We start from the raw sequence: 57,671 nt of genomic DNA, 5'->3' as shown, positions 1-57,671 counted from the left end.
ATCTTCCGCGCGAGCCTGTGGGTTGTTATAAGTGAATTCGCTACCTTGTAAACTATTTGGCATTGGGATAACCGTAAGACCGAAAACTTCTTCTAATCTCTTTACTCCTTGTTCATATCGCCATCTTATCTCAGAATCGCCTGCGCCTCCCCATGAAGGGCTTACTGTTGCCACGATATCACCTGGCTGTAATCTCTTTGGTTTCTTTAACATGTGAACTCCGCTCCTACATAATGTAATGGATTACGATAATACAAACTGTAGCATTGAAAAATATGATGCATCACATTTATTTCTTCGTCATCAATTCGTTTACCTGCTGGTATTCAAGAATTTAGCATTCGTGTTGAATATAGGAATAATCGATTCATATTTAAAAATTACAGTATGCAACATTGCATAAGAAAGATGGTTGCTATTTTGCACAACCTGTAACTATAATAGTTACAGGTTGGTCGTATCCAATCAAAAAATATAATCATCATGAATGGAGAGGTTACATATGGGTATGAAAAAAATAATTTTAGCAGGTGCTTTGGGTATCGCAGCATTATCAGGAACGAATTTACCAGGATTAGAACTGTCAAAAGCGAGTGCGGCTTCTATTGAATCGAATTTCTCGACGTTAGAAGGACGAGTAATAGAAGTAGATAAAGGTGTAATTGTCGTAAAATCTAAGCAATATGAAGAACCTATTAGTGTGTATATAGATTCTCTTTCAAATGTGGAAGTAGGGGATGAAGTAAAAGTTACTGGATCTATGATGCGTAATTTCACGGAATATATGATTGCAAATACAGTTGAAAATACGTCAAATAAATTAGGTATGCACATGAAAGAAGATGGTTCTCCTGATTATGTGATTGGGGAAGTATCAAAAGTAGGAAAGATGGAAGGTGAGGGGGACGGTTCTACTAAATATGTCGTAGTTGATTATCCCTCACTAAACGGGAAGAAAGTTATCATTGATGTTTTCTTAACAAAGGGACAAGTATTTAATACAGGTGAGAAAGTAAAAATTGATATGAAGTATGTGGGCTGGGGCGGAAGTTCTATTAACTGGAACACAACGGATCATATCGAAAAAGTGTATGAGGTAAAGAGCAACGTTGAAAATAATGATGATGTTTGGATTTGGTCTTAATTAGAATTCTGTAATTAACAAATGTATCCCTTAGTACCCAGCAAATGATCATGTGTATGACAATTTGCTGGGTATTTTTTGTTTATTTTTACATCATTGTATCTATAATAATTTTTAAAATGCGGGTATACAGTTGAATCGAATAAACCCATATAGACAAGTGTTTTATCCTATTGCTTATACATTGATTTTATTCAAAATTGAGACTCTATTGGTCGTAAATAATAGATAATTTTGTTTTACTGTTCTGATTAAAATCCGGTCTGTTGTAGCGTATGCTGTTCCAATTCGGATTACGTTTTCTTCTTCTACACCAGCATAGGTTTCATCTTCTGTAACTTCAATAATTTCACTTAATGGAATTTGAATCTTAGCTAGTTGCCACGAAATAATTAATTCTCCATCTGTTTTTTTGACATCGATACCTAGCATGTTACCAAGACCTTTCTGTATTAAAATATCGCTATTAATTTTATTATACAGATTTAAAGGTTTTATTTCTATTGTGAAATTTGATTTTTCAATTTTTTTACAAGGTATCGTACTACGAACAAAAAAGTGTATCCACTAGCACCTGCAATCTTCCTGAAATGAAGACGATCTTTTTTATTTTGTGAATTTTTGAGAATAAGAGATTTTTGATTAGAATATGATGTTTAAATCGGGGCGAATTTAAAAAATAAAATGATGAAAGAGGTGTTTATATATGGAGCAAGATGAGGTTTATCCCGCTTTAATGGGCAGTAAGACCCCCCACCTCAAAATTCAGCGAAAGCAAAGAAGTTAGGTGGGGGATCAACTGCCCATAAAAGTCCGATTGGTTCAACTAATAATCAGTGGGGGGATGAAGAAAACCCCCACTGATTAAAGTTTCACTTTATTTACGAGCTAAAAAAAGGGTGGAGAATTTAAAAGCGTTTTATATTCATTTAACGGTTTATATATTAGTGAACTTAATGCTTTTTATTATAAATATAAGCTCTGATTCCAGTAAATTATGGTTTTTATATCCACTTGCTGGTTGGGGGATTGGTATCGTTATACACGGTTTGACAACTTTTCCAGTTGGGATATTCGGAAAAGAGTGGGAAGAACGAAAGATTAAAGAATATATGGAGAAAGATAAGTAAATTTATTTCTGGAATGGATGAATTACAATAGTATAAGTACCTTTTAGAACACGGTATATTTTAAAAAAATCAACTTGAATCTGCTCATAAGGAATGTAATTTGATGATTCTATTTTCAGAGTAATGCTGAGCATAGATTATCGTTTTGCTTCAGTATAGAAAAATGGGATACAAAGCAGTAAGGTGTGACGCGCGTGATAAAGACATTACGTAGGATTTCCATTCATATAAACCTCTTTAAATAAACAAAGATGCGAAGTCTCTTCTATGACTTCGCGTCTTTGTTTTTCTGTTTAAAAGGATTAATGTACCATTCTCGTATGCACATAAGCGAAGAAACCCATAGCTACACCTTCAAAATGAATTCATGTACATTCTATAAATCGTTGGGCTCTTTTAGAAAGCTTCCGATCTTTTAGCCATATAATCGATGATTCGGACTGATAAGGAAAATCCATTACATCTACTATTTTTATAAATTCTTGCGGGATATGAGATACAGCGCTTTTAGGCAAGATAGATGCGCCGACTCCAGTCATGATAAGCATAAGAATAAATGCGGAGTCAGGACATTCACATGCTATGTTTAATTGAATATCGAGGTGCTTGCATTCATCAATGACGAGCTGATGATAGCTGTTTTCTGTATCTTTATGTAAAAGTAAGAGGGGAATATGACTTAATTCGGTTAGAGGAATTGGAAGTTGTGAGTGATATAGTTCCCATTTAGCAGGCATGACTAACACGAATGGTTCCTTTGATAAACTAATACTAGAAAAAATATCTTTATTAAAGGGCGCGCGCAAGATAGCAAGTTCGATATTCCGATTTTCTAATTGCTCTATTAAGTAAAAAGGACCACCTTCCCATATTTTTAAGTTCACATTTGGATAGTTATCTCGAAAATAGCGGATTTTTTCAGAGAGAAAAGGAATGCAGGAATGAAATGCTCCAATTGATAGATTCCCCCTTAGCCCTTCACCGGTATCTTTAATTTCCGTAATGGTTTCTTCTAATTGCTGAATAATGTTTTTTGCTTTCGTATATAAAATTTTGCCTTCTTCAGTCAAATGCATATTTCGACCGTTTCTTTCAAATAAGCTTACCGACAATTCTTGTTCCAGTAGCGATAGTTGTCTACTTAAAGGTGGCTGTGCCATATGAAGCCGCTGGGCAGCACGGGTAAGCTGTTTTTCTTCAGCGATTACAGTAAAGTAACGAAGTTTTCTTATATCCATTTCAAAGTCCTTTCTATACCTTTTTTGTATACAAAAACAACCTTATAGATAGTTTTCATATAATATCCCACATGATATCATAAACAAAAAGTTTTAAAAATAGAAAATTCTAAAAATTTAAAATTCAATTAAGTAGAATCATAACTTGAAAATAGATCGTATCGTTTTAAGGGGGGATTTTTATGAAAGTTTCGTTGTTTATTACTTGTTTATCAGATATGTTTTTTCCTGAAGTAGGTAAAAGTGTCGTAGAAATTATGAAGCAATGTGGAGTGGAACTAGATTTCCCAGAAGGACAGACTTGTTGCGGACAACCGGCATACAATAGCGGATATCAAGAAGAAGCAAAACTAGCAGCAAAGCAAATGATAAAAGCATTTGAACATAGTGAATATATTGTGACGCCTTCAGGTTCTTGTGCCAGCATGGTTCATCATTATTATAAAGAAATGTTTAAAGACGATAGTGAATGGTATGCAAAAGCGGTTCATTTAGCGGATAGAACGTATGAGTTGACGGATTTTTTAATAAATGTACTTGGTAAAAATGATTTGAAATCTAAGTTGGTTGAGAAAGCTGTTTTTCACCAATCTTGTCATATGAGCCGTGCGCTTGGGATAAAAGATGAACCACTTAAGTTATTATCGCAAGTAGAAGGTCTAGACGTAAAAGAATTACCATATTGCCAAGATTGCTGCGGGTTTGGTGGTACTTTTGCAGTAAAAATGAGCTCGATTTCTCAAACGATGGTTGATGAAAAAATAAAACATATTGAGGCGGCAGATGCAAATCTTTTAATTGGAGCAGATATGGGATGTCTTATGAATATTGGAGGAAGATTGCGCAGGGAAAATAAAAATATTCAAGTGTTACATGTGGCAGAAGTATTGGCGAAGGGGCTGAATAAATGAGTGTGGCGGGGGAACAAGGATTTTTGAAAAGAGTAGATAAAGCGTTGCACGATCCGCAGATGAGAAGCGCGGTACCATTCACACAAGACAGGCTTCGGATGGGACGGGAACAAGCTACACATGAATTAGGAAATATTGAAGAATGGCGTGAGGCAGCATCTGAAATTCGGATGCATACAATTGAAAATTTAGATAGTTATTTGGAACAATTAGCTACTAATGTTCGGAAAAATGGGGGACATGTTCATTTTGCTTTCAAAGCAGAAGATGCTGTATCGTATGTTTCTGAAATCGCAAGGAAAAAAAGAGCGAGAAAAGTAATTAAATCAAAGTCAATGGTTTCGGAAGAAATACACCTTAATAAAAACTTAGAAGAGATAGGGTTAAAAGTAGTAGAGTCTGATCTTGGGGAGTATATTATTCAATTAGCTGGAGAAGCTCCATCCCATTTAATTGCCCCGGCCATTCATAAGACGAAGGAACAAGTAGCAGAGCTTTTTTCTAAGGAAGCGGGGAGAAAGATTCCAGTTGATACGAATCAATTATTACAATTTGCTAGGGAGCAATTGCGTAAAGAGTTTTTAGAAGCTGATATTGGTATTTCCGGTTGTAACTTTGCAGTAGCGGAATCTGGATCAGTTGTTCTTGTAAGTAATGAGGGAAATGCTCGTCTTACTACGACATTACCAAAAGTTCATATTGCTATTATGGGGATGGAACGCCTCGTTCCGACATGGAAAGATCTTGATGTAGTCGTTTCGATGTTAACAAGAAGTGCGACAGGCCAAAAGATTACATCTTATGTAACTGGAATTAATGGCGCACGTTTATCTGAAGATATGGATGGACCTGAAGAATTTCATTTAATTATTCTAGATAATGGTCGTTCTGATATTTTAGGAACTGCTTATGAAGAAGTATTAAAGTGTATAAGATGCGGAGCATGTGTAAATGTATGTCCTGTGTATCGTAATATTGGAGGGCATGCTTATGGAAGTGTTTATAGCGGACCAATTGGGGCAGTACTAGCGCCTTTATTAGAAGGGTATGAAGAATTAAAAGAACTACCTTTTGCATCAAGTTTGTGCGGAGCGTGTACAGATGTTTGTCCTGTGAAAATTCCATTACATGACCTTCTCATTGAACATCGTAAAGATGTGGTGGAACAAGGGTTTATAACGAAATTTGAGAAACTGGCCTTTAAAGGCTTCACGTTTATGGCGAGCCATCCATTCGTTTATGAGAAAACCATTAAAATGGCACACACAGGTTTATCGATATTTGCGAAAGATGGATATATTGCGAATGGTCCCGGCCCATTAAAAGGGTGGACAGAAAGTAGAGATTTTCCAAAACCTGCGAAACAATCATTCCGTGATTGGTGGAAAAAAGAAATGAGGGATTCATAATATGAATACGGATGTACAACAATCTTTTTTAAACAATATCGCACGTAAACTAAACCGAGAACGTCGCTCGGGGGTCACTCCTCCTAGATGGAAAAACGATCCGCTTAGGCACTTTCCTAAAGAGATAAATCACGAAAGTTTAGTAGAGCAGTTTATTGCAAACTTAAATACGTTACATACAGAAGTAAGTCATATATACCGTTCAGAAATAGAGAATGCACTTCAATATGTTGTACATAAATTTAATGTTCAATCTGCGGTGTATTGGGATGATGATAGATTACATCAGCTTGAAATAGGGAAGTATTTAACAGGAAATTTCGTTTCTCATCGAATTTGGCAAAGTAAAGAAGGTGAAAGAGAACTACGGGATTATGCAGCTCAAGTGGATATGGGCATTACATATGCCGAAATGGGACTCGCTGAGACTGGAACAGTTGTTTTATGGAATGGTGGTGGACGCGGACGTTTAGTTAGCGTTTTGCCAGCAGTTTATGTAGCGATTCTCTCAGAACATACCATTTATAGACGTTTAACAGAAGGAGTAACTAGCATTCACGAACAGGTTTCGAATGGATTACCTGCCTGTATAAATTTTATCACTGGGCCTAGCCGGACAGGTGATATTGAGATGGAATTAGCTTTTGGAGTTCACGGTCCTGGAAAGGTTCATGTCATTTTATTAAAGGATTAGAGAGAAAAACAAAAGAATACGAGGGGGAGTGGGGAGTTTGATGAAGAATAAATTTCGTTATTATGTCTTTACAATGCTCACGTTTATTACGATGGTAAATTATATTGATCGAGGGGCTATCGCTTATGCGCAGTCTTTCATTATAAAAGAATATGGCTTTGACCCGAAGGAGTGGGGAGCTATATTGGGGTATTTTGGTTACGGTTACATGGTCGGTTCTTTATTAGGAGGCATTTTTTCAGATAAAAAAGGGCCGAAATTTGTATGGATCGTAGCAGCAACAGCTTGGTCTATTTTTGAAATTGCGACCGCTTTTGCTGGAGAAATAGGGATCGCTATTTTTGGAGGGTCTGCTTTAATAGGATTTGCAATCTTCCGCGTTTTATTTGGCTTAACAGAAGGCCCGTCTTTCGCGGTTTCGAATAAGACAGCAGCAAACTGGGCAGCACCAAAAGAAAGAGCGTTTCTAACATCCCTTGGTTTTGTTGGTGTTCCATTAGGTGCAGTATTAACGGCGCCTGTAGCGGTTTTGTTACTATCTTTCACTAGCTGGAAAGTAATGTTTTTTATCCTCGGTACAATTGGTATTGTATGGGCGATTATTTGGTATTTTACTTTTACGAATATGCCTGAGGATCATCCACGAGTGACAAAAGAAGAACTAGCTGAAATACGAAGTACAGAAGGTGTGCTTCAATCAGTAAAAGTAGAGAAAGAAATTCAAAAAGAGCCATGGTACTCCTTTTTTAAAGTTCCGACATTCGTTATGGTTACGATAGCATATTTTTGCTTCCAATATATCAATTTTTTAATATTAACTTGGACACCGAAATATTTGCAAGATGTATTCCATTTTCAATTATCCTCCCTTTGGTATCTTGGGATGATTCCTTGGCTTGGTGCTTGTATCACATTGCCGCTAGGGGCGAAGCTGTCTGATCGTATTTTACGTAAAACAGGGAATCTTCGTTTAGCTCGAACTGGGTTACCGATTATTGCTTTATTACTTACAGCGGTTTGTTTTAGCTTCATTCCCGCGATGGATAATTATGTAGCTGTATTAGCGCTTATGTCGCTTGGAAATGCGTTTGCTTTTTTACCAAGTTCATTATTTTGGGCAATTATTGTCGATACGGCTCCTGCTTACTCAGGAACATATAGTGGAATTATGCACTTCATCGCTAATATCGCGACAATCTTAGCCCCGACTTTAACTGGATATTTAGTTGTAAGTTATGGCTATCCTTCTATGTTTATCGTAGCTGCCATTTTGGCCGCTATTGCAATGGGGGCGATGTTGTTTGTGAAACCAGGGCAGCAAACGAAGAATGAAAGCTTGTTTAATTGGAGAAATAAGAAGGGATTAGAGGAACCTCGTGCTAATTTTGAATAAGTAATGAAGTGAATCCGAATAGTGGTATATGAAAAAACTCCTGAATTTGCATACTAAGCATGCAAATTTAATGGAGTTTTTTTCATTACACGGAAGAAATAAAGTGAAACGATCAATAACATACAGAAGTATAAAATGACATATAAATCTTTGTGATCAAATATTTGATGCGAAGTTTATTCTATAGCTTTGTACTCGAAGTATGTGCGAATGAGTGTTCATTTTCATTTTTTTAGCAGTAATTGCATGTGAAATCAAAACGTTATGTGTAGTACATAATAAATACAGTTGTTATCCTTTTTTAATTACATGTGGATATAGGATAAAGTTGATTTATTATCCTATATTAAAATAAAAATAAACCACTGTTCGATTTGAATATTCCACGTTATAATGGTGAGAGTTTATGACAGAATAAATATTTACATAAGAAGTGAGGTACTGTATGAAAAAAAGAACCACAGACATTATTTTTATTATTATTGGTGCATTTCTTTTTGCGTTAGGTGTCAATTTGTTTGTTATCCCGAACGAGTTTGGTGAGGGTGGAGTAACGGGTATCACGATTATTACGTATTATTTATTTGAATGGTCACCAGGCTTAGTTAACTTAATTTTAAATGCGATTTTGTTAATAGCTGGTTATAAATTTTTAAATAAGATTACAACAATTTATACGATTATCGCTGTAGTTACGAACTCGCTATTCCTTCATTTGACAGAAGGCTGGACGATTACTTCGGATGAAATGCTCGTAAATGCCATTTTCGGAGGAATATTTATTGGGTGCGGGATTGGTCTTATTATTCGCGTTGGCGGAACAACAGCAGGTACTACCATCTTAGCAAGGATGACGCATAAATATTTAGGATGGAGCATTAGCTATGGTTTACTGTTCTTCGATTTAATTGTTGCATTTTCATCTTATTTCATTATTGGTGCAGAAAAACTGATGATAACAATTATTATGCTATATGTAGCAACGAAAGTGATGGAGTTTGTAATTGAAGGTTTAAATCCGAAGAAAGCCATTACGATTATTTCTGATAACCCGAATGAAATTGCCGGGAAGGTAACTACGTTAATGGGCAGAGGGGTTACGGTGTACTCAGGTCATGGCTATTACACGAAAACTCCGAAGGAAATTCTTTATGTTGTTATTAATAAGCAAGAAGTAGTGAAGCTAAAACGGATTGTTCAAACTACGGATCCTGCTGCGTTTATTGCTATACACGATGTTCGTGACGTATTTGGAGAAGGATTCGTTGATATTTCTAAAGCTTAGAACTTATTTTTCATTAAAATAATCTTAATACTAAAACGTAAGAATCTATTTTGAATAATCTTTTTTCAAAATAGATTCTTTTTCTTTTTCTTGCAAAAAATCCAATTGTTTCTTAAGGTAAGAAATGTAGAAGGATGAACAAGAGAGGGTTTAATGAAAATGATACATATTTTATTAGCTGATGATGATAAGCATATTAGAGAATTGTTGCATTATCATTTACAAAAAGAGGGGTTTAAAGTTTTTGAAGCAGAAGATGGAAAGGTAGCGCAAGACGTATTAGAAAAAGAAAATATTCATCTTGCGATAGTAGACATTATGATGCCATTTGTTGATGGCTATACGTTATGTGAAGAAATCCGGAAGTATCATGATATACCGGTTATTTTATTAACTGCGAAAGATCAATTGGTTGATAAAGAAAAAGGATTCATTTCTGGTACGGACGATTATATTGTAAAACCATTTGAGCCAGCTGAAGTCATTTTCCGTATGAAAGCATTACTGCGTCGTTATCAAATGCTGAGTGCTGATATGATTACGCTGCACGGTACGACAATTGACCGAAAAGGCTTTGAAGTGAAGTGTAACGGTCAAACGATTTTGCTTCCATTAAAAGAATTTGAACTGTTATCGCAACTTGCTAGTTATCCTGGAAGAACATTTTCAAGAGAAGAACTAATTGAATTAGTATGGGGAATGGATTTTGAAGGAGATGAACGAACTGTTGACGTTCATGTGAAGCGGCTACGAGATCGTTTCTCAAAACGAACGGATGATTTTCAAATTACGACAGTACGTGGACTCGGTTATAAGTTGGAGTTGAAATAAAAATGAAATCACTATACTCTAGATTTGTTTTTATGACAGTTGGAATCATGCTACTTAGCAGTATTATCGGTTTTTTATTAACAAATGTGTACTATCAAGTGAAGTTAAAACCGTATAACAGTGAAAAGATTTTAATGTATGCGGAAGAAGTAAAATCGTTATATGAAAAGCAAAGTGAAGAAAATCAAGAGGCATACTTACGGTCTATTGCGAAGCTAGGATATGAAATTTATATTGTCGATGATAAAAAGAATGGAAAGCGTATCGGCAATGCGTTTCGTAAAACGACAATAAGTGATGATACCGTTCATAAAGTATTGAATGGCGAAACGTTTAATGGTGTTTCTACGTATCCAACCCGCCTCTTTATTACAGGGTTTTTCGATAATGAATTAATTAATAGTGTCGGTGTCCCGGTAAAACACGGTGATAAACAGTACGCATTATTTATTCGTCCCGATATTCAGCAACAATTTGGTGAGATGCGAATTTTTCTAGCGGTATTACTCGGTTTCATCGTTGTATTAAGTATCATTTTTATAGCAATCGCAGCAGGTTATATCGTTCGTCCAATTCGTAAATTTACAAAGGCCACGCAAAAAATTGCGAGTGGTGAATATGAAATTGAATTAGATGTAAAGCGAAAAGATGAAATTGGTACATTGGCAACTAATTTTCAAAAGATGACGAAAAGTATTAAAGAATTAGATGAGATGAGACAAGAATTCGTTTCCAACGTTTCTCACGAATTCCAATCTCCGCTTTCTTCTATACAAGGTTTCTCGAAAACATTGCAAACAGAAAAGATGAGTGAAGAAGAAAGAAACCATTACTTACAAATTATTGAGGGCGAAAGTAAGCGAATGTCTAGTTTATGTAAACAGTTACTTACGCTTGCTTCACTAGATAAAGAAGAGAAAGTGTTGCAAATAAAAGAATTCCATCTGCAGAAGCAAATTAAAGACGTCATTTTTATGCTCGAATGGAAATGGCGTGAAAAAGATATCGCTGTTGAATTTGATGTGCCGGACATTACAATACGAGGGGATGAAAACTTACTTCATCAAGTATGGAGTAACATCTTTACGAATAGTATTAAGTTTTCAAACGACGGCGGAACGATTGAATTTGTTGTAGAAGAATTAGAATCAAGTGTGATGATTTCTATATCAGACAACGGAATTGGCATGAAAAAAGAAGAGATGGATCGTATATTTGATCGTTTTTACAAAGTAGATACAGCAAGAGCGAGAAACGTAGAAGGTAGTGGTTTAGGGTTGTCAATTGTGCAGAAAATTGTGGAACTGCATAACGGAAACGTTTCTGTGTATAGTACGAAAGGGGAAGGGACTACTGTTCAGGTGGAGCTTCCGAAATAGATGGAGGAGGCTGTTTGGAAACAGCCTCTTCTTTTTGTCATTTTGTTTCGGGAAATCGCTGATATATTTTCGCTTATGTGTAAAGTGACAAAAAGTTGTTTGGAAAAATGCGAGTCACTCTATTCCACAATTGGGCCATATTCTTGAATAACAATTTGTGATTAATTTGGATATCCATGTGAATAAATAGGGGGTGTGAAGGAATGTACTTATGGTAATAAGTCAGATTAGTTTAGGAAGGAATATTATAAATAAAATGGAATAATAAATAAATTGAACAACAGAATTTATAGACGAATTATTTACCTAGGCATCGATTGTTTCAATACGAAAAACTATTAGAAATGAGGGACTTTAAGATGACACATCCCGCATTAATAATGTACAAATACCACGTATGGGCAAATGGAGTGATAATTGATCGTTTAAAAGAACTACCACAGGACATTTATCATAAGGAAATTCAGAGTGGTTTTTCTTCGGTATCAAAGGTGTTGTCGCACATTTACCTTACAGATTACGCATGGTTTGACATTATCTTAGGTAAAAGTATGAATGAAGCAATGGTGTCTACAAACCAATTGAGAGAACAGGTGGAAACAAAAAATATTGAGGAAATGAAAAAAATATTTCAAGACTTATCCGAACGAAACGAAGCTCTTTTAAACAGTCAAGAAGATATTGATAAGGTGATAGTGGTGAATAACCCATATGCTGGGGTGCTTGAAACTTCTATTTCTGAATCAGTACTTCACGTTGTCACCCATGGTTCTTATCACCGTGGCAATATAGCTACGATGTTGCGGCAAATGGGGCAAACCTCTGTTATGCAAGATTTTGGACTTTATCTATATTCAAAATAAAACAGAGTTACTCAAGTGTCAATCTTCTTTAAATGGTTCCGTTTTCAAACTAGTGCGTTAGTCAAAAAGAAAAGGAAACAGTCAAAATCATCATCTTGATTTTCCACAATTGGGCGCTATTATTGAATAAAACTTAGATTATTAAATAACTTTATTGTTATATTTTTTAGTGAAGTGAAGTATCTTACATACAAAATGAAATACCTATATTTATAACCCCGTCCTATATTTAGAACGGGGTTAAATTTGTTCCTGCTATAAAGCCGCACCTTTCCCGCGCTCTACTTTAAACCGAACCCCAAAAGTATCCGCTGTAATTTCATCAGCTTTCGGCAATGCTCGTAATTTTGGATGAAGTAGCCATACGAGAGAAATGAAGAAAATCCCTATGCTAGCCAGTGTGAAAATGAGTTGGCTACTAAATACATTCGCAGCATATCCACCAATTAAAGAACCGAACGGCATAGCAATTGTGCCCATACTTCGCATGACTGAGTTAATGCGTCCGATATATTGATTTGGAATTACAATTTGACTAATTGTCGCGAATAATATGTTGGTCGCACCAATTGGAATCCAAGCTAGGCCGAATAAGAAAATAGATAGCCATTGAAACGGTACAATCGTAGAGAGAAACCAAAAGATAGCGCCATTCGCGAAGCCGATAATAGAGACACGGCCAACATTACGTTTGCCAACCCATGAACTGAATAATGTACCGATGAGACTACCTGCTGATATAGCAGCTAAGAAGAAACCATATGATTTCACGCCTCCTAAAGAATCAGCGAAAGAAGGGAGTATGGCCATCGTCATACCAATTGAAAAATTAGCGACAACGGTACCAATTAAGAATACGCCCATTAATGAACGGAAGACGATCGAAAAGCCTTCTTTTAAATCAGAGAAATATTGTTTAGTTGATAGCGATGTATTGGTTTCTGCTTGCTTTGGCAGTTTTAGTGAAAAGAACAAAAGGGCAGTAATTGCGAATGTAAAAGAGTCGATTACATATAAAGTGATTGCGCCAAGTAGTGCTACTAATATGCCAGAAAGAGTCGTACAAATTAAATCGATGCCTTGATATGCAAATGAAAAGAGTGAATTTCCTTTTAATAATTGTGTTTTATTCAGTAGAAGTGGTAAAGCTTTTGATTGTGCGGGATAGGCGAATTGTTCGATAAAGGCTACGATGGGCATGATGATAAGGAGTAGTTGAACTGTTAATAGATCGAAGTAGTGTGTAATAGGAATAATTAATATAAGAATGCATTGCAAAACTTGTGTGATGACGAGAGTGTTTTTTATTGACCATCTATCAACGAATGGCCCGGTAAGAAATTGAAGTGCAGAAGGTAATAATGTAAGAAAACCAGCCAATCCAGAATAAAAAGGATTACCACTCAGCTTATATACGAGCCACATCGCGGCTACATAATACAAACTATCTCCTATGTTTGTAAAAATTCTCCCTAAAAACAGTAAGAGGAAATTCCGGTTTTTCAATATGTCCATTTAATCTACTCCTTTATAATAAATTTATTCGGTAAAATAAATTTGACCGTTTGTATAAAAAAAATCCTATTACGATTTTTCTTCTTTTTTCACAAATCGCTGCATTGCTCGCTCGTCGATTTGTAGTGCAGTAGTAGAAATGTAATAAGATTTACTATTTGGATCTTTATCTGCATCTTTTGTGATCTCGTTTAATTCAGACATCACTTCATAAAACTTTTTCACCCACACTTGAAATTGTTCTGGCGTAGCATCAAACTCCCAGCAAGATGAAACGTAATTCCACTCAGCTGGATCTTCGCTTACTTTCCGTAATGTAAAAGCTTCTTCAGGTGCAGCGAGAATGTGGCCTTTCGTTCTTTCCGTCATTTGTAAAAAGATTTGGCGACCGGATTCGCTTAATATTTCTAAATGAGGTAATAGTTCTGCGGCAGGGGTGAAGCTTCTAGCGACAGATTGATAAAACTTTTGAATGATGCCATTCTTTTCTTCTGTATAAACAATTTCTATAAAACCATTCTTTTCTAATTCTTTTAAATGATAATGAATTTTCGCCCTTGGAATGCCGAATTTCTCAGATAGTAATTGACCTGTATAAGGACGTTCGCATAGACGCATCATCATTTCGACACGTAGTGGATCGCTTATTGCTTTTAGTTGGCTATAAGTAGTGAGTGTTAACATGGGTTTCAACATGATCAACTCCTTAAATGAAATTACTCGGTCAAGATTATTTGACTGAATTGTATCAAGGATTTTAGTTATTTTCAATACTTTCTGAAAATTAAATCTTACACTCTGTAATCTTCTGTTCATATTCCGTTCATATTTCTTTTTTATGATAGGTGCATAGAAAGAAAGAGGAAGGAGCGAGCGAAATGTTTTTAGCTCTGCGTGAATTAAAACAATCAAAATTACGATACGGATTAATCGGACTGATTATGGTGTTATTATCATTTTTAGTTCTTGTTATTTCAGGATTAGCAAATGGACTATCATATGATAATGCTTCATCGATTCAAAATATGGAGGCAAATAAGTTCGTTTTAGCAGATGATGCGGAAAATAAATTACTTCGTTCACAAATTAAGAAAGACGATGTTGATAACGTAGTCAATCAAGTAGGCGAGAAAGAGGCTGTTCCGTTTCGTGTAAAAGTTTCAACGTATGAAAAGAAAGATAGTTCGAAAAAGGTTGATATTGCTATTTTCTCAAGTGAACGTGATTCATTTTTAGAACCGAACATTGTAGAAGGTGAGAAATTAGGTACAGCAAATAACGAAATGGTTGCTGATGAATCAATTAAAGAAAAAGGAATTGATATTGGAGATACAATTATTGATCCTGTTTCAAAGAAAGAATTTACAATCGTTGGATTTACGAAAGATCAAATGTTTAGCCATACACCAGTCGTTTATGTAAATGAAGACGTATGGAGCGCTATTTCACAACCAAACCAAAAAGATTATAGTGCAATTGCACTTAACACAGATAAAGAGATTAAAAATGCACACGTAATTGACAAAAAAGAAGTACTGCAAAGTATTCCAGGATTTAAAGAGGAGCAAGGAACATTAACGATGATTATTGCGTTCTTACTTGTTATCGCTGCTTTACTAATCGGTGTATTCTTCTACGTCATTACATTGCAAAAAACACAGCAATTAGGTGTATTAAAAGCAATTGGTACGAAGAACTCTTATTTAGCAAATAGCTTAGTCTTACAGGCGTTATTCTTATCAGTCGTTGCGATGGTCATCAGTATTGTTCTTGTACAAGGATTAGAACAAATTTTACCGGCAGGTATGCCATTCTTATTAACAACACCGATGATTGCACAATATGCAGCAATCTTTATCGTAATTAGTATTTTAGGAACACTTATTTCGTTATACCAAGTATTAAAAGTTGATGCATTAGAAGCAATTGGAGGTGGGATGTAATGACTTCATTATTAAAATTAGACAAAGTAAGTAAAGTGTACGGAGAAGGAAATACGGAAGTAACAGCCCTTCATCCGATGTCGCTTGATGTGAAAGCTGGAGAGTTTATCGGAATCGTCGGTCCTTCTGGATCAGGGAAAAGTACGTTATTATCAATCGCGGGAGCTTTATTATCACCGTCAAAAGGGGATATTTACATTCGTGAGCAAAATATTACGAAGCTATCAGAAAAGGAAATGACAGACATTCGTTTGAAAAAAATCGGCTTCATTTTCCAGTTTGCAAATCTTGTTCCATATTTAAATGTAAAAGAACAATTGCTTTACATTGCAAAGCTAAAAAAAGAAAACAAACAAGAATCAGAAAAGCGTGCGGATCATTTATTAGCAGCATTTGGGTTAGGAGAAAGAAAAAATCATTATCCAAATCAACTGTCCGGCGGAGAAAAACAAAGGGTAGCAATCGCTCGCGCGTTTATGAACAATCCGGATTTAATATTAGCGGATGAACCAACGGCTAGCTTAGACTCGAAACGTGCACGTGAAGTTGTAGAAATGATGAAACGTGAAGTGAAAGAGAGCCAAAAAGCAGCAATTATGATTACGCATGATGAAAGAATGCTTGATGTATGTGATCGTATATTGACGCTTCGAGATGGGAAGTTAATATAAAGAAAAAAGACAATCGCACAAGTGTGCGGTTGTCTTTTGTATAAGTGCTTTATTTTGAGAATAACGCTTTAATTTTATTACGTGTTACTAATAAAACGCCGCCTAATACAGATAACATACCTAAAGCCATATTATTTGATTGCTCACTACCAGCGTTAGGAAGTTCTTTAGCATTATTGTTTGTGTTTGTAGTACCAGTCTTTGTTTCAGTTTGTTTTGATTGAGATACTTCATTAATTTTGTTATCTACATTTTGCTTCGTTGTATGTACCTCAGCTAATTTGTCTTCAATTTTTTTCTCAGTATGTTTAAAGTCGTTGATTTTAATATCTAAGTCTTGTTTTTTCTTTGTTAAATCATCTGAAACAGTTTGTTTCGCTTGTTTTATCTCGTTAATTTTATTTAGTAATTCTTCTCTAGCTTTTTGTAATTCAGCAAGTTTGTTTTTTACATCTTGTTTAGCTAGTTCTAAGTTAGCGGAAAGACTATCTAAATTGCCTTTAATTTTCTTAAGTTCCTCTAACGTGTTACCAGTATTCGGCTTATTTTCTTTTAGCTCAGCAAGTTTGTCCTCAGCAGTTTGTTTTGCTTTCTTTAACTCAGCTAATTTTTCATCTACCTGTTTTTTAACTTCCTTAAGTTCATTAACCTTTTGATCGATGTTCTCTTTATGTTGCTTAATTTCATTCACTTTTTCATCGACAGTTTGTTTATGTTCTTTAATCTCATTCACTTTGTTATCGATATTTTGTTTATGTTCTTTAACTTCAGCAACTTTGTCTTCTACTTGTTTTTTATGCTCTTTCATTTCAGCGATTTTATCTTCGGCGATTTGCTTGTCTTGCTGAAGTTTTGCATCTAACTCTTCTTTACGTTGTTTAATCTCATTGATTTTTTCATCAGCAATTTGTTTACGCTCATGTAGTTCATTAACCTTCGTATCAACATTTTCCTTAACTTGGTTAAGTTCATTCAATGTTTGATCCACGTTTTCTTTGTGCTGCTGCAATTTCGCATCTAACTCTTGTCTATGTTGCTTAATTTCAGCTAATCGATCTCCCGTACTTTGCTGAGGAGTAGCATCAGTTACTTCCGCATGAGCAGAGTTTGCGCCAGCAATCATTGCTAAAGCTAGTGTAGACGCAGCAATTGTTTGTTTTGTTTTCATATTTTTGTACCTCTTTCCTATGAATGCACTCTATTGTGTAAAATTGAGCATATAATAATAGATTATTACATCATTATATACCATGTACGATGTCTAGAGGAAGTATTTGCATAATAATCTATCATTATGTAATTCTCATAGTCTCCTATTTTGGAGTAGGGGACAAATCTTTAACAAGATGCACAATTTCTTCTATAGTAAGGTTTATATCCTTGCTATTGCGAATAACAAACAAATAATCAGCCTCGTTTTCTATAGGATCTACTACATCTTCTTGTAGTGATTCAGACTGTTGTCGATCGAGTACTTCTTTGAAACTAGAATAACTGCCTCTAAAAATATTCGTACTTCGCGTGCTTCGAGCTACTCTTTCGTAAAGTACATCATCTGGAATATCAAAATGAACGAGTATGCGTACATAGTCTTCTTTTGGAAACAATTCATTTAGTAAATACATCCGGCCATTTCGGCTTCTATTTGAGTTGCAAATAATAAGGTGTAAATTTGTATGTTCTTTTGCATAATCAACAATGAATTTCGAAAGACCGTGTTTAAAGGTGTTGGCGCCTTCAGCCGGCTGTAATTTTTCATAATGCGAGTTAATAAATTCTGCTTGGTTATCTTGATCCATAACGAAAGAGTGGGGTAACTCTTTTTCTAGTTCTTGAGCAAATGTAGTTTTTCCGCTGTGTGTTTTTCCTACGGTAATGATCACTAATCGTTTCATATTGGCCTCCATATGTATTGTTATAATTTGGAACATTCTGTGTGGATCGACAATTTTCCTGCTAGAGAATATACAAATTGTTGGAGTGATAGCAGGCTGAAAAACTTGACAAAAAAACTTATTTATGCTATAATTTACCAATATAAAAATAAAGTGTATAATAGGGTTCTCCTGGCCAGGGGAACCCTATTTTTGTTGTGAAAATGAAGGAGTGTATGTGCGTGAAAAAAGGTGAAGCAAGTGTAACGTCGCTAGTATCAGCTTTCGGAAGGGCGTATCATAGTGAATTTGATCGTCCTAAAATCTTTGATGATTATGTAGCTAAAGATTTCATTCCACAAAAGGAACATAACGATATTGAAATGAACATGGTTCAAGGAATACATTTTTTTAATACAGACATTGCAGAGAAGTTTCAAGACAATCCACAAGAAATATTAAAATGGATTACACAAGTTCAATTATCACCAACACCTTTGGCACGCGCGGCATATTGTGAAAGAGTATTACTACATGAGATTACATTAGGAGCAAAACAATACGTCATACTCGGTGCAGGCTTAGACACATTTAGTTTTAGACACCGAGAGTTAGAAAATAAAATAGAAATATTTGAAGTGGATCATCCTTCTACGCAAGCGTTTAAAATACAAAGAGTGAAAGAAGCAGAGTATGAAATGCCAAGCAATCTTCATTTTGTTTCGATGGATTTTACTAAAAATTTCTCGAAGCAAGCATTAGTACATGAAGGATTTGAAAACAAAAAGACTTTCTTTAGCCTATTAGGTGTTACGTACTATTTAACGAAAGAGGAGCTTTCTAGTTTAATAGAATACTTATTCGAGATGGTTCCAGAGGGGAGCTCTATCGTATTCGATTATCCGGATGAAAACTTATTTACTGAAAAAGGATTGTCCAATCGAGTTGAAAATATGGTGAAAATGGCTGCAGTAGGCGGGGAACCGATGAAATCGTGTTTTTCTTATACCGAAATGGAAGCACTGTTAGAGAAGGCGGGCTTACTCATTTATGAGCACTTATCACCAGAGGATATCCATACATTATATTTTGAAGGACGAAACGATTATTTAAAAGCTTTTGAGACGGTGCATTACGTGCATGCAGTGAAGAAGTAGCCGATTAGTAGGCATGGGGAGAAATCTCTGTGTCTTTTTTTTGTATTAAATTCACTGCTCTCGAATAAAGAACAGTAACCCCCTAAGTATGTAGAACTTTGATTTTTATTACAATTTTGTAAGGTTAAGTAATAAAAATCGATAGAATGGGATATTAGAATGGGATACTCTGATTGATGGGTAGAATATTCTGAAAAAGGGGTAGAGCAAATGAAGAATAGGCAAAAAGCATCGATAATATGCAAAAGTATTTTATGTTTAATGATTTGTATATTCATTACGAATGAAGCATGGTTTACAAATGTGGTGAGGGCAGAATCGGGCACGTTGACTGATAGAAGTATAGAGGATTTCAAAAAAAAACTGGATGAACAGGTACCAAAATGGCAGGAGAATTATGAGGTACCAGGGGTTGCAATAGGGATTGTACATGAGGGGCGTATTGCTTATACACTTAATTACGGTTATGTAGACAAAAAGACAAAAAAAGCGGTGAGTGATGATACATTGTTTCAAGCTGGTTCCATATCTAAAAACCTTACAGCGTGGGGAATCCTACATCTTGTAGATGAAGGTCGTTTATCACTAGATGATCCCGTTGGAAAATATCTGATCAAATGGAAATTACCTAATTCAGAGTTTCATAATAATGAAGTCACAATAAGAAGATTGTTAAGCCATACAGCAGGGCTGTCTGCACATAAAGGTTACCTCGGGGTTGCACCAGGGAAACATCTTGACTCTATTGAGGAGTCTCTGTCTGGAAAAGGAGGGCTTAATGAACCAGTGGAGGTTACCAATAAACCAGGTTCAGAAACAATTTACTCTGGTGGCGGATATACAATTTTACAACTTGTAATGGAAGAGGTTACCGGAATACCGTTTGATCGTTATATGGAAGAACAAATTATGAAACCTTTAGGAATGAAATCTAGTTCATTCTTACAACGTCCTGAAAACCATAACCTGTCGAAAGCTTATGGATATTTTGGAGAGGAGCTCCCTAGTTATCAATTTACCGAACAGGCTGCTGCAGGTCTTAAGACAAATGTTACCGATATGATGACATTGATACTTGCAAGCATGGATGCAAATAATAAAGGTAATGGTGTCATCAAAAGTGAACGTGTTACGGAAATGCAAAAGCCGGTATTAGGGGAGAATGGTTTAGGTATATTTGAAAAAAAACTATCTAATCAATGGAAATTACTTTATCATTCTGGTGACAATCGAGGGTGGCATTCTTTTTATGGTTTCATTCCTAATACAAAGGATGGATTGGTAATCCTTACGAATAGTGAAGGTGGTATAGACTTACGACAGGATATTTACCACGCATGGATTGAATATGAAACGGGAAAATTACCTGAAAGTTACTTCTCTCTAGTTGAGCAGAGAAAAAACAACTCTATTACATCAATTGTTATTGGAGCCACACTTGGTTTATATTTGCTGCTATTTGTAATTAGATTGTACAAAGGTAGAAGGACTTTCATTTTTAAGCAAGAGAAGAAATCCTACATCGGATTAGTAGTTAGGACATTTTTACTTAGTATTACTGCTATCCTCGTTTTTTGTGCTGCCTATTTGTGGAGAATTTTCAGCTTGAATTCTGGTAATACAATAAATTTTATTCTAATAATGGCATGGATGATAACATTATTAATTAGTGGCTTTTTCCCGAAAATTAGAAGTAATAAAAAACAACGTATGAAACGAAAAGATTTAACATCAAAATTTACATGTATGTAATGTTAAAGGCTAGAAAGCTAGATTGGCGTGAAGCTCGAATTGTGGGTTGCAATGAAAAGACAAAATCTCTTAAAAAACTCTTAATTTTTTATCCAATCTACCTTTACAATCCCTCCCTATAATGTGAAGTGGACAAGCACCTAAGAGAAAGCAGAACATGTCAGTTTGTACAATTATTTATTAGGGGGAGAATTTGTATGAAAAAGACAGTTGCTTCGTTAGCAGTTATGGCGGCATTATTGCCGACGTTTTCAGTTCACGCAGAAGGGAAAGAGCAAGTCCGAAAATCAGCTACAACTTTTAATGTTATTAGTGATATTCAAGGGGACTTAGGGGATTTTGACCACGTATTAAAAGATATGAACAAAGTGATGCCACTTTCTAGAGCACTTATTATGAATGGGGATATAACGTCAACTGGACAACAGTCACAATATGATGATGTGAAGCGTGTGCTAAACACAAATAAGCATCCAGAGAATGTATGGTCAACTGTGGGGAATCATGAGTTTTATGCTGGTAAATGGACAGTTGATGGAAAGCTCTCTCAAAGTACATGGCCAAATGGTGTAACGGAAGAAACGCTATTCAACCGTTACTTACAATTTAGTGGGCAAGAAAAGGTGTATCATAAAAAAGAATTAGACGGTTATCCGCTTTTATTTTTAGGAACTGAAAAATATATGAAATACCACGATTCAAAAATGTGGGATGAAGTATTTATGAGTGATGAGCAATTAGGTTGGTTAAAACAAAATTTAGAAGAATATAGTCAAAAAGATAAAAATAAGCCAATTTTCATTTTCTCTCATCACGTTTTACCTGATACAGTATCTGGATCAAGACAATCACCGTACTTACAAGATTATTTAAACGTCGATAAGTTGTACGATATATTAAAAGACTATCCGCAAGTTGTTTTCTTCACGAGTCACACGCATTGGGATTTAAACTTGCCAGACTGGGCTGGTAAAAAGAAAATTGCAGGCGGAGATAAAAAAGGATTTACCGTAGTAAATACAGGCGGAATTGAAACGGGCTGGATGTCAGCTGGACCAAATGGCGGAGAGAAGACTGCTCCTGATGGTTATTCATTTAAACAAGGGCTACAAGTGAAAGCATATGGTAACGACGTAATTGTAACAGCTTACGACTATAAACGTGATAAGGATATAAAGAAGCTATTAATTAGTGATGCGAAGGTCGCACAAATGGCACCAAATGTAACCGCTGATGATAGTAAAAATATAATCGTCGGTGCAACGGAGTATATGGAGTACTCTGTAGAAGGAACGAGTGAGTGGAATACGTATAATCCAGGGAATCCACCAAAATTTGATGGGGATAAAATTGTATACGTACGCCATAAAGGCGAAATGAATTTAGAACCAGGATTAACGCAGCTTCTTCGATTTTCGGCAAATAAGTGATTGGAAGAGGGCCCACTTTTTAATGTGTGGGTCTTTTTGTGTTGTCGCTTTTTGTCGATAAGTCGATATATTGAAAAAATCGTTGATATATTTCAAGTTATGAACGATATATGTGAAAAATCGCCGATATAAATTTCATGTACCGTAATGAAATTTATATCTTTAATGCAATTTCATGCACCAAAACCGAATTCCAATACATTTTTCCTCCAGAAAGGTGACTTCATCATTTTTACATGTAATAATAGTATCGTTACATACATTGTGAAAGAAGTACAAAGGAGCGTTATTAATGAATTTAGCTAAATTCCCGAGAAAAAAATATACAGAATCATATACACCAATTGAAAAATTAAACAATTTTTCTGAGGCACTTGGCGGGCCGACTATTTATTTTAAGCGAGATGATTTACTTGGTTTAACAGCTGGTGGTAATAAGACGAGAAAGTTAGAGTTTCTAGTTGCGGATGCACAGGAAAAAGGGGCAGATACGTTAATTACAGCTGGTGGTATTCAGTCAAACCATTGCCGTCTAACACTTGCAGCTGCAGTAAAAGAAAAAATGAAATGTATTCTTGTATTAGAAGAAGGGCTTGAGCCAGAAGAGAAGCCAGACTTTAACGGAAACTATTTCTTATATCATTTACTAGGTGCTGAAAATGTAATTGTTGTACCAAACGGAGCAGATCTTATGGAAGAGATGCATAAAGTAGCGAAAGAAGTTAGTGAAAAAGGTAATACACCGTATGTAATACCAGTTGGTGGATCAAATCCTACTGGTGCAATGGGGTACGTTGCTTGTGCGCAAGAAATTATGGCACAATCATTTGACCAAGGAATTGATTTCAGTACAGTTGTTTGCGTAAGCGGTAGTGCTGGTATGCACGCTGGTTTAATTACTGGTTTTGCTGGAACACAAAGTCACATTCCTGTAATCGGGATCAACGTAAGTAGAGGAAAAGCAGAACAAGAAGAGAAAGTAGCAAAACTTGTAGAGGAAACGTCAGCTCACGTTGGGATTCCGAACTTTATCCCGCGCGAAGCTGTAACATGCTTTGATGAATATGTAGGACCAGGTTATGCGTTACCAACGCCAGAAATGGTGGAAGCAGTTCAATTACTTGCGAAAACAGAAGGTATTTTACTGGATCCAGTGTATACAGGTAAAGCGGTAGCGGGACTAATCGACTTAATTAAAAAAGGTATATTTAATAAAGAAGACAACATTTTATTCGTACATTCAGGTGGTTCACCAGCTTTATATGCGAATACGTCTCTATTTGCGTAAGTGTGAAAAGCATTGGGTATCCAATGCTTTTTTTGTTATATAATGGGATTTTAAGAAGGTGAGAAGGGCGTATATAAGTTTAAATATAAAATGGATTATATATACGATACTCAGCATTTCTATTTTACTAATTTTATTTGTGGCTTATGGAGTTTATTTATATTTCACTTAAGTGAAATGGTAACCAAACCAAAGGAAAAATAAAATGATCGCTGTGTTAAATAGAGTAAAACATAACCCGATAATGGCTAAAATTTTTTTCTCAGCTCGGCTACAAAAAGAGATGACCGCTAATAGGATTGCTATAACAGCGGAAGCTAATATGAAGTAGGCGAAAGGCACGACATATTCTACTCCAACTCGGTCTAAAATAGGTGAGAAGAGAAAGAGATTAATAGTAACGAATATACTTACAATGAGAAACGTATAACTTTTCCAAGTGTATGTTTGTAACTGCATAGAACGACACTCCTTTCTCTTTATTATTTATATTTTTAAGTTTAAATTAATTACCTTTATTTTACAAATTGAAATATTTTGTATTGAAAAGAGGGTATTAATATGAAATTTAGAAATTGGCCTCTAGTTATTATTAGTATCTGCATGTTCATAATAACCGGCTGTTCAAATGGACTAGAAAATGAAGATCAAAGAATCGAAGTGCAAAAACGTATGGTTGATAATGAATATGAAGATCTTAAGGTAGTGACAGATAATAATGAAGTGTTGCAAGTAAAGAAAATATTAAATGATACTACTTTTGAAAATAAAAAAGTGGAAATGTCTCGTCCAGCTGATTACCACTTTATTTTTCAATTTAAAAATCCGAAAATAGAGGCGAAAGCTGTGTTGTATCAAATTTGGATAAGCACGAATAAGGATAAAGTGGAAATTAAGGCGGAGGATAATCGGTACGCTCAATTAGAAGGGAAACATGCAGCCACGTTGTTTCAGATCGTTACAGGGGAGAAATTAGCTGAATAAACGTATATGGGGTTATAGGAATTCAGTTCGTATTTTTCATTTTGAGAGATAATTAGTTTTCAACAATAATAGCTATATATTTATATTGGAATAAATATTGAGAATCGGATAAAATGGAAATTGGACATTGACTTGATGAGCATAGGTTTCTACGCTTATAAGCAGATTCATGCACCTTAAGGTGTGCAGTAATCTGCCAATGAATAATAAAACTAGGAAATATATTGTTTTTACAAAGATTCGATGTTATGTTTAATTTTCTTAATATAATATTTCCCTTATATAGGAGTGGCTATTTGAAGAAGTTAATATTATTAGTTTTATTGGCTACATGCTGTCTCACCATTGCAGGATGTTCTAATAATAGGATTACACCAAAGGATGAGTCTAAAACTTCAACACCTGTAAAGGTTAAACGTATCAATAAAGCGTGGTACAAACATATATAATAGTTCAAAGAAACTTGAAATTGTTGATGAAAAAGATTATAAGGTGAAATTAGTTAGGCCGATAGTAATGTTGTGAAACCTGGCGAAAAGCAGGGAGCATGGTTTGCATTTAAATGTATAAAATATGCGACATTAAAATATTCACAAAAAAGAGTCTACATGTAGTCCCTTTTTTGTGGATATTTTTCATAAATAATAGACATCCTATGGTGCCTTTCTCTGATTTGAACTATCCGAAAAGTATTTTATCAAGTTAAGTAGTATCGTTCTTCAAAATTCTGCGAATGCGAAGGGCACGTAATAGCTCGATTGTTGTGATCCTTTTTCACTTTATCTATCATCTTTATATATCTTACTATTAAAAAATCTAACTTTAATCGATTAAATGAGATGAAATCTGGTAAAAACAATGAAATTTTAGGAAAAATAAGGTACACTATTCAATGGTTTTGGTTTAAAATCAATTGACGTTTATGTATACGGGGGAAAGATTGATGAACAATAATACAGTAAATGAATCTGTTGAAGAAGTTGAGAAAAAACGGGTAAGATCAAAAAAACGTTTTACAAATTGGAAGTTAATCGCTGCGGGTGGCGGTGTAATTGCACTTCTTATTGGGGGAATGAGTTATTATCAAGCAACTCACTTCAATTCAAATGTTACGATTAATGATACAAAAGTCGGTGGTTTGAGCGCTGATCAGGCAATACAGGAATTAAAAACATCTGGATTAGCGAATAAAGTCTTTATTGATCAACAACAAATTTTAGATGAACAAGATACAAAAACAGAACTGACGGAAAAAGATTTGCCACAAGTTAAGAAACTATTAAAAAGCCAGTGGACATTTTTCCCTTCCTCAAAGGAAAAAGATTATTCATTGTTACCGAAAGAAGCGGATCAGTATCGTAGTGAAACGATGAAAAAACTTGTAGAAGAAAAGCTTGTTTCTATGAATGAAGATTTAAAAGCGCCTCAAGATGCTATGGCGAAGCTCGAACAAGGAAAAATTGTTATTTCGAAGAGCGTTGATGGAAAACAGTATGATGTTACGAATCTACTAAAAGATTACGATAAGCAGAAGCATAAAAGCGAAATTCATCTGAAGTCTGCATACATACAGCCTATTAAAGAAGACGATCCAATCATCAAAAAAGAAGAGAAAGCATTACAGAATCTTCTTCAGCAGTCTGTTGAGTATAAAGTGCAGGATGAAGTGTATTCATTAAAAGCGAAAGATCTAATTCAAAATGCGTCTATGTCAAAGGATATGAAAGTGACAATCGATGCGAACGACATTAAGAATAAGATTACCGAAATTAATAAGGCAAAATCTACATTACATAAAGACTTCGCTTTTAAAACACATTCTGGTTCAGTCATATCAGTAAAAGGACAAGGGTATGGTTGGGCATTAGATGTTGAAAAAGAGACAAAACAAGTTCAAGAAGCCTTTGAGAAAGGCGGAAAATCGCTTTCTGCTTCTAATATTCACGGGAATGGTTGGGAGAAGGAAGGGATCGGCTATAAAACAACATCGAATAATGGCATCGGAGACACATATGCAGAAGTTTCCATTGCAGATCAACAAATTTGGATTTATAAAGATGGGAAATTAGTCGTTACCACAAATGTAGTAACGGGTAAACATAGCACGGGTGAAGATACATCACCAGGTGTGTGGTATGTTTTATATAAACGAACTCCATACACGCTGAGAGGTAGCGCAGTAGGGAAAGCTGATTATGCAGTTAAAGTAGATTACTGGGTTCCATTCACAAATAGCGGCCAAGGATTCCATGATGCAGGCTGGCGAAAAGACTGGGGAAATAATGCTTATGTAACAGGGGGATCAGGTGGTTGTGTGAACCTTCTTCCTAACGTTGCAAAAACTGTGTATGATAGTTTGAACACATATGATCCAGTTATTGTGTACTAGAAAATAGGTACGTATCAAGACAAAAATAAAGCAGGAAATTTTACTTGATGGTATAGGAAAAAACACCTCTTGAATTCGCATACGAAGTATGTAAATTTAATGGAGGTGTTTTTTAGTTTGACAACAAAAGTTCATTGCTTATAAGAAACAGGTATTCAAATAGTCAATAAAATTGACGTTGAATATCATTTTCATTTATTATGGAAACGTCGCATTTAATTTAGACATGACTTTTTTATTCATATAATAGATTGCTAATAAGTGTCCCATTTAAGAATTAAAACGTAGGAAAGGGAATATAAAAATGAACTGGAAAAAAGGCGGATTATGGATTATTATTTTTTTCATTGTAAAAGGTACAATTTCTACACTTTTAATCGTTACAGGCGCTAAATATTTTGATTTGTCATTTATGCAGATTTTCGTACTAATACTGATTTTATTACTGATTTCTCTCATAAGTCGAAAATTGCTGCATAGACATAAACAAAACAAAAAGCAAAAAGAGCTAAATGTATAATGAAGCCCCAGAAACCTTTGGATTTCTGGGGTTTTATTTCGATATTTTTCCATATGCATATGAACTTAACAGAACAGGTTGTCCAAAATGATAAAATCGATGCTGTTTAAAATGCGTCGATTACTTTTATATAAGGATTAAAGAATCTTTATTCTGGAGCTACAAACATTCATAAATTATGCTCGTTTTTCAATTGGTAGTTTAAAGGTAAACGTACTGCCTTCCCCTAATTTACTTTCAACCGTAATTTCTCCTCCATGTAGTTCGACAATCCATTTTACCATCGACAATCCTAAACCTGTGTTTCCGGTGCTTGAAGATGTTCTTGCTGCGTCAACTCGATAGAAGCGGTCCCATATTTTCGTAATATGTTGCTCGCTGATACCTATGCCATTATCGGAGACTTTACCTATTATGTTGGTTTCATCACGGAACAGTTGCATATGCACAGTGCCGTTCGCTTTGCTATAAGCAATCGCATTCGTTAGTAAATTCATTAATAAACGCATCATCAATGTTTGATCTGCTTTCATAAACAGGTCTTTCTCTATATGAGTTGTGATATCAATCGATGCTTCTTGAACCATTAATGAAAGCTCTTCTACAACGATTTCCGTTAATTCACTCATATTGATACATTCAAATTGAAAAGTATTATGGCTTCCTTGGTCAGCTCTTGCTAATAGTAAGAGTTGGGATAGTAGCGCGGACATTTTACGTGATTGCTTTAAAATTACTTCTAATGATTCTTCCATTTCTTTTGGATTATTCCTCTGCGATAAAGCGTATTCGCATTGCGAAATAATAACAGATGTTGGTGTTCTTAATTCATGAGATGCGTCAGATGTAAATTGTTTTTCACTTTCAAATGATGTTTCCAATCGCGCAAACATTTTGTCAAAGGTTTGTGCTAAATGATACATTTCGTCTTTCGGTGAACCTTGTAAATGAATTCTCTTCGAAAGGTCTTTACCATCACCAATTTTACTAGCTGAATCACTCATTTGTTGCACAGGTCGAAACGCTCTTTGCGTAATAAAATATCCTCCGACTGCCGCAATGAGAATAAGTAATGGAAATGAGATGAGTGTTACTACAATAAGCGTATTCATCGTTGATGATAATTGGTTCATAGTCATTATTCCACGAATCCAGACTTGCTCATCGCCTCCTGCATTATGGAGAAAATCATAGACTATCCATTCTTTATTACCGTCTTTAATAGTTTGTATTTCATCGGATTTAAGCGATATCTTTTTATTAAAGCTTGTTGGACTATTTCCTGCCAGCAACTCACCTTGTTTATTAAAAATGATGATATTTACTCCATCTTCAAAGGTTTCAAAATCATCGTCCATCTTTAATTGTCCATGCTTATATTCGATATCTTCCATGCTTTCTTTTACTGTGCTTTTCAATTGATTCTTCATATTAAAAAGCAAAACTTTATCCGAAGAAGTTAAAATAAAAGCTAACACGAGTGCCATAATAATTACAATTAGCCCTGTATACCACAGGGTTACTTTCATTTTGATTGATAGTCTTTTCATGATTCTACTCGCAATACGTAACCAGTTCCTCGTACTGTATGAATTAACTTCGTTTCAAACTGGCTATCAATTTTTTTACGAAGATAGCGGACGTAAACATCAATAATATTCGAGCCACCTTCATAGTCGTAATTCCACACATGTTGCTCTATTTTATCTCGTGTCAACACAACTTCTTTATTACGAATCATATATTCTAAAATAGCAAATTCTTTACTGGAAAGAGTGATAACCTGGTCTCCTCTTGTTACTTTATGCATATTGCAATCTACCACTAGGTCAGCGATTTCAAACACATTAGATGTGTTTCCTGTATTTCTTCGCATTAACACTCGAATTCTTGCTAGCAGTTCGTCAAAAGCAAACGGCTTTACTAAATAATCGTCCGCACCTAAGTCGAGTCCTGTTACACGATCATCAATTGTATCTTTAGCTGTAAGAAGCAAGACAGGAGTTATATTATTGTCTGCGCGTAATCTTTGTAATACTTGCAAACCATTTATTCCGGGAATCATAATGTCAAGCACAATCAAATCGTAGGTAGTCATGTTTATATAATCCAAGGCATCTTCTCCATTCCCACATGAATCGATACTATAATGTTCTGCATTTAATCGTTTTACTAATATATTTTGTAAGTCTTGTTCATCTTCGACAATAAGAACTCGCATTAACATTCTCCTTTTCTTCTTATTAATATGTATCAGTATAATTCCAAAACATTAAAGAAAGATTAGAAACTATTTCATTATATCACTTTATTTTTTTGTACATTAATCTTCCTTTAATGTTTGTTCAGTAATATAAAGGCAAGGATAAGGTGCACATGTAAAGGGAGGAAAACAGAATGAGAAAGTGGATGTTGATTGGAGCAATGTCTTGTTTATTCTTAACAGCTTGTTCTACTCAAGCTGATAACAATACAGAAGTACAACAACTGAAAGTGGAAAATGATACATTGCAAAAAGAAAGTTCTCAACTACAACAAGAACCACACAAAACAGTGCCTGCTACGATTGATACGAAGCAAATACAAGATTTCAAAAACGAAGTCACAGCTATCGTTGAAAAGGCAAATAACACGAAACCAGTTGGAGCAAAAGAAGAAAACTTAAATACGTACTTTGCAGCAAAAAAAGAAATTGATCAATTGGATGACAAGATAGATCTATCCGATAATCAGCTTGAAGCAGATTATCGCGCTGGAACGATAACGATTGAACAATATAAAGCGCAAGAAAGAGAACACGATATACTGGAAGATCAATTAGAGCAAGCAGAAAATGCGCTTGAAGCAAGATTTGGAATAGATGATTAATCATGAAGGAGTGGATGAACATGTTAAAACATAAAAAGAAAATAATGATAAGTATAATTGCTATTTTAGTAAGTGGTATTGCTATTGTTGGTGGATATTATGGTATGGGTTACAATTATGCCAAAAAAAATGAAAACTACACAGAGAAACAAGTTCGTGAAATTTCTTTAGCACATACAAATGGAGAAATTATTAATGTGAAAAAAGAATTCGAATTAGAAGATGACAACTTAGCACAATCTACATTTGAATATGAAGTGGAAATCAAGACACCTGATAATCTGTTAAATAGTTTAAAAGTTAGTGCTAGAACAGGTACAATAGAAATCAATAATGAGGATTAAAAAAATATCGCATATTTGAAAAAACTCCTAACAAAATTTGTTAGGAGTTTTTTCATGTTTTGTGTTTGGATATTCTCTATTCTTAGCTTGATGGCAATGTGGCTCTACCCCTTATAAACCGTACAAAAATCTTTCAAATAGCTCTAACTTGCACAATGCTTCCCGTTAATATAATACGCTGATTCTGTGAAAACCGTAAATACAACCTCTACTTCTGGAAGTCCAAAATCCATTACATATGTAGTAATGGCCTTGGCAAATCGATCACGAATTTCCTGTCCACGCTCGAACCATTTCACTTCAATAAGAGGAAACGCTTCTATTTCTTCTCCATTGAATACAAACGTAGAACTTGGTAGTTCCAACGTAAAATTATCCGTACCACACTCACAAATCTCTGCGAGCTCTTCTACTAATGGCTTGCTTATGCGTTTTAATTGTTCAGTAGTAATTCCACGAAATACAACATGCGGCATATGAATCCCTCCGTTAAATAGCTTTATATTTGCTCACATCATAACACAATTTATTTTACTGCACTAACATCTATTGGTACATTTCAATGACATTCTTAAGAATGGTCATATGTTATTGAAGCAATACATGTATTATAACTATTTAAAACATTTGAGAGCTCGGTAATTGGGTAAATAAAAAAAGCCTTATCGTTCTCTCTGTGAGGAGGCATGAGGGGAGGCCTCTGTTAGGAAAGGGATAGTGCGTTTATATATTTTAAAAAGAAAAGACACCCTAAGGTGCCTTCCTCCGACTTGATAACCACTTTAATTTTAATAACATTGGATTCCCATACTCATCAAGTTAAAAGCTCATACCACCCCCAGAACGTTTTTTGTACAGCACCGAGGATTATCCTGTTTTGCCGCTCCAGATGAAAAGTTAAGTTATGCTTATGCGATGAACAAAAATGGATTTGGCATGGCCAATGAACGAAGAGAACTTGCACGAATAAAAGCTCTTATACGGTTGCCTCTGAAAAATGAAAATACGTAAATAGTTGGAAATATTTTTATGTTGTAAGGTTTTTAGTTATGAATAATGGAATAAATATTAAGTATTCAACAGTTCAAATAAAACGAGTCATCTTTGTATTTTAAGAAAAAAGATGACTCGTTTTATGCTAAAATTCACTTAGTGTATATTTTCGTTAAAATGTGGGTAGGCCCCCTTTTAGCAAAACCGGAGTGGAAATGATGAGTATAAACAGTTTTGTGGGATTGATAAAGGATGAATTATTAAAAGAGGTAAGCATAAGAAGTGAGGATAAGTTCGAGCCTGTAGTAGTTAAAGATATTCCTAGACTTTGGAAGTGTTTAGGCATGGGGAATTATGCCGCAGTATTCATGCACAAAGAATACAAAGATTGGGTAGTGAAAGTTTACGCACGAGAAGGAGAAGGAATTGAAAAAGAGTCGGAAGTATACCGAAGAATCGGAAACCATCCTTCTTATTCGAAGCTTATATATAAAGGAGAAAATTTCATAGTATTGAAACGTTTAAAAGAAATTACCTTATACGATGCTATTCATAAGGGGATTAAAATTCCTAAGCAGGTGATTCTTGATATTAATGAAGCTTTAGAGTATGCAAGGGAACAAGGATTAACTCCTTGTGATGTTCACGGGAAAAACGTGATGATGGAAAATGGAAGGGGATATGTAGTCGATGTATCTGACTTCTTAAAAACAAAAGAAGATAGTAAGTGGAGAGACCTAGAAAAGGCATATTTTACATTTTATTTGCCTTTCATTTATAAATTTCCATTCCCTATTAAAATACCGTATTTTATGTTAAACATTGTTAGACGTTCGTATAGAAAATATAAGAAACTTTCAAAGAAATTCAAATGGTAAAAGATCCACATATTTATCTTTAGGTTAGATAAATGAACCACTAGTAAACAAAAGGACCGTACATTTTAGATATGTCTAATATGTACGGTCCTAATTTTATGCAATTACTTATTTTTTTCTTCAAGCCCTTTATTCTTTTTTCTCTAACTTTTCAATTCTTCTTTTCAGAAAAGAAATGACAGCATTTTGATTGTTCTCGTTTTACTTAAACTTAGAGTCCACAAATGCTTTTTCTTGTTGATTTCGCAAGAATTGATGCGTTCTTTGAGCTCTGTATGGTTATACAGTGTGGTTTTACTCACTCCGGCTTCTTTCTGTCACACTCTTGAAGTTAATTATATTTTTCTACGTACTAAATAAAAAGATAAGGCCCCCATAATAACAGGTGCAACGAAATCAAAGAAATGGGAAAAATGAAAAGGAAAAAGAAAAAGAAATGGTATAAGTGTATAGATAACTGCTTGTCCTATAAATACAGGAATTCCGAATTGAAATTCTCTACATCGTTTGATTTTCCTGTATAACACTTCCCCAATTAGACAAGCTACAAGAGCCGGTATACTACCATAAGTGACGATCGTTTTAATGAATCCAAATACAACGTCCGGGTGAATAAAGCTAGGATGAGAAATATATGAAATCAAGAACCATCCAAAAATAAAAGCAAACAGACTTGCAGCATAACTAATTACAAATTTTATCAACGTAATCATCCTCACAGTTTTCTAATAGTAACTCCATTGTATGTCATAACGCATCATTAACAGTAGTCAATGATGCATATAATTTTCGTTTTTGTGGGATTTGCTTTTCTTAACTTGATAACGAGGGTTGAGTCATAAAGTGTGGGAAATCTCTATACTGTTATTAACTCATTAGTTGAAGAAGAATTTGTTCTACAACTCTTAAGTTATTATAATATGAAAAATGAAATTCTCCTTCTATAATTTATCCCGCTTTAATGGGCAGTAAGACCCCCACCTCAAAATGCAGTGAAAACAAAGAATTTAGGTGGGGGTTCAACTGCCCATAAAAGTCCGATTGGTTCAACTAATAATCAGTGGGGGATGAAGAAAACCCCCGCTGATTAAAGTTTCACTTTATTCAAATGAATCAATATCAGCATCTAATGAATTCCCTGAAAGTGCTAAACATAAGCAAAATAATTAACTATCCCATGCAAGAAAGTTAGGCTAGTTAATCGCATATGTTTTATTGAAGGGATGTGATTGAACTATGGAACGGCCGAATTGGGGAATTGGAGGATTAGTATTCGTTGGCTGCATGTTTCTTGGCGGAGGAGTGGGGTCTATGTTAGGTAATGCCCAAACAGGATGGTTAATAGGAATGGGAGCTGGATTTCTTGGGATGGCTTTAACGCGTCTGATTAGAAAGTAATATAACGGGATTCTGCTCCCAGTAAATAAGGAAATATGTATGTAATTCATGGCATAATAGCTTTATAAATTATAGTTAGAACCTTCTCTTTTCTAAATTTCTCCATACATAGATATGATTCTCAAGTCAAAGGATGGCACCTTAGGGTGTTTTTTTTATGTTTTCTAAAAATGCCTTACCATCTAATAGACTTCGTTAGATCCCGATAATCTTTTTTGTAATAGTATAGATTCATTACCGTTTCAGACCTAAGGATTCATTCATAACCTAACAGTAAAAGGGGGGATGATTCAAGGTATGGCATGTAATGATGAATTAATTTGTCAACAGTTTGCAAGAATTATCGGTGGCCAAGAAGGGTTCGCCGGTGGAAAATGCGTGGCAACAATAAATCGGGATGAAATACAAGCAACTATTTTAGGAAAACGTTTTAGAGTAACAAGTTCCTTCTCATTCGAATCACGAGATAATAAAACTGGACGAGCATTATGTCTAGGCCGGATAGCGCTCTTACAAAAAGAAGTCAATGGATTTGTTGCTACAATTATTAAACAAGGAATAATCGTTTCGTCTATACACAATGAGTGGTTATGTGATGATCCAAATTTAATTTACGTTAATATCGAAGACGTTGATGATCCGCTAAGTTTCGCAAGGAAAGTTAGAAGAGCTTTATGCAATTAACCAATTTATTTAGTTAAATGAGTGAGTATGTTGGTTAGAATATTTTAGATTGTTGACTCGTTTTATAAAGTGAAAGAAGACGTTCCATAATTGGAATGTCTTTTCTTGATGTTTTTATAATTTGAAAAACGAGGAAATGAACTTGGAGGGAGTATGTTTGAGGAGTTTAAAAAGCAATGGTTTTTAAGTCTGGGCTATGGACCTATCCTCCAGTTCTAATTAACTAAAAGAAGAACTTCCCCATACCGATTAGACTACTAAGCATTCCGATTCCATTCATGGTGCCTTTTCCTACTGACAGTAAGTTTCCAAGCATTCCTGGCTGACCGTTATTCCCCCATCCCATGGGACTTACCTGTCCTCCCCATCCTGGATGGTTTCCAAAAATACCCCAGTTATTATTGGTATTAAAATGAAAAGGCTTGACTGGCGGTGATAGTAAAGCGGCAATATGACCTTGTGCGAACATCCCTGTATGATTGAATGGTTGGGGCCAGGAGAGGGGAGGTTTTTGAAAATTAAAACCTGCATGGCCTTGTAATGGAGCCCAATTAGCAGCATGTCCTTGGGGCATCATCCCTGCATAATGGATTGGCTGGCCTAAAGGGAAGGGAGGGGGCCCGGGATTGAAACCCGTATAATTGGCGGGTGAATCCCAACCGGATGGATAGACTCTACAACTCTGATTCCTAAGAATGTTCAGATTACTCATTCCCTCAGCTTTAGCTATTTTGGGCTGTAAATATAATGATGACATTGCAATTTGGTTATTATATTGCTCCCCGATTCCATTTGAATTCAAATACCAATATTGGTGCATAAGCGTATTCCCCTCACTTTAAAAATGTAATGTTAGACTTAGCCTATGTAATATTCCTTTTTATGGATGGTTACATAACTAGATTTACAAGCCTGTATTTAAAGGAATAGGTGTATGGACTTGTTGATTTATTCCGCTATTTGTGGGAAGCAAGACATCTCCATCTCAAAATACAGCGAAAGCGGCTGCCTGTAAAAACATTACTGATTAAAGTATCACTTTATTTTAGAAGGGTATTTTCATTTGCTCCTTTTGTTTATTTCAGCATAATTTAATTTTGGATAACAAACGTGTTTATCAAGGTTTAATCAACAAAAAAAATAAAAATGTTATGTTAGGCAAGTAGAATTGCTAAAAAGAGAATATCCATTCGTAGAGTTTGGCAAAATACTGCAAGGACAATGTATTCTTATGCAGATATACAAACGATTTAAACTGATCAATGGAATTTATAATGAAGGGGCAAATGAATATATGAGTGAAACATTACATAAAAGAAAACCACCATATTTAATGCTTGTAATTCTTTTTATTGGGGCATTTGTTTCATTTCTAAATAACTCGCTTTTAAATGTAGCTTTACCATCCATAATGAAGGATTTAGACATTAATGATTATTCAACGATCCAGTGGCTTTCTACAGGATATATGCTTGTAAGTGGTATATTAATTCCAGCATCAGCATTTTTAATAACCCGCTTCTCCAATAGGAGCTTATTTATTACATCTATGGTGATTTTTATTTTTGGTACGGCCTTAGCGGCTTTAGCACCAAACTTTAGTTTATTACTTACTGGCCGAATGGTTCAAGCAGCAGGTTCTTCAGTCATGGGGCCTTTGTTAATGAATATTATGCTAGTAAGCTTTCCAAGAGAAAAAAGGGGAACAGCAATGGGGATTTTTGGATTAGTTATGATTACAGCTCCAGCAATTGGACCGACACTATCAGGTTATATTGTAGAGTATTATGACTGGCGCTTGCTTTTTGAAATGATATTACCGTTAGCAATCATTAGCTTACTGTTAGGGATTTGGAAATCGGAGAATGTCATGAGACAAAACAAAAATGCAAAACTTGATTATCTCTCATTACTATTATCTTCTATCGGTTTTGGTGGTTTGTTATATGGATTCAGTTCTGCAAGCTCCGACGGTTGGACGAATAAAGTGGTCTTAACAACCTTAATCATAGGCGCTATTGCCTTAATTGCTTTTATTATCCGTCAATTAAAAATGAATGAACCGTTATTGGATTTACGTGTTTACAAGTACCCAATGTTTGCACTTGCGTCTGTAATTGCAATTGTCAACGCAGTGGCCATGTTTTCGGGTATGATTTTAACGCCAGCTTATGTACAAAACGTCCGCGGTATTTCACCGCTGAGCTCTGGGCTGATGATGCTTCCAGGTGCGGTAATAATGGGGATTATGTCACCAATTACAGGTAAACTATTTGATAAATATGGCCCTCGGGTTCTTGGTATAGTAGGACTTTCCATTACAGCTGTTTCAACTTATATGTTGGCAAACCTGCAACTCGACTCTAGTCACACACATATTATTCTTATTTATACACTGCGGATGTTTGGGATGGCGATGGTGATGATGCCGCTTATGACAAATGGCCTTAATCAATTGCCAACTCGCTTAAATCCGCACGGTACAGCTGTTAATAATACAGCGCAACAAGTGTCCGGTTCGATTGGTACTGCTATTCTTGTTACGATTATGAATTCTGTAACAAAAACAAAAGCTGAAAGTCTAATGGCTGATATAGATCCAACAACCTTCACTGAAACTACGAAGGCAATATTAACTCAGAAGGCTTTATTATCCGGAATTCAATATTCATTCTATGTAGCGCTTGGTATGAATGTTGTTGCACTACTATTAGTCTTTTTCGTTAAACGTGTAGATACAAGTGCGGAAGCTGTCGAGAGGTTAAATCGGTAGGGCAAAATAAAACTTTAGATAATAATTCCTACAAGTATTTGGCTGATTAGTTAGACTATGAAGAAATGCAAATTTCTGCTGCTAAGGCGCTGGTATTTAGATCCGGAAAAGAATCAGTGAAATAATTATATAGTAAAAAGGATCTGATATTCATATCAGATCCTTTTTCATTAGCAACACAGTATACTTATATATCCCGCATTAACAGGCAGTAAGACCCCCACCTCAAAATTTAGCTGAAGCAAAGAAGTTAGGTAAGGGATCAATTGCCCGTAAAAGCCCGATTGGTGAGGGCTGATTAAAGTTTCACTTTATCGTATTTGTTTGAATTGACATGAGAAGCTACTGGTTTTCCTAATACTACAATCTTTAGCTCTCAATTTCTGATAAACATTATAATAATATACCTCATTTTCATTTAGTATTTTTTCTGCAAGTAATAAATGTAATAGCAACAAACAACTTAGATTACGAACCTTATAAGCAATATCATAATCGTGAATAGTTAGGGAAAAGATAAAATAAGGTAATCAATTACATATCTTTATCCCAGGCGATTCATTGCTATCTTCTTTTTATTGAATGGGATATTTTATTTCATGTTTTTTGAAAGGGTGTTTTTAATGGATAAAAAAGTATCTGCCATTCCTCAACCGAAAACATATGGATTGCTGGGGAATCTCCCATTAATCGATAAAGATAAACCGACCCTATCCTTTATCAAGATAGCGGAAGAGTATGGTCCCATATTTCAAATTCAAACTTTAAGTGATACCATCATTGTCGTTTCTGGACATGAACTGGTAGCAGAAGTCTGTGACGAAACACGATTTGATAAAAGTATAGAAGGCGCTTTAGCGAAAGTTCGCGCCTTTGCTGGAGACGGATTATTTACAAGCGAGACTCATGAGCCTAACTGGAAAAAAGCTCATAATATTTTGATGCCTACATTTAGCCAACGGGCAATGAAAGATTATCATGCTATGATGGTCGATCTTGCTGTACAACTCGTTCAAAAATGGGCACGGCTTAATCCGAATGAAAGCGTAGATGTACCGGAGGATATGACTCGCCTTACATTGGATACAATTGGTTTATGTGGTTTTAATTATCGATTTAATAGCTTTTATCGTGAGACCCCTCATCCCTTTATTACTAGCATGAGCCGTGCTCTAGATGAGGCGATGCACCAATTACAGCGGCTGGATATAGAAGATAAACTCATGTGGAGAACGAAACGTCAATTTCAGCATGATATCCAATCTATGTTTTCATTAGTAGATAATATTATTGCTGAACGTAAAAGTAGTGGAAATCAGGAAGAAAATGATTTGCTTTCCCGTATGTTAAATGTGCAGGATCCGGAAACTGGTGAAAAATTAGATGATGAAAATATTCGTTTCCAAATTATCACTTTTTTAATAGCTGGGCATGAAACAACAAGTGGATTATTATCTTTTGCAATCTATTTTTTATTAAAGAATCCAGATAAATTGAAAAAAGCCTATGAAGAAGTAGATAGGGTTTTGACAGATCCTACTCCAACATACCAACAAGTTATGAAACTTAAGTATATCCGGATGATTTTAAATGAATCGTTACGTCTATGGCCTACTGCTCCAGCATTCAGTCTCTATGCGAAAGAAGATACAGTGATTGGTGGGAAATATCCAATTAAGAAAGGAAAAGATCGTATTTCGGTTCTTATTCCACAGTTACATAGGGATAAAGACGCGTGGGGAGACAACGTGGAAGAATTCCAACCTGAACGATTTGAAGAGCTGGATAAGGTTCCTCATCACGCTTATAAGCCATTTGGAAATGGTCAACGAGCATGTATCGGTATGCAGTTTGCACTTCATGAAGCCACACTCGTAATGGGAATGCTTCTTCAACATTTTGAATTCATTGATTATCAAGACTATCAGCTGGACGTAAAACAAACATTAACGTTAAAGCCTGGTGATTTTAAAATTAGGATTCTACCCCGAAATCAAACTATTAGCCATACTAATGTTCTTGCGCCTACAGAGGAGAAACTGAAAAACCATGAAACCAAGCAGCAAGTTCAGAAGACTCCTTCTATTACTGGAGCCGATAATCTTTCACTTCTTGTTCTGTATGGCTCGGATACAGGGGTAGCAGAAGGTATTGCAAGAGAACTAGCAGATACAGCTAGTTTAGAAGGTGTTCAAACGGAAGTGGTAGCTCTGAACGATCGAATTGGAAGTCTACCGAAAGAAGGAGCGGTTCTTATTGTAACTTCTTCTTATAATGGAAAGCCACCAAGTAATGCAGGGCAGTTTGTGCAATGGTTGGAGGAATTAAAACAGGATGAGCTAAAAGGTGTTCAATATGCAGTGTTTGGTTGTGGAGATCATAATTGGGCTAGTACTTATCAGCGAATTCCAAGATACATTGATGAGCAAATGGCTCAAAAAGGAGCAACAAGATTTTCTACACGTGGAGAAGCGGATGCAAGTGGTGATTTCGAGGAACAGCTCGAGCAATGGAAACAAAGTATGTGGTCTGATGCGATGAAGGCATTTGGGTTGGAACTTAACAAAAACATGGAGAAAGAACGCAGTACATTAAGTTTACAATTTGTTAGTCGTCTTGGAGGATCTCCTCTTGCGCGAACATATGAAGCGGTTTATGCATCTATACTAGAAAATCGTGAGCTTCAATCATCTAGCAGCGAAAGAAGCACGCGACATATTGAGATATCCTTGCCAGAAGGCGCTACGTATAAAGAAGGAGATCACCTTGGGGTGCTGCCAATTAATAGTGAGAAAAATGTCAACCGAATTTTAAAACGATTTGGATTAAATGGGAAGGATCAAGTCATACTGAGTGCAAGTGGACGAAGTGTAAATCACATACCTTTAGACAGTCCTGTTCGTTTATATGACCTTCTTAGTTATAGTGTAGAAGTGCAAGAAGCAGCCACTCGAGCACAAATAAGAGAAATGGTGACATTCACAGCATGCCCTCCTCATAAAAAAGAATTGGAATCATTATTGGAAGAGGGAGTTTATCATGAACAAATATTAAAGAAACGTATGTCAATGTTGGATCTTCTTGAAAAGTATGAAGCTTGTGAAATCCGATTTGAACGCTTTTTAGAACTTCTTCCTGCGCTCAAACCGCGTTACTATTCTATTTCAAGCTCTCCACTCGTTGCACAGGATCGTCTGAGCATTACGGTTGGTGTTGTTAATGCACCTGCATGGAGTGGGGAAGGGACATATGAAGGAGTCGCTTCTAATTATTTAGCTCAGCGTCATAATAAAGATGAGATTATCTGTTTCATTCGAACGCCACAATCAAACTTTCAATTACCTGAAAATCCAGAAACACCAATTATCATGGTTGGACCAGGTACTGGAATTGCACCATTCCGTGGATTCTTGCAAGCGCGTCGTATTCAAAAGCAAAAAGGTATGAACTTAGGACAAGCACATCTATATTTTGGTTGTCGTCATCCTGAAAAAGATTATCTCTATCGTACAGAATTAGAAAATGATGAAAGAGATGGATTAATCTCTTTACACACAGCTTTTTCTCGCTTAGAAGGACATCCTAAAACATATGTACAGCATTTAATAAAAGAAGATAGAATCAATTTAATTTCGTTATTAGATAATGGGGCCCATCTTTATATATGTGGTGATGGAAGTAAAATGGCTCCTGACGTAGAAGACACCATTTGTCAAGCATATCAAGAAATTCATGAAGTCAGTGAACAAGAAGCAAGGAATTGGTTTGAACGTGTGCAAGACGAAGGGCGATATGGGAAAGATGTTTGGGCTGGTATATGAAGTTTTCTTAATTGGATAAGTAATATTTAATTCACGAACTTCTTTCGACTAAGTATAACTGTAAACAAAATAAACAGCTTTATAAAAACCCTGTATTTTTTATTGAATATGGGGTTTTCTTATTTTTAAATAAAAGGGATGTATATGTTGATTCAAAATCCAATAATCTTTACGCTTTATATACACAATACGGTAGATTTGAAGTACTTAATAAAAAGGGGAAACATCAGGGAAAAGTAGACTTTCATTTAAACTCAACAAAATGCGTAATTGTTGTTACTCATTCACAAGAAGTTGCAAAAAATCAGATTAAGCATTTTATTTAAGTAAAATGAAGTTATTAGTAAACGAAATTAAGAATAGTTAAGAAAAAGCTATTTCCGTCCTCAATTAACATAATTTTCGAAAATATACAGATGTTAATATTTGTTATATGATATATTTGTCAAAGTACTATTCCTGTAGTTTCTATGATGAATCTGTAAGATCGTTTGTTTGTCCCATATATTCACCTTAAACTAAAAAGAACTTGCAGGGATTCCTACAAGTTCTTTTTAGTTTAAGAGTTGAATGTGGATTTGAAATAAAGAAACGATTTTTTGAGAGGAGAAAAGTAAATGTTTATAAGAGCAGAAAGATTATTAATACGAAATTTTGAGTTCAAAGATTGGCAAGCTGTCCATGAGTATACATCAGATAGCAATGTTATGAAATACATACCTGAAGGGGTTTTTACTGAAGAAGATACAAGAAACTTTGTAAATAGAAATATGGGTGAAAATGCAGAGAACTTTCCTGTGATACTGGTAGATGAAAATATTTTGATTGGTCATATTGTTTTTCATAAATATTTTGGTGACCATACTTATGAGATTGGGTGGGTATTCAATCCTAAATATTTCAATAAAGGATATGCTTCTGAAGCAGCACAAGCTACATTAAAATATGGGTTTAAGGAAATGAAATTACATAGAATTATAGCTACATGTCAGCCACAAAATACCCCGTCATATCGATTGATGGAGAAAATTGGAATGAGAAGAGAAGGATATTTCAGGAAGTGTATACCCCATGGAAATGAATGGTGGGATGAATATTATTACGCTATTTTAGAAGAAGAGTAGTGTCTCAGAACGCATTGTTTAAATCAAAATTATAATTGAAATTTTGCTATCCTTTTTTGAAAATTACTTGGTCTATAAAATAATTAAAATGTGGGCGATGCTCTATGCCCATCAAGCTAACATTATATAAGTTTAACTTCATGTAAGATTTTTTCTTTTTTCTAAAGATCCAGTGCAAGTTCTTTAAAAGTTTGCATACAAATAAACCCTATCAGACTTCAATTTTTTTGATTACGCTACATGATTGTGAGACATAGAAAAGTTATATACGACGCCTAAGATATTAAAGACTGTTTTCCTCTCATATCTATGGGGTTTTTGTCCGTTTTTCTGTAAGTGATTAAACAGACGAAACAATATCTTTGTTAATTCTTGGGTGTCTTTTTGTAAGGCTCTTTTCGTAAAGATTTTTGCTTGTAATTAAAATAAAGGTTAATTTTCTTAATACGGTATAATATCTACAGCAGATTATTCAGCAAACGGGCAGGATTGTGAAAGTATTGAGTTCGAGATATCTTCCTAAAAAACATTACTATAATAAAAGGATGACAAAATTTTTATGGTTAGTATGATAATTTGGAAACAGAAGTCAGCTTAATCTATGAAAACCTTATCAGAGGGGTGATGTAAGTGAAACAAAATGTTTACGATAATCCGAATTTCTTCAAAAACTACACAGCGTTGCGTGAAAGTGGAATAAACGCTAATGACTTCATAGAACAGCCAGCAATCAAATCATTAATTCTGTGTTTGAAAGGAAAATCGGTATTAGACTTGGGCTGCGGTGATGGTCATTTTTCAAAGTATTGTATAGAAAATGGTGCAAAAAACGTAGTAGGTGTAGACATATCCAAAAATATGATTGAACGTGCTAAAAAGTTAAATAAGGATGATAACATAGAATTTATGTGTCTTCCTATGGAGGATATGGGACAAACCAATCAAAAGTTCGATCTGATTATAAGTTCCCTCTCTATACATTACATTAAAGATTACTCGGCAATGATTCAAAAGATTAATGAACTATTAAAAAGCAGTGGTGAATTTATCTTTTCAACTGAACATCCAATAGCAACAGCTCGCAAAGGGAGCAACCATTGGATAAAAACTGAGGATGGTAATAAATCACACTGGGCATTAGATAATTATCAAGAAGAAGGAATCAGAGTACACAACTGGTTTGTTGACGATAGTGTGGTTATTTATCATCGGACAGTTGCCACATTAATAAATACTTTAATTGAACACGGGTTTTCGCTGGATAAAATAATCGAACCACAATCAACTTTGGCAGGGATAGAGAAAATGCCAGATTTAATAAACGAATCACGAAGTCCATCTTTTATTATAATCAAGTCAAAAAAAAATAATATTTAAAAATATCTACCGCAATCTGGGAGCTTTTATTGAATTACGAAAACAGCCGTTTCATTAAAGAATGGCTGTTTTTTTTAAAACATAACCTAAAGTCGTTAAACTGTATGCATCCGAATTGAAAATATTGAACATAGGAGTGAGTGGAAATGGCATATTTACTACAAGTTGATTTTCCGTTTGAAGGTCCTTTTGGTGAAGAAATGGAAAAAGCATTTTGGGATTTAGCAAAAAGTATTAATGAAGAAGAAGGATTCTATTGGAAAATATGGACGGAGAATGTAGAAACGAAAGAAGCTGGAGGCATCTATGTATTTGAAGAAAAACAAGATGCTGAAAAATATGGAGAAATGCACAAGAGTAGACTGCAAGCATCTGGTGTTAAAGATATTAGAGTAAGAATTTTTCACATCAATGAAAAGTTAACTAAACTGAATCGTGGTTATAGTAAATAATGAGGGGCACGTAATTCAAAAAAAAGAAGGGGGTAATCTCCTTCTTTTTTTGAATTCTTCCTTTATAAAAAAATCCCTATATAAATAGGGATTCGTGTATCGGCATATAGTTCCTTGGAAAAGGTTATATTAAGTCTAATTTATGAAGGTTCTTAAATTTGGGGAATTGACGTGAAAGTACTGTAACAAAGTTGTACTGAAATAGTTATTTATAAAAGGGTACGCCCCTTACTGGGAGGTAAGGGGCACAGGAAATGCAAATTTATTTGTAATTTGCTAAGTTGATTATAACATATATACCTGTCTATACGTGTTACGAAATTATGAACATAACTAATGTTTAGTAACTAGGAGTAACGAAGGTTGTATGACTTAAGTTGTTTTTTAAGGAATATAAAAGAAAAATGCGGGAAGAGACCTGATAACAGGTCCGTTTTTGTTATTGTTTTGGCATATAATAAATAATGTTGTTTCTCGCGTATCGATGTGGGACAAATAGAGGAAATACACCATAACCATCCTTTCTATGATTCTACAGAAAGAGTAACTTATCTTTGTTGTTTTCTGAATGTTACCTTTTTAATGATTATTCATGAAATAAGTTGACATTCTAGGATTACACTTGTAATATTTGGTTATAGATTACAAGTGTAATATAAAAGGGTGGGATTTTAAACAATGAAAGAATTACCTAAAATATCGGAAGCTGAATTAGAAGTTATGAAAGTTCTTTGGTCAAAATCTCCTCAAACGGCAAATGAAGTGATTGAAGCGCTAGAGGTAATGATGGACTGGAAACCGAAAACGATTCGAACGCTAATTAATCGATTAGTCCAAAAAGAAGCTGTTTTTTACCATCAGGATAAAGGGCGTATGTATGCCTATTATCCTTTAGTGTCGCAGGATAGTTATTTACATGTAGAAACAAAATCGCTTCTCAAACGTTTCTATGGTGCAGCATTTAAACCTTTACTTGTGAATTTCTTAAAAGAAGAAAAGCTGTCTTCAGAGGATATTAACGAACTCAAACGTATTTTAGATGAGAAGAATGAGGAAAATCAAAGGAAGGATAAATCATAATGATAGATATGTTTGTAAACGTCTATCTACCTCGCTTTTTTGAGTGGGTGATAGAAACCTCCATTATGGCAAGTATATTAGTTGGCTTAATTTTATGTATCAAAATCTTTCTTAGAGATAAGTTACCCCCACGATGGCAGTATCTATTATGGATGATATTAATTGTAAAGCTTTTATTGCCATGGTCACTAGATAGTTCCTACAGTATCTATTCCATTCTTTCGTACAGTAATGGAACTCCAGTTACCTTTCACCAAGACTCTATAAATCGTATACAAGGATCGCCAGCTATAGGTGATACAAAGGTAATCACAAATAAAGGCACCTATACATATGGTTCTACACAAACAGCTGAGAAAAGTAAGAAACAAACGCATAATAATGAAAAGCAAAATGATGAAACGTATTCATTTTATAAAATCGTTTTATATATTTGGCTTGCTGGGGTTATCATTTTATGTTTTGCCACCATCATTATGAATAAGCGTTTACTTTTTTACATAAAAAAGCAACCCGTTATTACAGATGAAAAGATTAGTAAAATCTTTGAGAGCTGTAAGGAATCTATGTCCGTTAAGCGAGATATCCCACTCCTCTTAGCTGGGGAAATTACAAGTCCAACTGTTTTCGGATTCCTAAGACCAAGGTTGTTATTGTCAAGTGCACATATGAAAGTATTGGAGGAGCAACAGTTACGATATATCTTTCATCATGAATTAGCTCATATTAAACGAAGAGATGTTGGTGTAAATTGGCTTATGCATATCTTACTGATTCTAAACTGGTTTAACCCAATTCTTTGGTATGCTTACTCATGCATGCGGGAAGATCAGGAACTGGCGTGTGATGCATTAGCTCTTACATATATAGATTCAGAGGAAAAACTTGCATATGGTCATACTATTATTACCCTGTTAGAACACTACTCAAATTATTATCAAGTACCAAGCTTAGCGAACTTAAGTAGAAATAAAAGAACATTAAAAAGGAGAATTCTTATGATTAAAAAATTTAAAAAGAACTCTTATCATTGGTCTGCATTTGGAGTTGTTGCTATTCTTGCTGTATCATCTGTATCTTTATTAAATGCACATGCAGATATATCGACTAACCTGCAGAAAGAACCAACGGAAGTGAAAAATAATTTAAAAAAAGTAAAAGCACAAGCTAAAGTTCCTATTCAGCAAATTGTAGAAAAGATGATTGGTACAAAAGAACAAGCATTTGCAGAATTTCATGTTTCTGAGGGGCGATATGAATATTTACTTGAAGAAATGGAAGTGGCACAGAATCTGTTAACAAAAGAAGAATTTGATAAATTCATCAAGTTGCAAACAGAGGAATATATCATAGATAAGAAGATAAGATCAGTAGGGAAACCTGAAGATTTAGAACTAGACGATCAAAAAAAATTAGAGGAGAATAGTAAAGCTATTGAACCATTATGGGGGAAAATTTATTCGCATTTCACATCTCGTCCATTTGATTTTCCAATCAAGAAACCTAATTATGTAGCAAAAGGTTATGAACTGAAGAGGGAAAAAATTGAACCAATCATTACAACCAAAAAGTTGGATCCTATCATGAGTTCAGAATATAGAGCTGGGGAGTTTGGTTATACAATTTATCAATCTGCCATTTTAGAAAGAGGAAGAGATCCATTTTATCAGTGGATTAATGACAATGACAAGGTAGAAAATTATGAACTGGAAGGAGCACAATTCACCTTTGGTAAAATGAATGGAAGTAATATAAAGGGCATGAAAATGATTGTTCCTGCAAAAGAAAAGGACAGTTCTTATCAAGTTGTAATTATTGATGATGTGTTAAATAAGGCTGAACTAGAGAAAATTATGATTTCCTTTTTGAAATAATAACAAAATCTCAAGAAAAGAAATAGGGGAGAACACCCTATTTCTTTTTATTAATATAATAAAATGTAATAACTAAGTCTAAAGTAATGGTAATAACGAGAAGTAACAAGTGTATAAATGCATCAGTTTTACCGTGTAATAAAGACTTTATAAAGAAATCCCATTCTGTTTCATAGGGAGGCTCTGACCAATTTCGTTGCATTCCTAAAGCTATTCCATTTATGAAAAAGATAATACTTAATAGAATTCTTCCAACAAATACGGCAACTACTTTTAAATTCCAGTGTTTTATCTTAATTACATACAGGATTGGAAAGAGTATAAGGATCCAAAAAATAATAATATAGATTGTATCGATCATTCTTTACTCCTAATAAAATGATTGTTTTTAATATAGTTGATTCTTCGGATTGAAGCTATATTCCCTTGTTACTAGTTAAAAACAAAGGCCGGAATTCCGGCTCCTTTTCTATCTTAAAGTCTTACTTTATCCCGCGTTAACGGACAGTAAAACTCCCACCTCAAAATTCAGTTGGAGCAAAGAAGTTAGGTGGGAGATCAACTGCCCGTAAAAGCCCGATTGGTTCAACTAATAATCAGTGGGGGATGAACAAAACCCCCACTGATTAAAGTTTCACTTTATCTCTCCGTCTCAAAAAACTCAATCCATTCTCCATCAGGACCAGCGAAGAATATGTAACGTGTTCCATCTGGTAATGTTTCAATTTCTTCTCCTAGTAGAAAGGTTACTTTTTGTTTCTTTAGTCTTTCGATTTCATCCTCTAATGAATCCACTTTAAAGCAAATGTGATGTACTTTTCCTTCTGCGGGAAGAGAAGAGTTGTAGCCTTCAATGAGTTCTAGTATCGTTTCCTTCGATTCTTCTACACCTAAAAAAGCGAGTTTTAAGTCTGGATTCGGGTGCCCCATACGTTTAATGAGTTGTAAGCCGACTACTTTTTCATAAAATGAAATAGATGTTTCTAAGTTTGCAACCATAAGTCCAACGTGTTCAATTCTTCTAACTGGCATGTAGATTCCTTCTTTCTGAAAATTATATACAATATGTTATTGAAAATTAAGAAAATAAGCAAGATAAAAACCTTACAAATTTTAGCGTGTTATATGGTATAGTGAGAAAGTATGTTTGGGGAGAAGGAAGGAGATTATACGATGAATACACCTACTCAAACTCCTTCATTATCGGCAACGATGAAAGAGTGGCACTATGCATTAGCGTATGAAATTAAACATTGGAAAACGATAGGTGGTAGTAAAATTTCTATCATGAATGGTCGTTTTTTATATACAGATTATGAAAGTACGGTATACGTATTTCAGCTTATTTCGGAAGTAAGCTTACCTGAAGGTTCACCAATTCGAATTGAGTTTGATGGTGAGGAAGCGACAGGAGAAGTATTATCTGTACATGGATTAGAAATAGAACTGAAATTAAATGACTATATACAAGGTGAAATACGAGAAGCTGTTTTATACAGTGAACCGTGGCAATTGTTAGAGCAACTACAAGAGCGATTGAAAGAGGCACATAAAGATAAGTTAAAACGTAATCGTATAAAGCGTCTTGTTGATGGGACGAGCAGTCCGAAACATATTGAGAAGATGAAAAATCCGAAAAATGAATTGGCGTATCGTTCGTTTTACAATCCGACAACGTACGTGTGGGGACCACCTGGAACAGGGAAGTCTTACAATTTATCACGTATTATTTCGGCGCATTATCAAAAAGGAAAATCGGTACTTGTATTAGCTCATAGTAATGCGGCAGTGGACGTATTAATGAGTGAAGTAACGAAGCAAATTGAGAAGAAAAAGAAATGGACGCCTGGCGAAATTGTTCGTTACGGTTATAGTCAACATGAACATATACGAAATCATGAAACGTTGCTTACGTCGAAGTTAGTTGAAACGACGAACGGATCATGGGGAGAAGAAAGACTCTATTTAGAGGAAACACGACAAGATCTTCGTGAAAAGATTTTATCATATAAAGCGACTTCTGCTGATAAGAAGCGTATACAAGAGATTGAAAGTGATCTTCGAAAGCAAAAAGCGAAAATTAAAGAAGTAGAAAAAGAATACATTGAAAATGCGAAAGTAATTGGCGCAACTTTATCGAAATGTGCCATTGATTCATTGATTTATGAGCGTACATTTGATTTAGTTGTCGTAGATGAAGTAAGTATGGCATATGTTCCGCAAATTGCATTAGCTGCTTCACTTGGAAAACGCATCGTCGTATGTGGTGACTTTTTACAGTTACCTCCAATTGCGATGGCGAACCATGAACTCGTTCGCAAATGGCTCGGGGAAGATATGTTTTACCATGCGGGGATTGTTGAGTCTGTCAATAAATCAGAAGCACATCCGAACCTCTTTATGTTGCAGGAACAAAGACGTATGCATGCGGATATATCGAAGTTTACAAATTCGTTTATTTATAAAAATAGAGTATACGATCATCCGTCTGTTTCAGACCGTAAAGAACTTGCGCAATTGCAACCGTTCGCAAATGAGGCGAGCGTTTTATTTGATACGAGTCTAATGGGAGCCTTTTCGTTAAAGGACGCTGCTTCAGGTTCTCGTTTTAACATTATGTCTGGTTTAGTAGCGATGCAAATGATGTTAATCGGACTGTTAGATGGTGTTCAATCGATCGGTGTTGTTACGCCTTACAGAGCACAATCCCGCTTTTTATCAACGTGCATTAGAGAAATGTTGCAGAGAACGAAATATCAAAACATACCTGTTTTAGCAGCGACGGTTCATAAGTTTCAAGGGTCTGAAAGAGATATGATGATTTTTGATACAGTGGATAGTTACCCGCAAGAACGACCTGGTGTGTTATTCTTTGACCATAAAAACCATCGCCTCGTCAATGTAGCTGTAACGAGAGCGAGAGGGAAGTTCATTCAATTATCAGATTGTCATTATATGCGTAAAAACCTTTCAAGAAAACAAGCGTTATCACAATTAACAGCTCATATAGAACGTCATGGAGATGTGTATGATCGTACGACATCAAGACAATTGTGGGAACGAAAAATTTCGAAACGTTTACGCTGGTTTATGGAAATGAATCTTGAAGAACCGAAAGGGTTATTGAAAGATATTTTAGCTGCAAAACGAAAAATTATTATTTCACTTCCAAGTACAAAGCAAGTGGATAAACGAGTATGGCAAGCGTTAATGCGTACAAATGCGCAAATAACAGTGTATAGTGATGGACCAGTTCCGTTAAAAAATGTAAAGTTACAAAGACAAAATAAAGCATTCCCGTTTATCGTAATCGATGATGAAATCTTTTGGGCAGGGGCACCGCTCACATCTCAAATGATGTTTGAAGGCAGTATGGAATTTCCGTACGTATGTGCAAGGCTGCAAGCACCAGAAACAATTGGTGTGTTAAAAGGATTTTTAGATATTCGGTAAATTCGGATAGGAATTCCTTGACTTTTAATCGAAATGAACTTAGAATGAATGTAATTTAATATAATTTTATGAAAATTCTTATCACGAGAGGTTGAGGGACTGGCCCTATGACACCTCGGCAGCGGATTCGTTATGAATACTGTGCCAATTCCAGCAAGGTAACTTGAAAGATAAGAAAGAAGCTCATTTTGACTGTATATGCAGAAGCCTCTTTCTATCTTTTAGAAAGAGGCTTTTTTATGTGAAAATATAAGGGGGAAGAAAAATGGGAGCGACTGGAGTAACGTCACAAAGAAAAACAATTGAAGAGAGTATTGAAAGAAATAAGGAAAAGTACATAGAAACAAGTCACGATATTCATGCGAATCCGGAGATTGGTAACCAAGAGTTTTACGCATCAAGAACGTTGAGTCTATTGCTAGGGAGTGCAGGATTTCAATTACAACACAATATTGCTGGACATGAAACAGGTTTTATCGCGCGAAAAAGTTCAGGTAAACAAGGTCCAGTCATTGCATTTTTAGCTGAGTATGACGCTTTACCAGGACTCGGTCATGCGTGTGGTCACAATTTGATTGGCACAATTAGCGTTGCGGCAGCGATCGCATTATCAGAAACGCTTGAAGAAATTGGCGGGGAAGTTGTCGTATTCGGAACGCCAGCAGAAGAAGGCGGGCCAAACGGTAGCGCAAAATCGAGTTATGTAAAAGCTGGTTTATTTAAAGATGTTGATGCGGCACTTATGATTCATCCGAGCGGAAAAACAGCGACAACGAGTCCATCACTAGCAGTCGATCCACTTGATTTTCACTTTTACGGAAAAACAGCTCACGCCGCAGCTTCACCAGAAGAAGGAATTAACGCATTAGATGCGATTATCCAGCTGTATAACAGCATTAATGCACTTCGCCAACAACTTCCGTCAGACGTGAAAATTCATGGCGTTATTACTGAGGGCGGAAAAGCACCTAACATTATTCCTGACTACGCCGCAGCAAGGTTCTTCATCCGCGCAGCAACGAGAAAAAGATGTGCGGAAGTAACAGAGAAAGTAAGAAACATCGCAGAGGGAGCAGCATTAGCAACGGGTACGAAAGTGAAAATCCATCAATTCCAAAATGAAATCGATGAACTACTCGTAACAAAAACATTTAATGACGTCGTAGCCGAAGAACTAGAATTACAAGGTGAAGACGTAAATCGGAAAGAAAGATTTGGCATCGGTTCAACAGATGCAGGAAACGTAAGCCAAGTCGTACCGACAATTCATCCATATATTAAAATCGGTCCAGACGATTTAATTGCACATACGAATGAATTTAGAGAAGCAGCCCGTTCAGAATTAGGAGACAAAGCATTAATTACATCGGCAAAAGCACTAGCACATACAGCGTATCGATTAATTACGGAAGAAGGGCTGTTAGAGAAGGTGAAGGAAGAGTTTAGAGAGGCGCAGAGGAATCAGGGGTAAGTGATTGTAAGGAGGAGTGGGGGGAAATCCACTCCTTTTCTTTTTTGCGTAACGCTGATGCTAAGATTTTTTGCAGTAAAATCAATGTTAGGGGAACTTTTTTAATTAAAATTTTTTCAAAATTAACATAAATGCTTGCAATATTTAAATTAGTACTATATAGTTCTATTTATGACAAAGGTAAAATTAATGAATCAAAAACGTGTGATTGAAGTAGCTGCAACATTATTTTTAGAAAAAGGGTTTGCTTATACAAGTATGGATGAATTAGTACGTGTAAGCAAAGTTTCAAAGTCTAATGTGTATTATCACTTTTCTAATAAGGAAGTATTATTAGAAGGGGTCGTTGATTATTGGATTGAAATGTATCAATCTGCAATTGATGACGTACTTTCTCAGAACCAATTTTTAGTTGAAGATCGTATCCAACTGTTTTTAAAGCAATTATCACAAGGAGTTCAGTCGAGAGAGTATAAGGGAAGCTGTCCATTTATTACTCTTTATATTCAAAGTCCTACACAGGCCACGCAAATAAAAGAAAAAATAGGTCTTTTTTTTACAGGATTACAAAAGAAAGTTTCTCTATTACTTAAACAAGGGGTAGAGAATGGAGAATTCAGAAATACGATTAATATTGATGAGGTTGCATCCCTTTTTATTACAAATCTTGAAGGAGCGTTATTTATTTCAGAAACATTGAAGGATGCAACTGTAATCACGAAAACAGCAGATCATTTTTTAAAATTGCTTCGATAAAGAAGCTTTTTTTTTACATCAAATTAGTACTAAATAGTACTAAAAAGGAGATTTTATATGAGAACAGTATTTTTAACTGGTGGAACAGGCTTTATTGGAAAGCAATTAGTGAAAGAATTAGCCAAAGAGGATGTTAAAATTCTTCTTTTAGTGAGGTCGAAAAGTAAAGCAATACGCATTTTTCAAGAAAGAGGCATCTTAAAAAAGGTAGTTATGCACTTTATTGAAGGTGATTTGACGAAAATAGATTTAGGTCTAAGTGCTGAAGATAAGGAGAGGGTATTGAAAACGGATGTGATTATTCACGCAGGAGGCCCCATGGATATTCAAGCGACAAGTAAAGAGGCAGCTTCCGTATTTTTAAATGGCGCCAAACACATTAGTGAATTAGCTAAAAGCATTCATCAATTGAAGGGTTTGCAACAATTTATTCATATTGTAGGTTATATGAGTCCCTTTGATGATAAAAATAGCAAGATTGCAATTGATGTGTTTAAAGAAGGAAACAATGATTTGAAAATAAAAAATCCATATGAGAGAACAAAATTTTTAGCAGATCTTTATATCCGTCACCAGGCATCAGCAGTAGGTTATCCGCTTTCTGTAATTAATCCGCCAACTGTAGTCGGTAGTAGTAAAACAGGGAGTACAGAGCAGATAGCAGGATTAGGCTTGCTTGTGATGAGTATGCGAAGAGGGCTCATGCCAGTGATTCCTGGAGGTAAGGGATATAGGTTACCACTTATTTCAAACGATGAGCTTGCGAAGTTTATTGTGCAGGTTTTCAGATTGGAGCAACCGACTATTCAAACATATACACTTGTTGAAGACAAACAGCACGATCAGAACATTGCGGAATTATTAAGTATTATGTCGGAAAGTATGAATATGAGGGCACCAAAAATCTCTGTCCCAATGCCACTTATGAAAGCAATTATGAATAGTGGAGTAAGTAAAATAACAAAAATTCCTTCTGATGGACTGAATTTTATTACAAAACGAAAATTTTCAAATGTTTCAGCGAAAAAAATTATGGGAGGAGATTGGTTTAAGGAGACGAGTGTAATGAAATTTTTCCCTGCCGTAGTAGCAGATCTGGATTATCGAATGATGTATCAAAATGGCCAGCATAATCATTTATTTAAACGAATATTATGCGATAACACTACCCTTTACCAATTACAAGGAGAGGGCAAACCGTTTATTTTATTACATGGTTTATTGAGTGATGGAGAGGATTTATTTCCTTTAGCACAAGAGCTTCATGAAAAAACTGGTCAACCTGTATGGATCTTGGATCTTCCAGGTTTGGGACGTTCTCCTTTTAAACGAGAGAAAAATCTTCTAGATATCTATTTGAATGTAGTGAAAAAGTTATTGGAGAAAGCTACTAATGGTGCACATCTAATTGGCCATTCATTCGGTGCGTTTATTCTTCTGGAAGCATTGGTACAAGAGTACATAGATAAGAAGTATTCAATCACTTTACTTCAGCCACCTGTTGTTAAAAAAAATGCTACATCGCTAAATGTTCCTCAATTTATAAACAAATGGACATTAAAACTGGCAACTACTAATTTCATAGGGCGATATTTATTAAGTAATGGTTTGTTTGAAAGTATGGAGAGCATCCCTGAACATTATATCGAAAAAATAAGGAACAGTTTTACTTCTCCTAGAATTTTAAATACTACGGTTCAGCTTAATAGTTTACTACTGAAAAACGATCAAGGTGATTTCAATGAAGTAACAAAGTATAATCTTCACATTATTTGGGGGGATTATGACAGAGGCTATTCTGCTCCATCGCATCTTGGTAAGGTTGATTTTGTTCCATATGGCCATCATTTTCCTCTTAGCCATCCGAGTGAAACGGCAACATTAGTAATAAAAAATAGTAATACTAGCAGATGAGAGTGTGGGATAAATAAAAAGTGTGTAGTAAGATCGCTATGTCTTTGAAATAAAATCGTACTGTGTGGGGGCCCACCCCATCACTATCAGACTAAGAAACGCAAATACCTCAAAACGAAAAAATGAGCATTTTGTTACAAGATAGTACAAAATTTCGTTCTGGGGGTGCTATAAAATTTTAGCTTGATGGCGATGAGCTGTACCCCATAAAGGCCCCTGATACATAATTGATGTTCTGCCATTTGTAGAAAACAATCCACTTATACCATTTTAATAAGAAGAAATATCTCGTCCATGTTGTAATATTGGCTTACGTTAAGCTTGTGAAAAAACATATTCATGTATAATACAATTGATGTATGATACATTAGTTGTAGGAGGGTGACCTATTTGAAAAGAGAAGATGCCTTAAAACTAAGAACAGATATTAAGAAAATGATTATAATAACTGGGGTTTTTGAATCTCAAAATTTGCCCAATGGACCATTTGAAAAACCTTTACCAACTTCTCAAATGATGGCGTTAGAGGAACTAGAGGTGGAAAAATTAACTGTTTGGCAACTATCCAATAAACTTAGATTAGAGACTTCAACTGTAAGTAGATTGGTAGATAAGTTAGTAAAAAAGGGGCTTATTTATCGTGAAGTAAATGAAAAAAATAGAAGAGAACTTTTTCTGCACCTCACAGAAAAAGGTCACATAACTGTTAATTGCTTAAGAGAGCAATCCATTACATTTTATCAAAGTATTCTCAATAATTTATCAGAATCAGAACAAAAAATAGTTGTGGATGGTTTTGAATTATTTATTGATTCTATTTCTAAGTCTTTTGATTAGAGTGAGGTAAGTCATAACATTTGGAGGATAAAATGAGTTTGCATTTTGAACGTCCTATTATTGAATTAAAAGAGAAATTTGATGAATTAAAGAAAATTATGAAAGAAAATAATGTAGATTTATCGTCAGAAATTCATGAATTAGAAAAACGTTTAAATAAAATGCAAGATAAAATTTATTCTAATATTACACCTTTTCAACGAGTTCAAATTGCAAGGCTACGTAACCGACCCACGACATTGGACTATATACCTTTATTGTTTACAAACTTTCTCGAACTTCATGGTGATCGATTATATGGTGATGATAAAGCAATGATAGGTGGTATTGCAAAATTTAAAGGAATGCCCGTTACGGTTATTGGTCATCAAAGAGGTAGAAATACAAAGGAAAGTATAGAAAGAAATTTTGGAATGGCACATCCAGAAGGTTATAGAAAAGCGCTAAGACTTATGAAACAAGCTGATAAATTTAATCGCCCTATTATTACATTTATTGATACAATAGGCGCCTATCCAGGGATAGGGTCTGAAGAACGTGGAATTTCTGAAGCGATAGCTCGAAATCTATTTGAAATGACTACACTTAAAGTGCCGATTGTTTGTATTGTAATTGGAGAGGCATCAAGTGGTGGAGCTCTTGGCATTAGTGTCGGTAACCATATCCATATGTTAGAGTATTCATGGTACTCGGTAATTTCGCCAGAAGGAGCAGCATCTATCCTATGGAAGGACGCTAAGTATGCTCCAGAAGCTGCTGAACATATGAAAATTTCAGCAAAAGATTTAAAACATTTAGGAATTATTGATGAAATCATTCCTGAAATTAAAGGTGGAGCACAAAATGATATAAAATCACAGGCAAAAATGATTGAATCTGTAATCGAATCATCTCTAAAAAAATTGATACTATTATCCTCGGAAGAGCTTATACAACAGCGGTATGAAAAGTATAGACAAATAGAGAATTATAAATGAAAATATTTAAAGTCCGTATTACATTTCGAAGGATTCTCGCGAAAAAATTCTAAGTATTTTGTAAGTAACCTCTTAAACTGGGATATGCTGATACTATTACTTTACAAAAGGTGTGTGATCGGTATGAAAAAGGAAAATTTGTTCAAATGGAAGCATTATCACATACCCATCAACTTAAGAAATTGATTGCTCCCCAAAACGAAAAAATGAGCTGAATTCTCATAAATAACTGTAAAAAGGTGGAAATTTCGGTATGGGGGTATCTCAAAAGCTTAGGTTGATGGCAATGGGGTATCGCCAACAAGACGCGAATTTTGTACGCTAAGCAAAAAAACTATAAGCTGTCCACATGGACAGCTTATTTACATAATTCTCGTTATCGGTAGCAAGTTTTTCATAGAATCCTTGTTTTTACTAAATTTTTTGTCTCTATGTCTATCTATCACTTATACAAGATTTTATACATTATTGATATAGCGGAGATTCTAGGGATCTTCGCTATTCTTTTTTGCATAAAATCTTGTATAAAAAAGTAGTTATACTAGTGTGTTTTACTCCGATTCATTTCAAAATATAATTGAAAATCCACCTTTAAATTAAAAAAGAAGGTGTTACCTTTATATATAAATAACTTCGAAATATTGTATAACAGATAATTTTTATCCCGCTTTAATGGGCAGTAAGACCCCCACCTCAAAATGCAGCGAAAGCAAAGAAGTTAGGTGGGGGATCAACTGCCCATAAAAGTCCGATTGGTGAGGGCTAATAATCAGTGGGGGATGAAGAAAACCCCCACT

At 35.1% G+C, this 57,671-nt stretch carries 52 protein-coding genes, 1 pseudogene and 1 riboswitch (1 of these 54 running past the window's edge); of the genes and pseudogenes, 37 read left to right on the top strand and 16 right to left on the bottom strand.

From position 1 onward, the window contains the following. On the bottom strand, positions 1 to 213 hold the beginning of the coding sequence (locus ACXVYO_RS06550) for a S66 family peptidase (RefSeq protein ID WP_458466370.1). The gene continues 819 nt to the left of window position 1, outside the view; only the first 213 of its 1,032 coding nucleotides appear in the window; it begins with the start codon at positions 211 to 213; the stop codon falls past the left edge of the window. Positions 214 to 502: 289 nt separating this feature from the next. Here ACXVYO_RS06550 and ACXVYO_RS06545 point away from each other — a divergent pair, with 289 nt between their 5' ends. Beyond that, complete coding sequence (locus ACXVYO_RS06545; protein WP_458466369.1) at positions 503 to 1,144, top strand: hypothetical protein; 642 nt, start codon at positions 503 to 505, stop codon at positions 1,142 to 1,144. A gap of 177 nt (positions 1,145 to 1,321) precedes the next feature. On the opposite strand, the gene ACXVYO_RS06540 is transcribed toward ACXVYO_RS06545, so the two are convergent. Next, entirely contained in the window at positions 1,322 to 1,576 is a 255-nt protein-coding gene (locus ACXVYO_RS06540) for a SunI/YnzG family protein (RefSeq protein WP_458466368.1), read from the bottom strand. Positions 1,577 to 2,004: 428 nt separating this feature from the next. Between ACXVYO_RS06540 and ACXVYO_RS06535 the strand changes: the two genes are divergently transcribed. Beyond that, complete coding sequence (locus ACXVYO_RS06535; protein ID WP_458466702.1) at positions 2,005 to 2,274, top strand: 2TM domain-containing protein; 270 nt, start codon at positions 2,005 to 2,007, stop codon at positions 2,272 to 2,274. A 365-nt stretch (positions 2,275 to 2,639) separates the two neighbouring features. Here the strand turns inward: ACXVYO_RS06535 and ACXVYO_RS06530 are convergent, their stop codons facing one another. Further along, positions 2,640 to 3,512 carry a LysR family transcriptional regulator gene (locus tag ACXVYO_RS06530; RefSeq protein ID WP_458466367.1) on the bottom strand — a complete coding sequence of 291 codons (873 nt, stop codon included), beginning with the start codon at positions 3,510 to 3,512 and terminating at the stop codon, positions 2,640 to 2,642. 182 nt (positions 3,513 to 3,694) lie between these two features. Here ACXVYO_RS06530 and ACXVYO_RS06525 point away from each other — a divergent pair, with 182 nt between their 5' ends. From ACXVYO_RS06525 to ACXVYO_RS06490, 8 genes are all read left to right on the top strand, one after another. Further along, positions 3,695 to 4,423 carry a (Fe-S)-binding protein gene (locus ACXVYO_RS06525; RefSeq protein WP_458466366.1) on the top strand — a complete coding sequence of 243 codons (729 nt, stop codon included), beginning with the start codon at positions 3,695 to 3,697 and terminating at the stop codon, positions 4,421 to 4,423. Next, positions 4,420 to 5,832 carry a LutB/LldF family L-lactate oxidation iron-sulfur protein gene (locus ACXVYO_RS06520; RefSeq protein ID WP_458466365.1) on the top strand — a complete coding sequence of 471 codons (1,413 nt, stop codon included), beginning with the start codon at positions 4,420 to 4,422 and terminating at the stop codon, positions 5,830 to 5,832. The genes ACXVYO_RS06525 and ACXVYO_RS06520 overlap by 4 nt, the downstream gene beginning before the upstream one ends. 1 nt (position 5,833) lies before the next feature. Beyond that, positions 5,834 to 6,526 carry a LutC/YkgG family protein gene (locus ACXVYO_RS06515; protein ID WP_458466364.1) on the top strand — a complete coding sequence of 231 codons (693 nt, stop codon included), beginning with the start codon at positions 5,834 to 5,836 and terminating at the stop codon, positions 6,524 to 6,526. Between the two features lie 40 nt (positions 6,527 to 6,566). Then, the gene (locus ACXVYO_RS06510) at positions 6,567 to 7,919 is read left to right on the top strand and encodes an MFS transporter (RefSeq protein WP_458466701.1); all 1,353 of its coding nucleotides are present in this window, start codon (positions 6,567 to 6,569) and stop codon (positions 7,917 to 7,919) included. A 445-nt stretch (positions 7,920 to 8,364) separates the two neighbouring features. Then, positions 8,365 to 9,204 carry a YitT family protein gene (locus ACXVYO_RS06505; protein ID WP_000747489.1) on the top strand — a complete coding sequence of 280 codons (840 nt, stop codon included), beginning with the start codon at positions 8,365 to 8,367 and terminating at the stop codon, positions 9,202 to 9,204. Positions 9,205 to 9,357: 153 nt separating this feature from the next. Continuing rightward, entirely contained in the window at positions 9,358 to 10,035 is a 678-nt protein-coding gene (locus ACXVYO_RS06500; RefSeq protein WP_074594141.1) for a response regulator transcription factor, read from the top strand. 2 nt (positions 10,036 to 10,037) lie between these two features. Then, the gene (locus tag ACXVYO_RS06495; RefSeq protein WP_458466363.1) at positions 10,038 to 11,414 is read left to right on the top strand and encodes a sensor histidine kinase; all 1,377 of its coding nucleotides are present in this window, start codon (positions 10,038 to 10,040) and stop codon (positions 11,412 to 11,414) included. 359 nt (positions 11,415 to 11,773) lie between these two features. Further along, positions 11,774 to 12,277 (top strand): DinB family protein, encoded by a 504-nt coding sequence (locus ACXVYO_RS06490; protein ID WP_242254290.1) that lies wholly within the window; start codon positions 11,774 to 11,776, stop codon positions 12,275 to 12,277. 255 nt (positions 12,278 to 12,532) lie between these two features. Here the strand turns inward: ACXVYO_RS06490 and ACXVYO_RS06485 are convergent, their stop codons facing one another. Next, positions 12,533 to 13,792 (bottom strand): MFS transporter, encoded by a 1,260-nt coding sequence (locus tag ACXVYO_RS06485; protein ID WP_458466362.1) that lies wholly within the window; start codon positions 13,790 to 13,792, stop codon positions 12,533 to 12,535. 69 nt (positions 13,793 to 13,861) lie between these two features. Further along, the gene (locus ACXVYO_RS06480) at positions 13,862 to 14,488 is read right to left on the bottom strand and encodes an ArsR/SmtB family transcription factor (protein WP_458466361.1); all 627 of its coding nucleotides are present in this window, start codon (positions 14,486 to 14,488) and stop codon (positions 13,862 to 13,864) included. 182 nt (positions 14,489 to 14,670) lie between these two features. Between ACXVYO_RS06480 and ACXVYO_RS06475 the strand changes: the two genes are divergently transcribed. Next, positions 14,671 to 15,735, top strand: a complete 1,065-nt coding sequence (locus tag ACXVYO_RS06475) for an ABC transporter permease (protein WP_458466360.1) — start codon at positions 14,671 to 14,673, stop codon at positions 15,733 to 15,735. Then, positions 15,735 to 16,406, top strand: coding sequence for an ABC transporter ATP-binding protein (locus tag ACXVYO_RS06470; RefSeq protein WP_000202604.1), 672 nt, complete (start codon positions 15,735 to 15,737; stop codon positions 16,404 to 16,406). The genes ACXVYO_RS06475 and ACXVYO_RS06470 overlap by 1 nt, the downstream gene beginning before the upstream one ends. Before the next feature lie 49 nt (positions 16,407 to 16,455). On the opposite strand, the gene ACXVYO_RS06465 is transcribed toward ACXVYO_RS06470, so the two are convergent. Next, positions 16,456 to 17,574 carry an LPXTG cell wall anchor domain-containing protein gene (locus ACXVYO_RS06465; protein WP_098586246.1) on the bottom strand — a complete coding sequence of 373 codons (1,119 nt, stop codon included), beginning with the start codon at positions 17,572 to 17,574 and terminating at the stop codon, positions 16,456 to 16,458. Positions 17,575 to 17,719: 145 nt separating this feature from the next. Next, positions 17,720 to 18,313: an ATP-binding protein gene (locus ACXVYO_RS06460; protein ID WP_458466700.1), complete on the bottom strand. Its 594-nt coding sequence runs from the start codon at positions 18,311 to 18,313 to the stop codon at positions 17,720 to 17,722. A gap of 209 nt (positions 18,314 to 18,522) precedes the next feature. Between ACXVYO_RS06460 and ACXVYO_RS06455 the strand changes: the two genes are divergently transcribed. The 4 genes from ACXVYO_RS06455 (at position 18,523) to cuyA (ending at position 23,907) form a co-directional block, all read left to right on the top strand. Next, on the top strand, positions 18,523 to 19,437 hold the full coding sequence (locus tag ACXVYO_RS06455) for a class I SAM-dependent methyltransferase (protein WP_458466359.1): 915 nt from the start codon (positions 18,523 to 18,525) through the stop codon (positions 19,435 to 19,437). Between the two features lie 210 nt (positions 19,438 to 19,647). Beyond that, entirely contained in the window at positions 19,648 to 21,189 is a 1,542-nt protein-coding gene (locus ACXVYO_RS06450; RefSeq protein ID WP_458466358.1) for a serine hydrolase domain-containing protein, read from the top strand. A 197-nt stretch (positions 21,190 to 21,386) separates the two neighbouring features. After that, a complete protein-coding gene (locus tag ACXVYO_RS06445; protein WP_458466357.1) occupies positions 21,387 to 22,619 on the top strand; it encodes a DUF4073 domain-containing protein in 1,233 nt (410 codons plus the stop codon). Positions 22,620 to 22,911: 292 nt separating this feature from the next. Further along, positions 22,912 to 23,907, top strand: a complete 996-nt coding sequence (cuyA, locus tag ACXVYO_RS06440) for a D-cysteate sulfo-lyase (RefSeq protein ID WP_458466356.1) — start codon at positions 22,912 to 22,914, stop codon at positions 23,905 to 23,907. Between the two features lie 168 nt (positions 23,908 to 24,075). Here the strand turns inward: cuyA and ACXVYO_RS06435 are convergent, their stop codons facing one another. Next, positions 24,076 to 24,366, bottom strand: coding sequence for a hypothetical protein (locus ACXVYO_RS06435; RefSeq protein ID WP_458466355.1), 291 nt, complete (start codon positions 24,364 to 24,366; stop codon positions 24,076 to 24,078). Between the two features lie 102 nt (positions 24,367 to 24,468). Between ACXVYO_RS06435 and ACXVYO_RS06430 the strand changes: the two genes are divergently transcribed. The 3 genes from ACXVYO_RS06430 to ACXVYO_RS06420 all read left to right on the top strand — a co-directional run bounded on the left by ACXVYO_RS06430 (position 24,469) and on the right by ACXVYO_RS06420 (position 27,800). After that, positions 24,469 to 24,891: a hypothetical protein gene (locus ACXVYO_RS06430; RefSeq protein WP_458466354.1), complete on the top strand. Its 423-nt coding sequence runs from the start codon at positions 24,469 to 24,471 to the stop codon at positions 24,889 to 24,891. A gap of 943 nt (positions 24,892 to 25,834) precedes the next feature. Next, the gene (locus tag ACXVYO_RS06425) at positions 25,835 to 27,280 is read left to right on the top strand and encodes a L,D-transpeptidase family protein (protein WP_458466353.1); all 1,446 of its coding nucleotides are present in this window, start codon (positions 25,835 to 25,837) and stop codon (positions 27,278 to 27,280) included. A 304-nt stretch (positions 27,281 to 27,584) separates the two neighbouring features. Beyond that, positions 27,585 to 27,800, top strand: a complete 216-nt coding sequence (locus ACXVYO_RS06420) for a hypothetical protein (RefSeq protein WP_458466352.1) — start codon at positions 27,585 to 27,587, stop codon at positions 27,798 to 27,800. Positions 27,801 to 27,976: 176 nt separating this feature from the next. Here ACXVYO_RS06420 and ACXVYO_RS06415 read toward each other — a convergent pair whose 3' ends face one another. Together ACXVYO_RS06415 and ACXVYO_RS06410 are read right to left on the bottom strand one after the other, a co-directional pair. Further along, complete coding sequence (locus ACXVYO_RS06415) at positions 27,977 to 29,350, bottom strand: ATP-binding protein (RefSeq protein ID WP_458466351.1); 1,374 nt, start codon at positions 29,348 to 29,350, stop codon at positions 27,977 to 27,979. Beyond that, positions 29,347 to 30,021, bottom strand: coding sequence for a response regulator transcription factor (locus ACXVYO_RS06410; RefSeq protein WP_458466350.1), 675 nt, complete (start codon positions 30,019 to 30,021; stop codon positions 29,347 to 29,349). The genes ACXVYO_RS06415 and ACXVYO_RS06410 overlap by 4 nt, the downstream gene beginning before the upstream one ends. Positions 30,022 to 30,197: 176 nt before the next feature. Between ACXVYO_RS06410 and ACXVYO_RS06405 the strand changes: the two genes are divergently transcribed. Then, positions 30,198 to 30,668 (top strand): hypothetical protein, encoded by a 471-nt coding sequence (locus ACXVYO_RS06405; RefSeq protein WP_458466349.1) that lies wholly within the window; start codon positions 30,198 to 30,200, stop codon positions 30,666 to 30,668. A gap of 20 nt (positions 30,669 to 30,688) precedes the next feature. Then, positions 30,689 to 31,012, top strand: a complete 324-nt coding sequence (locus ACXVYO_RS06400; protein WP_458466348.1) for a PepSY domain-containing protein — start codon at positions 30,689 to 30,691, stop codon at positions 31,010 to 31,012. 143 nt (positions 31,013 to 31,155) lie between these two features. Here ACXVYO_RS06400 and ACXVYO_RS06395 read toward each other — a convergent pair whose 3' ends face one another. Next, positions 31,156 to 31,488, bottom strand: coding sequence for a DUF1904 family protein (locus ACXVYO_RS06395; protein ID WP_001120967.1), 333 nt, complete (start codon positions 31,486 to 31,488; stop codon positions 31,156 to 31,158). Positions 31,489 to 32,223: 735 nt separating this feature from the next. On the opposite strand from ACXVYO_RS06395, the gene ACXVYO_RS06390 reads away from it, so the two are divergent. Next, complete coding sequence (locus ACXVYO_RS06390; protein ID WP_458466347.1) at positions 32,224 to 32,883, top strand: serine/threonine protein kinase; 660 nt, start codon at positions 32,224 to 32,226, stop codon at positions 32,881 to 32,883. 335 nt (positions 32,884 to 33,218) lie between these two features. Here ACXVYO_RS06390 and ACXVYO_RS06385 read toward each other — a convergent pair whose 3' ends face one another. Then, positions 33,219 to 33,596 carry a hypothetical protein gene (locus ACXVYO_RS06385; RefSeq protein WP_458466346.1) on the bottom strand — a complete coding sequence of 126 codons (378 nt, stop codon included), beginning with the start codon at positions 33,594 to 33,596 and terminating at the stop codon, positions 33,219 to 33,221. Positions 33,597 to 34,119: 523 nt separating this feature from the next. On the opposite strand from ACXVYO_RS06385, the gene ACXVYO_RS06380 reads away from it, so the two are divergent. Both ACXVYO_RS06380 and ACXVYO_RS06375 read left to right on the top strand, forming a co-directional pair. After that, on the top strand, positions 34,120 to 34,281 hold the full coding sequence (locus ACXVYO_RS06380; RefSeq protein ID WP_029442740.1) for a hypothetical protein: 162 nt from the start codon (positions 34,120 to 34,122) through the stop codon (positions 34,279 to 34,281). Positions 34,282 to 34,578: 297 nt separating this feature from the next. Continuing rightward, entirely contained in the window at positions 34,579 to 34,965 is a 387-nt protein-coding gene (locus ACXVYO_RS06375; RefSeq protein ID WP_458466699.1) for a DUF1259 domain-containing protein, read from the top strand. 223 nt (positions 34,966 to 35,188) lie between these two features. Here the strand turns inward: ACXVYO_RS06375 and ACXVYO_RS06370 are convergent, their stop codons facing one another. After that, positions 35,189 to 35,785 carry a hypothetical protein gene (locus ACXVYO_RS06370; RefSeq protein WP_458466345.1) on the bottom strand — a complete coding sequence of 199 codons (597 nt, stop codon included), beginning with the start codon at positions 35,783 to 35,785 and terminating at the stop codon, positions 35,189 to 35,191. Between the two features lie 474 nt (positions 35,786 to 36,259). On the opposite strand from ACXVYO_RS06370, the gene ACXVYO_RS06365 reads away from it, so the two are divergent. From ACXVYO_RS06365 to ACXVYO_RS06355, 3 genes are all read left to right on the top strand, one after another. Then, entirely contained in the window at positions 36,260 to 37,738 is a 1,479-nt protein-coding gene (locus tag ACXVYO_RS06365; protein WP_458466344.1) for a DHA2 family efflux MFS transporter permease subunit, read from the top strand. 623 nt (positions 37,739 to 38,361) lie between these two features. Further along, on the top strand, positions 38,362 to 41,559 hold the full coding sequence (cypD, locus tag ACXVYO_RS06360) for a bifunctional P-450/NADPH--P450 reductase (RefSeq protein WP_458466343.1): 3,198 nt from the start codon (positions 38,362 to 38,364) through the stop codon (positions 41,557 to 41,559). 617 nt (positions 41,560 to 42,176) lie between these two features. Continuing rightward, a complete protein-coding gene (locus ACXVYO_RS06355; protein ID WP_458466342.1) occupies positions 42,177 to 42,683 on the top strand; it encodes a GNAT family N-acetyltransferase in 507 nt (168 codons plus the stop codon). 231 nt (positions 42,684 to 42,914) lie between these two features. On the opposite strand, the pseudogene ACXVYO_RS06350 reads toward ACXVYO_RS06355, so the two are convergent. Beyond that, positions 42,915 to 43,079 (bottom strand): annotated as a pseudogene (locus ACXVYO_RS06350) (IS4 family transposase); the annotation flags it as partial. Positions 43,080 to 43,313: 234 nt separating this feature from the next. Here ACXVYO_RS06350 and ACXVYO_RS06345 point away from each other — a divergent pair. The 4 genes from ACXVYO_RS06345 (at position 43,314) to ACXVYO_RS06330 (ending at position 47,466) form a co-directional block, all read left to right on the top strand. Further along, positions 43,314 to 44,060 (top strand): class I SAM-dependent methyltransferase, encoded by a 747-nt coding sequence (locus tag ACXVYO_RS06345; protein ID WP_458466341.1) that lies wholly within the window; start codon positions 43,314 to 43,316, stop codon positions 44,058 to 44,060. A 146-nt stretch (positions 44,061 to 44,206) separates the two neighbouring features. Then, on the top strand, positions 44,207 to 44,512 hold the full coding sequence (locus tag ACXVYO_RS06340; protein WP_458466340.1) for a monooxygenase: 306 nt from the start codon (positions 44,207 to 44,209) through the stop codon (positions 44,510 to 44,512). A 678-nt stretch (positions 44,513 to 45,190) separates the two neighbouring features. Beyond that, the gene (locus ACXVYO_RS06335; RefSeq protein WP_458466339.1) at positions 45,191 to 45,592 is read left to right on the top strand and encodes a BlaI/MecI/CopY family transcriptional regulator; all 402 of its coding nucleotides are present in this window, start codon (positions 45,191 to 45,193) and stop codon (positions 45,590 to 45,592) included. Further along, on the top strand, positions 45,592 to 47,466 hold the full coding sequence (locus ACXVYO_RS06330; RefSeq protein ID WP_458466338.1) for a M56 family metallopeptidase: 1,875 nt from the start codon (positions 45,592 to 45,594) through the stop codon (positions 47,464 to 47,466). Before ACXVYO_RS06335 ends, ACXVYO_RS06330 begins: the two co-directional genes overlap by 1 nt. Before the next feature lie 37 nt (positions 47,467 to 47,503). Here ACXVYO_RS06330 and ACXVYO_RS06325 read toward each other — a convergent pair whose 3' ends face one another. Next, positions 47,504 to 47,827, bottom strand: coding sequence for a hypothetical protein (locus ACXVYO_RS06325; RefSeq protein ID WP_458466337.1), 324 nt, complete (start codon positions 47,825 to 47,827; stop codon positions 47,504 to 47,506). Between the two features lie 278 nt (positions 47,828 to 48,105). After that, entirely contained in the window at positions 48,106 to 48,498 is a 393-nt protein-coding gene (locus tag ACXVYO_RS06320; RefSeq protein WP_458466336.1) for a VOC family protein, read from the bottom strand. 111 nt (positions 48,499 to 48,609) lie between these two features. On the opposite strand from ACXVYO_RS06320, the gene ACXVYO_RS06315 reads away from it, so the two are divergent. The 6 genes from ACXVYO_RS06315 to ACXVYO_RS06290 all read left to right on the top strand — a co-directional run bounded on the left by ACXVYO_RS06315 (position 48,610) and on the right by ACXVYO_RS06290 (position 56,874). Further along, entirely contained in the window at positions 48,610 to 50,919 is a 2,310-nt protein-coding gene (locus tag ACXVYO_RS06315; RefSeq protein ID WP_458466335.1) for an AAA domain-containing protein, read from the top strand. Between the two features lie 75 nt (positions 50,920 to 50,994). Next, positions 50,995 to 51,096, top strand: a riboswitch (SAM riboswitch). 88 nt (positions 51,097 to 51,184) lie between these two features. Then, positions 51,185 to 52,390 carry a M20 family metallopeptidase gene (locus tag ACXVYO_RS06310; protein ID WP_458466334.1) on the top strand — a complete coding sequence of 402 codons (1,206 nt, stop codon included), beginning with the start codon at positions 51,185 to 51,187 and terminating at the stop codon, positions 52,388 to 52,390. A gap of 189 nt (positions 52,391 to 52,579) precedes the next feature. Further along, positions 52,580 to 53,146, top strand: a complete 567-nt coding sequence (locus ACXVYO_RS06305) for a TetR/AcrR family transcriptional regulator (protein WP_001072324.1) — start codon at positions 52,580 to 52,582, stop codon at positions 53,144 to 53,146. Positions 53,147 to 53,203: 57 nt separating this feature from the next. Then, entirely contained in the window at positions 53,204 to 55,060 is a 1,857-nt protein-coding gene (locus ACXVYO_RS06300; RefSeq protein ID WP_458466333.1) for an alpha/beta fold hydrolase, read from the top strand. Positions 55,061 to 55,450: 390 nt separating this feature from the next. After that, positions 55,451 to 55,897, top strand: coding sequence for a MarR family winged helix-turn-helix transcriptional regulator (locus ACXVYO_RS06295; RefSeq protein ID WP_016122572.1), 447 nt, complete (start codon positions 55,451 to 55,453; stop codon positions 55,895 to 55,897). Positions 55,898 to 55,929: 32 nt separating this feature from the next. Then, positions 55,930 to 56,874 carry an acetyl-CoA carboxylase carboxyltransferase subunit alpha gene (locus tag ACXVYO_RS06290; RefSeq protein WP_000052085.1) on the top strand — a complete coding sequence of 315 codons (945 nt, stop codon included), beginning with the start codon at positions 55,930 to 55,932 and terminating at the stop codon, positions 56,872 to 56,874. The last annotated feature ends 797 nt before the right edge of the window (positions 56,875 to 57,671 follow it).

Source organism: Bacillus sp. BC08 (assembly GCF_054326875.1).
The sequence above is the reverse complement of the archived record's forward strand: the minus strand, read 5'-3'. Positions and strand labels throughout refer to the sequence as shown.

What these genes read in the sequence shown, in the direction of transcription:
- ACXVYO_RS06545 (WP_458466369.1), top strand. Translation starts at nt 503, where the DNA reads ATGGGTATGAAAAAAATAATTTTAGCAGGTGCTTTGGGTATCGCAGCA.
- ACXVYO_RS06480 (WP_458466361.1), bottom strand. Translation starts at nt 14,488, where the DNA reads ATGTTGAAACCCATGTTAACACTCACTACTTATAGCCAACTAAAAGCA.
- ACXVYO_RS06330 (WP_458466338.1), top strand. Translation starts at nt 45,592, where the DNA reads ATGATAGATATGTTTGTAAACGTCTATCTACCTCGCTTTTTTGAGTGG.
- ACXVYO_RS06365 (WP_458466344.1), top strand. Translation starts at nt 36,260, where the DNA reads ATGAGTGAAACATTACATAAAAGAAAACCACCATATTTAATGCTTGTA.
- ACXVYO_RS06370 (WP_458466345.1), bottom strand. Translation starts at nt 35,785, where the DNA reads ATGCACCAATATTGGTATTTGAATTCAAATGGAATCGGGGAGCAATAT.
- ACXVYO_RS06435 (WP_458466355.1), bottom strand. Translation starts at nt 24,366, where the DNA reads ATGCAGTTACAAACATACACTTGGAAAAGTTATACGTTTCTCATTGTA.
- ACXVYO_RS06375 (WP_458466699.1), top strand. Translation starts at nt 34,579, where the DNA reads ATGGCATGTAATGATGAATTAATTTGTCAACAGTTTGCAAGAATTATC.
- ACXVYO_RS06315 (WP_458466335.1), top strand. Translation starts at nt 48,610, where the DNA reads ATGTTTGGGGAGAAGGAAGGAGATTATACGATGAATACACCTACTCAA.
- ACXVYO_RS06415 (WP_458466351.1), bottom strand. Translation starts at nt 29,350, where the DNA reads ATGAAAAGACTATCAATCAAAATGAAAGTAACCCTGTGGTATACAGGG.
- ACXVYO_RS06335 (WP_458466339.1), top strand. Translation starts at nt 45,191, where the DNA reads ATGAAAGAATTACCTAAAATATCGGAAGCTGAATTAGAAGTTATGAAA.
- ACXVYO_RS06400 (WP_458466348.1), top strand. Translation starts at nt 30,689, where the DNA reads ATGTTAAAACATAAAAAGAAAATAATGATAAGTATAATTGCTATTTTA.
- ACXVYO_RS06515 (WP_458466364.1), top strand. Translation starts at nt 5,834, where the DNA reads ATGAATACGGATGTACAACAATCTTTTTTAAACAATATCGCACGTAAA.
- ACXVYO_RS06420 (WP_458466352.1), top strand. Translation starts at nt 27,585, where the DNA reads ATGAACTGGAAAAAAGGCGGATTATGGATTATTATTTTTTTCATTGTA.
- ACXVYO_RS06305 (WP_001072324.1), top strand. Translation starts at nt 52,580, where the DNA reads ATGAATCAAAAACGTGTGATTGAAGTAGCTGCAACATTATTTTTAGAA.
- ACXVYO_RS06300 (WP_458466333.1), top strand. Translation starts at nt 53,204, where the DNA reads ATGAGAACAGTATTTTTAACTGGTGGAACAGGCTTTATTGGAAAGCAA.
- ACXVYO_RS06385 (WP_458466346.1), bottom strand. Translation starts at nt 33,596, where the DNA reads ATGATTACGTTGATAAAATTTGTAATTAGTTATGCTGCAAGTCTGTTT.
- ACXVYO_RS06490 (WP_242254290.1), top strand. Translation starts at nt 11,774, where the DNA reads ATGACACATCCCGCATTAATAATGTACAAATACCACGTATGGGCAAAT.
- ACXVYO_RS06445 (WP_458466357.1), top strand. Translation starts at nt 21,387, where the DNA reads ATGAAAAAGACAGTTGCTTCGTTAGCAGTTATGGCGGCATTATTGCCG.
- ACXVYO_RS06430 (WP_458466354.1), top strand. Translation starts at nt 24,469, where the DNA reads ATGAAATTTAGAAATTGGCCTCTAGTTATTATTAGTATCTGCATGTTC.
- ACXVYO_RS06485 (WP_458466362.1), bottom strand. Translation starts at nt 13,792, where the DNA reads ATGGACATATTGAAAAACCGGAATTTCCTCTTACTGTTTTTAGGGAGA.
- ACXVYO_RS06405 (WP_458466349.1), top strand. Translation starts at nt 30,198, where the DNA reads ATGAGAAAGTGGATGTTGATTGGAGCAATGTCTTGTTTATTCTTAACA.
- ACXVYO_RS06460 (WP_458466700.1), bottom strand. Translation starts at nt 18,313, where the DNA reads ATGGAGGCCAATATGAAACGATTAGTGATCATTACCGTAGGAAAAACA.
- ACXVYO_RS06465 (WP_098586246.1), bottom strand. Translation starts at nt 17,574, where the DNA reads ATGAAAACAAAACAAACAATTGCTGCGTCTACACTAGCTTTAGCAATG.
- ACXVYO_RS06355 (WP_458466342.1), top strand. Translation starts at nt 42,177, where the DNA reads ATGTTTATAAGAGCAGAAAGATTATTAATACGAAATTTTGAGTTCAAA.
- ACXVYO_RS06340 (WP_458466340.1), top strand. Translation starts at nt 44,207, where the DNA reads ATGGCATATTTACTACAAGTTGATTTTCCGTTTGAAGGTCCTTTTGGT.
- ACXVYO_RS06320 (WP_458466336.1), bottom strand. Translation starts at nt 48,498, where the DNA reads ATGCCAGTTAGAAGAATTGAACACGTTGGACTTATGGTTGCAAACTTA.
- ACXVYO_RS06410 (WP_458466350.1), bottom strand. Translation starts at nt 30,021, where the DNA reads ATGCGAGTTCTTATTGTCGAAGATGAACAAGACTTACAAAATATATTA.
- ACXVYO_RS06380 (WP_029442740.1), top strand. Translation starts at nt 34,120, where the DNA reads ATGGAACGGCCGAATTGGGGAATTGGAGGATTAGTATTCGTTGGCTGC.
- ACXVYO_RS06540 (WP_458466368.1), bottom strand. Translation starts at nt 1,576, where the DNA reads ATGCTAGGTATCGATGTCAAAAAAACAGATGGAGAATTAATTATTTCG.
- ACXVYO_RS06395 (WP_001120967.1), bottom strand. Translation starts at nt 31,488, where the DNA reads ATGCCGCATGTTGTATTTCGTGGAATTACTACTGAACAATTAAAACGC.
- ACXVYO_RS06425 (WP_458466353.1), top strand. Translation starts at nt 25,835, where the DNA reads ATGAACAATAATACAGTAAATGAATCTGTTGAAGAAGTTGAGAAAAAA.
- ACXVYO_RS06530 (WP_458466367.1), bottom strand. Translation starts at nt 3,512, where the DNA reads ATGGATATAAGAAAACTTCGTTACTTTACTGTAATCGCTGAAGAAAAA.
- ACXVYO_RS06310 (WP_458466334.1), top strand. Translation starts at nt 51,185, where the DNA reads ATGGGAGCGACTGGAGTAACGTCACAAAGAAAAACAATTGAAGAGAGT.
- ACXVYO_RS06525 (WP_458466366.1), top strand. Translation starts at nt 3,695, where the DNA reads ATGAAAGTTTCGTTGTTTATTACTTGTTTATCAGATATGTTTTTTCCT.
- ACXVYO_RS06475 (WP_458466360.1), top strand. Translation starts at nt 14,671, where the DNA reads ATGTTTTTAGCTCTGCGTGAATTAAAACAATCAAAATTACGATACGGA.
- ACXVYO_RS06325 (WP_458466337.1), bottom strand. Translation starts at nt 47,827, where the DNA reads ATGATCGATACAATCTATATTATTATTTTTTGGATCCTTATACTCTTT.
- cypD (WP_458466343.1), top strand. Translation starts at nt 38,362, where the DNA reads ATGGATAAAAAAGTATCTGCCATTCCTCAACCGAAAACATATGGATTG.
- ACXVYO_RS06470 (WP_000202604.1), top strand. Translation starts at nt 15,735, where the DNA reads ATGACTTCATTATTAAAATTAGACAAAGTAAGTAAAGTGTACGGAGAA.
- ACXVYO_RS06510 (WP_458466701.1), top strand. Translation starts at nt 6,567, where the DNA reads ATGAAGAATAAATTTCGTTATTATGTCTTTACAATGCTCACGTTTATT.
- ACXVYO_RS06520 (WP_458466365.1), top strand. Translation starts at nt 4,420, where the DNA reads ATGAGTGTGGCGGGGGAACAAGGATTTTTGAAAAGAGTAGATAAAGCG.
- ACXVYO_RS06390 (WP_458466347.1), top strand. Translation starts at nt 32,224, where the DNA reads ATGAGTATAAACAGTTTTGTGGGATTGATAAAGGATGAATTATTAAAA.
- ACXVYO_RS06290 (WP_000052085.1), top strand. Translation starts at nt 55,930, where the DNA reads ATGAGTTTGCATTTTGAACGTCCTATTATTGAATTAAAAGAGAAATTT.
- ACXVYO_RS06500 (WP_074594141.1), top strand. Translation starts at nt 9,358, where the DNA reads ATGAAAATGATACATATTTTATTAGCTGATGATGATAAGCATATTAGA.
- ACXVYO_RS06495 (WP_458466363.1), top strand. Translation starts at nt 10,038, where the DNA reads ATGAAATCACTATACTCTAGATTTGTTTTTATGACAGTTGGAATCATG.
- cuyA (WP_458466356.1), top strand. Translation starts at nt 22,912, where the DNA reads ATGAATTTAGCTAAATTCCCGAGAAAAAAATATACAGAATCATATACA.
- ACXVYO_RS06450 (WP_458466358.1), top strand. Translation starts at nt 19,648, where the DNA reads ATGAAGAATAGGCAAAAAGCATCGATAATATGCAAAAGTATTTTATGT.
- ACXVYO_RS06505 (WP_000747489.1), top strand. Translation starts at nt 8,365, where the DNA reads ATGAAAAAAAGAACCACAGACATTATTTTTATTATTATTGGTGCATTT.